Source organism: Pseudomonas zhanjiangensis (assembly GCF_041027545.1).
Taxonomy (GTDB): domain Bacteria; phylum Pseudomonadota; class Gammaproteobacteria; order Pseudomonadales; family Pseudomonadaceae; genus Aquipseudomonas; species Aquipseudomonas zhanjiangensis.
The window spans coordinates 1-56415 of sequence record NZ_JBFTEG010000012.1 but is presented as its reverse complement, the minus strand read 5'-3'; the positions used below and the strand labels follow the sequence as shown (position 1 = coordinate 56415).

55 protein-coding genes (1 of these 55 only partly in view) are annotated in these 56415 nt (G+C 64.5%); 30 read left to right on the top strand and 25 right to left on the bottom strand.

From position 1 onward, the window contains the following. The 10 genes from nadD to lipB form a co-directional block, all read left to right on the top strand. Window positions 1-546: the 3' portion of a nicotinate-nucleotide adenylyltransferase gene (nadD, locus tag AB5S05_RS15270; protein WP_369288378.1), read on the top strand. 129 nt of this gene lie to the left of the window's left edge; the window shows 546 of its 675 coding nt (coding positions 130-675); its start codon lies off the left edge, out of view; its stop codon occupies window positions 544-546. A 37-nt stretch (window positions 547-583) separates the two neighbouring features. Then, window positions 584-943: a ribosome silencing factor gene (gene rsfS / locus AB5S05_RS15265; protein ID WP_369288461.1), complete on the top strand. Its 360-nt coding sequence runs from the start codon at window positions 584-586 to the stop codon at window positions 941-943. A gap of 12 nt (window positions 944-955) precedes the next feature. Beyond that, window positions 956-1423: a 23S rRNA (pseudouridine(1915)-N(3))-methyltransferase RlmH gene (gene rlmH, locus AB5S05_RS15260; protein WP_369288377.1), complete on the top strand. Its 468-nt coding sequence runs from the start codon at window positions 956-958 to the stop codon at window positions 1421-1423. A gap of 13 nt (window positions 1424-1436) precedes the next feature. Continuing rightward, on the top strand, window positions 1437-3326 hold the full coding sequence (gene mrdA, locus AB5S05_RS15255; protein WP_369288376.1) for a penicillin-binding protein 2: 1890 nt from the start codon (window positions 1437-1439) through the stop codon (window positions 3324-3326). 38 nt (window positions 3327-3364) lie between these two features. Continuing rightward, complete coding sequence (gene rodA / locus AB5S05_RS15250; RefSeq protein WP_369288460.1) at window positions 3365-4468, top strand: rod shape-determining protein RodA; 1104 nt, start codon at window positions 3365-3367, stop codon at window positions 4466-4468. Between the two features lie 17 nt (window positions 4469-4485). Continuing rightward, window positions 4486-5496 carry a lytic murein transglycosylase B gene (gene mltB, locus AB5S05_RS15245; RefSeq protein ID WP_369288375.1) on the top strand — a complete coding sequence of 337 codons (1011 nt, stop codon included), beginning with the start codon at window positions 4486-4488 and terminating at the stop codon, window positions 5494-5496. Beyond that, complete coding sequence (locus AB5S05_RS15240) at window positions 5496-6500, top strand: septal ring lytic transglycosylase RlpA family protein (protein WP_369288374.1); 1005 nt, start codon at window positions 5496-5498, stop codon at window positions 6498-6500. Before mltB ends, AB5S05_RS15240 begins: the two co-directional genes overlap by 1 nt. Before the next feature lie 123 nt (window positions 6501-6623). Then, on the top strand, window positions 6624-7784 hold the full coding sequence (locus AB5S05_RS15235; RefSeq protein WP_369288373.1) for a D-alanyl-D-alanine carboxypeptidase family protein: 1161 nt from the start codon (window positions 6624-6626) through the stop codon (window positions 7782-7784). Between the two features lie 66 nt (window positions 7785-7850). After that, window positions 7851-8129: a DUF493 domain-containing protein gene (locus AB5S05_RS15230; RefSeq protein ID WP_369288372.1), complete on the top strand. Its 279-nt coding sequence runs from the start codon at window positions 7851-7853 to the stop codon at window positions 8127-8129. Beyond that, complete coding sequence (lipB, locus tag AB5S05_RS15225) at window positions 8129-8752, top strand: lipoyl(octanoyl) transferase LipB (RefSeq protein ID WP_369288371.1); 624 nt, start codon at window positions 8129-8131, stop codon at window positions 8750-8752. Before AB5S05_RS15230 ends, lipB begins: the two co-directional genes overlap by 1 nt. Window positions 8753-8792: 40 nt before the next feature. Here lipB and lipA read toward each other — a convergent pair whose 3' ends face one another. From lipA to leuS, 6 genes are all read right to left on the bottom strand, one after another. Then, the gene (gene lipA / locus AB5S05_RS15220) at window positions 8793-9836 is read right to left on the bottom strand and encodes a lipoyl synthase (protein ID WP_369288370.1); all 1044 of its coding nucleotides are present in this window, start codon (window positions 9834-9836) and stop codon (window positions 8793-8795) included. A gap of 277 nt (window positions 9837-10113) precedes the next feature. Next, on the bottom strand, window positions 10114-11394 hold the full coding sequence (locus AB5S05_RS15215) for a lytic murein transglycosylase (protein ID WP_369288369.1): 1281 nt from the start codon (window positions 11392-11394) through the stop codon (window positions 10114-10116). A gap of 73 nt (window positions 11395-11467) precedes the next feature. Then, window positions 11468-11626 (bottom strand): alternative ribosome rescue factor ArfA, encoded by a 159-nt coding sequence (gene arfA / locus AB5S05_RS15210; protein WP_369288368.1) that lies wholly within the window; start codon window positions 11624-11626, stop codon window positions 11468-11470. Window positions 11627-11723: 97 nt separating this feature from the next. Then, window positions 11724-12770 carry a DNA polymerase III subunit delta gene (gene holA / locus AB5S05_RS15205; RefSeq protein ID WP_369288367.1) on the bottom strand — a complete coding sequence of 349 codons (1047 nt, stop codon included), beginning with the start codon at window positions 12768-12770 and terminating at the stop codon, window positions 11724-11726. Between the two features lie 39 nt (window positions 12771-12809). Further along, on the bottom strand, window positions 12810-13412 hold the full coding sequence (locus tag AB5S05_RS15200; protein WP_369288366.1) for an LPS-assembly lipoprotein LptE: 603 nt from the start codon (window positions 13410-13412) through the stop codon (window positions 12810-12812). A gap of 27 nt (window positions 13413-13439) precedes the next feature. Beyond that, window positions 13440-16046: a leucine--tRNA ligase gene (leuS, locus tag AB5S05_RS15195; protein WP_369288365.1), complete on the bottom strand. Its 2607-nt coding sequence runs from the start codon at window positions 16044-16046 to the stop codon at window positions 13440-13442. 201 nt (window positions 16047-16247) lie between these two features. Here leuS and AB5S05_RS15190 point away from each other — a divergent pair, with 201 nt between their 5' ends. Continuing rightward, a complete protein-coding gene (locus AB5S05_RS15190) occupies window positions 16248-16694 on the top strand; it encodes a hypothetical protein (RefSeq protein WP_438943583.1) in 447 nt (148 codons plus the stop codon). Window positions 16695-16721: 27 nt separating this feature from the next. Further along, entirely contained in the window at window positions 16722-17501 is a 780-nt protein-coding gene (locus AB5S05_RS15185; protein ID WP_369288363.1) for a YdcF family protein, read from the top strand. 31 nt (window positions 17502-17532) lie between these two features. Here AB5S05_RS15185 and lnt read toward each other — a convergent pair whose 3' ends face one another. From lnt to miaB, 5 genes are all read right to left on the bottom strand, one after another. Then, window positions 17533-19053: an apolipoprotein N-acyltransferase gene (gene lnt, locus AB5S05_RS15180; protein ID WP_369288362.1), complete on the bottom strand. Its 1521-nt coding sequence runs from the start codon at window positions 19051-19053 to the stop codon at window positions 17533-17535. 147 nt (window positions 19054-19200) lie between these two features. Beyond that, a complete protein-coding gene (locus AB5S05_RS15175; RefSeq protein WP_369288361.1) occupies window positions 19201-20040 on the bottom strand; it encodes a CorC family transporter in 840 nt (279 codons plus the stop codon). Window positions 20041-20072: 32 nt separating this feature from the next. Beyond that, window positions 20073-20534 carry an rRNA maturation RNase YbeY gene (gene ybeY, locus AB5S05_RS15170; protein ID WP_369288459.1) on the bottom strand — a complete coding sequence of 154 codons (462 nt, stop codon included), beginning with the start codon at window positions 20532-20534 and terminating at the stop codon, window positions 20073-20075. Further along, a complete protein-coding gene (locus AB5S05_RS15165) occupies window positions 20524-21528 on the bottom strand; it encodes a PhoH family protein (RefSeq protein WP_369288360.1) in 1005 nt (334 codons plus the stop codon). Before AB5S05_RS15165 ends, ybeY begins: the two co-directional genes overlap by 11 nt. A gap of 132 nt (window positions 21529-21660) precedes the next feature. After that, window positions 21661-23004 (bottom strand): tRNA (N6-isopentenyl adenosine(37)-C2)-methylthiotransferase MiaB, encoded by a 1344-nt coding sequence (gene miaB / locus AB5S05_RS15160; protein WP_369288359.1) that lies wholly within the window; start codon window positions 23002-23004, stop codon window positions 21661-21663. Window positions 23005-23133: 129 nt separating this feature from the next. Between miaB and AB5S05_RS15155 the strand changes: the two genes are divergently transcribed. Continuing rightward, window positions 23134-23457 carry a DUF1820 family protein gene (locus AB5S05_RS15155; RefSeq protein WP_369288358.1) on the top strand — a complete coding sequence of 108 codons (324 nt, stop codon included), beginning with the start codon at window positions 23134-23136 and terminating at the stop codon, window positions 23455-23457. 112 nt (window positions 23458-23569) lie between these two features. Here AB5S05_RS15155 and AB5S05_RS15150 read toward each other — a convergent pair whose 3' ends face one another. From AB5S05_RS15150 to AB5S05_RS15130, 5 genes are all read right to left on the bottom strand, one after another. Continuing rightward, the gene (locus tag AB5S05_RS15150) at window positions 23570-24118 is read right to left on the bottom strand and encodes a tetratricopeptide repeat protein (RefSeq protein WP_369288357.1); all 549 of its coding nucleotides are present in this window, start codon (window positions 24116-24118) and stop codon (window positions 23570-23572) included. Between the two features lie 92 nt (window positions 24119-24210). Next, window positions 24211-24867 (bottom strand): DUF6962 family protein, encoded by a 657-nt coding sequence (locus tag AB5S05_RS15145; protein ID WP_369288356.1) that lies wholly within the window; start codon window positions 24865-24867, stop codon window positions 24211-24213. Continuing rightward, window positions 24867-26156 carry a glutamate-1-semialdehyde 2,1-aminomutase gene (gene hemL / locus AB5S05_RS15140; protein ID WP_369288355.1) on the bottom strand — a complete coding sequence of 430 codons (1290 nt, stop codon included), beginning with the start codon at window positions 26154-26156 and terminating at the stop codon, window positions 24867-24869. Before hemL ends, AB5S05_RS15145 begins: the two co-directional genes overlap by 1 nt. Before the next feature lie 28 nt (window positions 26157-26184). Beyond that, the gene (thiE, locus tag AB5S05_RS15135) at window positions 26185-26811 is read right to left on the bottom strand and encodes a thiamine phosphate synthase (RefSeq protein WP_369288354.1); all 627 of its coding nucleotides are present in this window, start codon (window positions 26809-26811) and stop codon (window positions 26185-26187) included. A 13-nt stretch (window positions 26812-26824) separates the two neighbouring features. Beyond that, the gene (locus AB5S05_RS15130; RefSeq protein ID WP_369288353.1) at window positions 26825-27619 is read right to left on the bottom strand and encodes a bifunctional hydroxymethylpyrimidine kinase/phosphomethylpyrimidine kinase; all 795 of its coding nucleotides are present in this window, start codon (window positions 27617-27619) and stop codon (window positions 26825-26827) included. A gap of 264 nt (window positions 27620-27883) precedes the next feature. Between AB5S05_RS15130 and AB5S05_RS15125 the strand changes: the two genes are divergently transcribed. From AB5S05_RS15125 to amn, 4 genes are all read left to right on the top strand, one after another. Continuing rightward, entirely contained in the window at window positions 27884-30265 is a 2382-nt protein-coding gene (locus tag AB5S05_RS15125; RefSeq protein WP_369288352.1) for a hybrid sensor histidine kinase/response regulator, read from the top strand. Between the two features lie 109 nt (window positions 30266-30374). Next, window positions 30375-31013, top strand: coding sequence for a TetR/AcrR family transcriptional regulator (locus AB5S05_RS15120; protein WP_369288351.1), 639 nt, complete (start codon window positions 30375-30377; stop codon window positions 31011-31013). Continuing rightward, window positions 31013-32662: an acyl-CoA dehydrogenase family protein gene (locus tag AB5S05_RS15115; protein WP_369288350.1), complete on the top strand. Its 1650-nt coding sequence runs from the start codon at window positions 31013-31015 to the stop codon at window positions 32660-32662. Before AB5S05_RS15120 ends, AB5S05_RS15115 begins: the two co-directional genes overlap by 1 nt. Before the next feature lie 122 nt (window positions 32663-32784). After that, window positions 32785-34257, top strand: a complete 1473-nt coding sequence (amn, locus tag AB5S05_RS15110) for an AMP nucleosidase (RefSeq protein ID WP_369288349.1) — start codon at window positions 32785-32787, stop codon at window positions 34255-34257. 67 nt (window positions 34258-34324) lie between these two features. On the opposite strand, the gene ahr is transcribed toward amn, so the two are convergent. After that, window positions 34325-35359 (bottom strand): NADPH-dependent aldehyde reductase Ahr, encoded by a 1035-nt coding sequence (ahr, locus tag AB5S05_RS15105; RefSeq protein ID WP_369288348.1) that lies wholly within the window; start codon window positions 35357-35359, stop codon window positions 34325-34327. Between the two features lie 205 nt (window positions 35360-35564). Here ahr and AB5S05_RS15100 point away from each other — a divergent pair, with 205 nt between their 5' ends. Continuing rightward, window positions 35565-36134, top strand: a complete 570-nt coding sequence (locus tag AB5S05_RS15100) for a pseudouridine synthase (RefSeq protein WP_369288458.1) — start codon at window positions 35565-35567, stop codon at window positions 36132-36134. Here the strand turns inward: AB5S05_RS15100 and AB5S05_RS15095 are convergent, their stop codons facing one another. From AB5S05_RS15095 to pmcY, 6 genes are all read right to left on the bottom strand, one after another. Beyond that, entirely contained in the window at window positions 36135-36527 is a 393-nt protein-coding gene (locus AB5S05_RS15095) for a globin (protein ID WP_369288347.1), read from the bottom strand. Window positions 36528-36591: 64 nt separating this feature from the next. Beyond that, entirely contained in the window at window positions 36592-36795 is a 204-nt protein-coding gene (locus tag AB5S05_RS15090; RefSeq protein ID WP_369288346.1) for a DUF2788 domain-containing protein, read from the bottom strand. A gap of 120 nt (window positions 36796-36915) precedes the next feature. Continuing rightward, on the bottom strand, window positions 36916-37395 hold the full coding sequence (locus AB5S05_RS15085; protein WP_369288345.1) for an Lrp/AsnC family transcriptional regulator: 480 nt from the start codon (window positions 37393-37395) through the stop codon (window positions 36916-36918). Between the two features lie 380 nt (window positions 37396-37775). Continuing rightward, window positions 37776-38531, bottom strand: a complete 756-nt coding sequence (locus tag AB5S05_RS15080) for a VIT1/CCC1 transporter family protein (protein ID WP_369288344.1) — start codon at window positions 38529-38531, stop codon at window positions 37776-37778. A 69-nt stretch (window positions 38532-38600) separates the two neighbouring features. Further along, window positions 38601-39494, bottom strand: a complete 894-nt coding sequence (locus tag AB5S05_RS15075; protein WP_369288343.1) for a cation diffusion facilitator family transporter — start codon at window positions 39492-39494, stop codon at window positions 38601-38603. 32 nt (window positions 39495-39526) lie between these two features. Continuing rightward, complete coding sequence (gene pmcY, locus AB5S05_RS15070) at window positions 39527-39946, bottom strand: periplasmic Zn2+ metallochaperone PmcY (RefSeq protein ID WP_369288342.1); 420 nt, start codon at window positions 39944-39946, stop codon at window positions 39527-39529. 138 nt (window positions 39947-40084) lie between these two features. Here pmcY and hrpB point away from each other — a divergent pair, with 138 nt between their 5' ends. The 5 genes from hrpB to AB5S05_RS15045 all read left to right on the top strand — a co-directional run bounded on the left by hrpB (window position 40085) and on the right by AB5S05_RS15045 (window position 48551). After that, window positions 40085-42604, top strand: coding sequence for an ATP-dependent helicase HrpB (hrpB, locus tag AB5S05_RS15065; RefSeq protein ID WP_369288341.1), 2520 nt, complete (start codon window positions 40085-40087; stop codon window positions 42602-42604). A 68-nt stretch (window positions 42605-42672) separates the two neighbouring features. Then, window positions 42673-44148 (top strand): site-specific integrase, encoded by a 1476-nt coding sequence (locus tag AB5S05_RS15060; RefSeq protein WP_369288340.1) that lies wholly within the window; start codon window positions 42673-42675, stop codon window positions 44146-44148. Further along, complete coding sequence (locus tag AB5S05_RS15055; RefSeq protein ID WP_369288339.1) at window positions 44141-46075, top strand: hypothetical protein; 1935 nt, start codon at window positions 44141-44143, stop codon at window positions 46073-46075. The genes AB5S05_RS15060 and AB5S05_RS15055 overlap by 8 nt, the downstream gene beginning before the upstream one ends. Beyond that, a complete protein-coding gene (locus AB5S05_RS15050; RefSeq protein WP_369288338.1) occupies window positions 46072-48120 on the top strand; it encodes an integrase in 2049 nt (682 codons plus the stop codon). Before AB5S05_RS15055 ends, AB5S05_RS15050 begins: the two co-directional genes overlap by 4 nt. 2 nt (window positions 48121-48122) lie before the next feature. Further along, the gene (locus tag AB5S05_RS15045) at window positions 48123-48551 is read left to right on the top strand and encodes a hypothetical protein (RefSeq protein ID WP_369288337.1); all 429 of its coding nucleotides are present in this window, start codon (window positions 48123-48125) and stop codon (window positions 48549-48551) included. Between the two features lie 132 nt (window positions 48552-48683). Here the strand turns inward: AB5S05_RS15045 and AB5S05_RS15040 are convergent, their stop codons facing one another. Beyond that, complete coding sequence (locus tag AB5S05_RS15040; protein ID WP_178080637.1) at window positions 48684-48905, bottom strand: helix-turn-helix domain-containing protein; 222 nt, start codon at window positions 48903-48905, stop codon at window positions 48684-48686. 104 nt (window positions 48906-49009) lie between these two features. Here AB5S05_RS15040 and AB5S05_RS15035 point away from each other — a divergent pair, with 104 nt between their 5' ends. From AB5S05_RS15035 to AB5S05_RS15005, 7 genes are all read left to right on the top strand, one after another. Continuing rightward, complete coding sequence (locus AB5S05_RS15035) at window positions 49010-49600, top strand: VspR family transcription factor (RefSeq protein WP_369288336.1); 591 nt, start codon at window positions 49010-49012, stop codon at window positions 49598-49600. After that, window positions 49597-50997 carry a DEAD/DEAH box helicase gene (locus AB5S05_RS15030; protein ID WP_369288335.1) on the top strand — a complete coding sequence of 467 codons (1401 nt, stop codon included), beginning with the start codon at window positions 49597-49599 and terminating at the stop codon, window positions 50995-50997. Before AB5S05_RS15035 ends, AB5S05_RS15030 begins: the two co-directional genes overlap by 4 nt. 90 nt (window positions 50998-51087) lie before the next feature. Further along, window positions 51088-51390: a hypothetical protein gene (locus AB5S05_RS15025; RefSeq protein ID WP_369288457.1), complete on the top strand. Its 303-nt coding sequence runs from the start codon at window positions 51088-51090 to the stop codon at window positions 51388-51390. Further along, window positions 51390-52214: an inositol monophosphatase family protein gene (locus AB5S05_RS15020; protein WP_369288334.1), complete on the top strand. Its 825-nt coding sequence runs from the start codon at window positions 51390-51392 to the stop codon at window positions 52212-52214. Before AB5S05_RS15025 ends, AB5S05_RS15020 begins: the two co-directional genes overlap by 1 nt. Window positions 52215-52279: 65 nt before the next feature. Then, entirely contained in the window at window positions 52280-52579 is a 300-nt protein-coding gene (locus tag AB5S05_RS15015) for an antitoxin Xre/MbcA/ParS toxin-binding domain-containing protein (protein ID WP_369288333.1), read from the top strand. A 177-nt stretch (window positions 52580-52756) separates the two neighbouring features. Beyond that, window positions 52757-54484 carry an ATP-dependent nuclease gene (locus tag AB5S05_RS15010; protein WP_369288332.1) on the top strand — a complete coding sequence of 576 codons (1728 nt, stop codon included), beginning with the start codon at window positions 52757-52759 and terminating at the stop codon, window positions 54482-54484. Then, a complete protein-coding gene (locus tag AB5S05_RS15005; RefSeq protein WP_369288331.1) occupies window positions 54474-55901 on the top strand; it encodes a UvrD-helicase domain-containing protein in 1428 nt (475 codons plus the stop codon). Before AB5S05_RS15010 ends, AB5S05_RS15005 begins: the two co-directional genes overlap by 11 nt. Before the next feature lie 48 nt (window positions 55902-55949). Here the strand turns inward: AB5S05_RS15005 and AB5S05_RS15000 are convergent, their stop codons facing one another. Next, complete coding sequence (locus tag AB5S05_RS15000) at window positions 55950-56249, bottom strand: hypothetical protein (protein ID WP_369288330.1); 300 nt, start codon at window positions 56247-56249, stop codon at window positions 55950-55952. Window positions 56250-56415: the final 166 nt, after the last annotated feature.

Genomic DNA, 56415 nt, shown 5'->3' with positions numbered 1-56415 from the left:
CAGTTGCGCCTGATCCCCAGTGCCCGGCCGCCGCACCGCGAGGCGCCCCTGGTGTCGGCGGCCGATCGCCTGGCGATGGTCGAACTGGCGGTGGCCGACTTGCCGGCGCTGTGCGTCGACGATCGCGAACTCAGGCGCGACAAACCGTCGTACAGCATCGACACCCTGGAGTCGCTGCGCGCCGAACTGGCCGCCGACGATCAGCTGTTTCTGCTGATCGGCTGGGATGCCTTCTGCGGCTTGCCGACCTGGCATCGCTGGGAGGAACTGCTGGAGCACTGCCATATCCTGGTGCTGCAGCGACCGGACGCCGACAGCGATGCGCCGGAAGTCCTGCGCAACCTGCTGGCGGCACGCAGCATCAATGACCCGCTGGCGCTGGAAGGGCCGGGCGGACAGATTTCCTTCATCTGGCAGACGCCGCTAGCGGTGTCCGCCACGCAAATCCGCGGGTTGCTGGCGAGCGGCCAATCGGCCCGCTTTCTGGTGCCCGATGCGGTACTGACCTATATCCACGCGCACGGACTGTACCGTGCGGCGAACTGAACACGAGGCAAACGAGTTACCTATGAGCAATCAAGCAATGCGCAGCGAAGACCTGGTCAAACTGGCCATCGCCGCCCTGGAAGACGTCAAGGCCCAGGACATCACCACCATCGACGTGCGCGACAAGACCAGCATCACCGACTACATGGTGATCGCCAGCGGTACCTCCAGCCGTCACGTCAAGTCGCTGGTCGACAACGTGCTGGAGAAGGTCAAGGAGCAGGGCGTGCGTCCGCTGGGCAGCGAGGGCCTGGACTCCGGCGAGTGGGCGCTGCTCGACCTGGGCGATATCGTCGTCCATGTGATGCTGCCGACCGCGCGCCAGTTCTACGACCTCGAGCGTCTGTGGCAGGGCGCCGAGCAGAGCCGCGCGCAGCACGGCACGGGACACGAGTAAGGACGCAGCAGCGTGCGTATCAAACTGATCGCCGTGGGTTCGCGGATGCCGCGCTGGGTCGAGGACGGCTGGCACGAGTATGCCAAGCGCATGCCCGCCGAACTGGCCCTGGAGCTGGTCGAGATTCCCCTGACCACCCGCGGCAAGAATGCCGACGTGGCGCGGATGATCCGTCAGGAGGGCGAAGCCATGCTGGCCAAGGTGCAGCCCGGTGAACGTATCGTCACCCTGGAAGTCGAAGGGCGACCGTGGAGCACCGAGCAGCTGGCTGCCGAACTGGACAAGTGGCGCCTGGACGCGCGCACCGTCAACCTCATGGTCGGCGGGCCGGAAGGCCTGGCGCCGGAGGTGCAGGCACGCAGCGAGCAGCGCTGGTCGCTGTCGCCGCTGACCCTGCCGCACCCGCTGGTGCGTATTCTGCTCGGTGAACAGCTCTACCGGGCCTGGACGGTCTTGTCCGGCCATCCGTACCACAAATAACCAGCAGTCGCCGATGCCGCAGCCGATCCGCTTCAAGGACCACGAAAAAGACGCGCGCTTGATTCGCAAGCGGGTGCTGGTGGGTGCGGCCGTCGTTTTCATGCTGATCGGGGTGCTGGTGGCCCGCCTGTACTACCTGCAGGTGGTGCAGTTCGAGTACCACTCGACCCTGTCGGAAAACAATCGGGTGCACGTGCAGCCGATTCCGCCGACCCGTGGCCTGATCTTCGACCGCAACGGGGTGATAGTCGCCGACAACCGGCCGAGTTTCAGCCTGACCCTGACCCGCGAGCGCGCCGGCGACTGGCGGCAGGTGCTGGACGTCATCGTCGAGGTGCTGGAACTGGGGGAGGACGACCGCGCCCTGTTCGAGAAGCGTGTACAGCAGGGGCGGCGGCCGTTCGAGCCGGTGCCGGTGCTGTTCGAACTGTCCGAAGAGCAGATCGCCCGCATCGCGGTCAACCAGTTCCGTCTACCGGGGGTCGAGGTGGCGGCGCAGCTGGTGCGGCATTACCCGCAGGGCGAGCACTTCGCCCATTCGGTGGGCTATGTCGGGCGGATCAACGAGCAGGAGCTCAAGGGGCTGGACCCGGTGGCCTACAGCGGCACCCACCATATCGGCAAGACCGGCATCGAGCGCTTCTACGAGGACCAGTTGCACGGCGAGGTGGGCTACGAGGAAGTCGAGACCAATGCCCGTGGCCGAGTGCTGCGGGTGCTCAAGCGCACCGACCCGCTGCCCGGCAAGGACCTCACCCTGACCCTCGACGTGCGCCTGCAGGAGGCGGCCGAGGCGGCCCTGGGCGGTCGCCGTGGCGCCATAGTGGCGATCCAGCCGGCCACCGGCGAGGTGCTGGCGATGGTCAGCCAGCCGAGCTTCGATCCCAACCCCTTCGTCACCGGCATCAGTTTCAAGGCCTACGCCGAGCTGCGCGATTCCATCGACCGGCCGCTGTACAACCGGGTGCTGCGCGGCCTGTATCCGCCGGGCTCGACGGTCAAGCCGATGATGGCGGTGGCAGGGCTGGATGCCGGGGTGATCACCCCGTCCTCGCGGGTGTTTGACCCCGGCTTCTACCAGCTGCCGACCCACAGCCACAAGTACCGCAACTGGAACCGCAGCGGCGACGGCTGGGTGAACCTGGAAACGGCGATCATGCGTTCCAACGACACCTACTTCTACGACCTGGCCCACAAGATGGGCATCGATCGCATGCACGACTACATGAGCCGCTTCGGCCTCGGTCAGCGGGTCTCGCTGGACATGTTCGAGGAAACCGCCGGGCTGATGCCGTCGCGCGAGTGGAAGCGTGCGCGTTACCGCCAGCCCTGGTACCCGGGTGAGACCCTGATCCTCGGGATCGGCCAGGGCTACATGCAGACCACCCCGTTGCAGCTGGCCCAGGCGGTGACCCTGATGGCCAACCGCGGCAAGTGGATCCGCCCGCACCTGGCCAAGAGCATCGAAGGCCAGGCGCCGGTCGACGCCGAGCCCATGCCGGATATCCGGCTGCGCGACGCCAGGTTCTGGGATTACGCCCGCTTCGGCATGGAGCAGGTGATGCACGGGGCGCGCGGCACCGCGCGCAAGGTCGGGGACTCGGCGGTCTACCGGATCGCCGGCAAGAGCGGCACCGCGCAGGTGGTGGCGATCAAGCAGGGCGAGAAGTACGACCGCAACAAGATCCAGGAGCGACATCGCGACCACGCGCTGTTCGTCGCCTTCGCCCCGGTGGAGAACCCGCAGATCGCCGTGGCGGTCATGGTCGAGAATGGCGAGTCCGGCTCGGGCGTGGCCGCGCCGGTGGTCAAGCAGGTGATGGATGCCTGGTTGCTGAATGCCGACGGCCAGCTCAAGGCCGAGTACGCCAGGCCGCCGATAGCCGAGGTGGGCCAGCGATGAACAGCAATTTCGATCGAACCCTGTCCGACGAGGACGTGTTGCGCCGCCGCGCCAGCCTGCTGCAGCGCCTGCATGTCGACGGCATCCTGCTGTTGCTGTTGCTGATGCTGGCGGCCGGCAGCCTGTTCATCCTCTATTCGGCCAGCGGCAAGAACCTCGACCTGCTGATCAAGCAGGCCAGTTCCTTCGGTATCGGCTTATTCGGCATGCTCGTCATCGCCCAGTTCGAGCCGCGCTTCATGGCCCGCTGGGTGCCTCTGGCCTATGTCGCCGGGGTCGGTCTGCTGGTGGCGGTGGACGTGATGGGCCACAACGCCATGGGTGCTACGCGCTGGATCAACATCCCCGGGGTGATTCGCTTCCAACCCTCGGAATTCATGAAGATCATCATGCCGGCGACCATCGCCTGGTACCTGTCCAAGCGCAACCTGCCGCCAAGCCTGAAGCACATCGGCATCAGCCTGGCGCTGATCGGCATGCCCTTCGTGCTGATCCTGCTGCAGCCGGATCTGGGCACCTCGCTGCTGGTGATCGCCTCCGGCGCCTTCGTCCTGTTCATCGCCGGGCTGCAGTGGCGCTGGATCCTCGGCGCGGTGGCGGCGCTGGTGCCGGTGGCGGTGGGCATGTGGTTCTTCGTCCTGCGCGAATACCAGAAGCAGCGGGTGCTGACCTTCCTCAATCCGGAGAGCGACCCGCTGGGCAGCGGCTGGAACATCATCCAGTCGAAGGCGGCGATCGGTTCGGGCGGCGTGTGGGGCAAGGGCTGGCTGCAGGGCACCCAGTCGCACCTGGATTTTTTGCCGGAAAGCCACACGGACTTTATCATTGCCGTACTCGCCGAGGAGTTCGGCCTGGTCGGGGTCTGCCTGCTGTTGCTGATGTACCTGCTGCTGATCAGTCGCGGCCTGGTGATTACCGTGCAGGCGCAGACGCTGTTCGGTAAGCTGCTGGCCGGCGCCCTGACCATGACGTTCTTCGTTTACGTTTTCGTCAATATCGGCATGGTCAGCGGGTTGCTGCCGGTGGTGGGGGTGCCGCTGCCGTTCATCAGCTACGGTGGCACCTCGCTGATCACCTTGCTCGCCGGATTTGGCATCTTGATGTCGATCCACACTCACCGAAAGTGGATTACTCAGGTCTGATTGGGGTTATGAATTCGATGCAAAGATTGCGCGACCGGCTCGCCCGGCATGCACATTGGCTCGGCCTGGCGGCTGCGCTTGGCGCGACTGGGCCGGCCCTGGCCGCGGACTATGAGGGTTCGCCGCAGGTCGCCGAGTTCGTCGCCGAAATGACCCGCGAATACGGCTTCGCCGGCGAACAGCTGACGCGTCTGTTCGCCGAGGCCCAGCGCAAGCAATCGATCCTCGACGCCATCTCGCGCCCGGCGGAGAAGGTCAAGCCGTGGAAGGACTACCGGCCGATCTTCATTACCGACTCGCGCATCGCCCGTGGCGTGGACTTTTGGCGCGAGCACCAGGCGACCCTGGAGCGCGCCGAGCAGGAATACGGCGTGCCGGCCCAGGTCATAGTGGCGATCATCGGCGTGGAGACCTTCTACGGCGGCAATACCGGTGGCTATCGGGTGCTCGATGCGCTGTCCACCCTGGCCTTCGATTATCCGCCGCGTGCGCCCTTCTTTCGCAAGGAGCTGCGCGAGTTCCTCATGCTGGCGCGCGAGGAGCAGGTCGACCCGCTCAGCCTCACCGGCTCCTATGCCGGCGCCATGGGCCTGCCGCAGTTCATGCCGAGCAGCTTCCGCGCCTACGCGGTGGACTTCGATGGCGATGGCCAGATCAATATCTGGAACAACCCGGTGGACGCCATCGGCAGCGTCGCCAGTTATTTCCAGCGCCATGGCTGGCAGGCCGGCGAACCGGTGGTCAGCGTCGCCCGGGTCAGCGGCGAGCAGGTCGAGCAGGGCCTGACCCCCGGCCTGGACCCGGTGAACAACCTCGGCGAGTTGCGCGCGCTGGGTTGGTCGAGCCGCGATGCCCTGAGCGACGATCTGCCGGTCACCGCCTTTCGCCTGGAGGGCGCCGAGGGTGACGAATACTGGCTGGGGCTGCCGAACTTCTTCGTCATCACCCGCTACAACCGCAGCGTGATGTACGCCATGGCGGTCAACCAGCTGGCCGAGCTGCTGGCCGACGCACGGGGGCACCACTGATGCTGCGTGCTTCGTGCAAAATCGCCGCCTATGGTGGCCTGGCGCTGTTGCTGGCGAGCTGTTCGTCCACCCGCTCGCCGCAGCCGGTGGCGCCGCTGAAACCCGGTGCGAGCCTCTCCGGTCCCGGCGACTACAGCCGACCGCACAAGGACGGCGCGCCCTGGTGGGACGTCGATGTCTCGAAGATCCACGACGCGGTGCCAATGCCGCACAACGGCGCGTTCAAGGCCAACCCCTACACCGTGCTGGGCAAGACCTACTACCCGATCAGCGATGCCCGCCGCTACAGCGCCGTCGGCACTGCGTCCTGGTATGGCACCAAGTTCCATGGCCAGGCCACCGCCAATGGCGAGGCCTACGACCTCTATGGCATGACCGCCGCGCACAAGACCCTGCCGCTGCCCAGCTATGTGCGGGTGACCAACCTGGACAACCAGCGCAGCGTGATCCTGCGGGTCAACGACCGCGGCCCCTTCTATTCGGACCGGATCATCGACCTGTCCTTCGCCGCGGCGAAAAAGCTCGGCTACGCCGAAAGCGGCACGGCGCGGGTCAAGGTCGAGGGCATCGACCCGCATGAGTGGTGGGCCCAGCAGGGCCGGCCGGTGCCGATGATGCTGGCCGCAGCGCAGCCGGTGGTGAAGGCACAGGCGGTCGCCCAGCCGCTGGCGCCGGCGCTCGAGCAGTATTCGCCGCCCCCGCAGCAGCATGCCGCCGCCGTCCTGCCGGTGCAGATAGACGCAAAAAAAAACGCTTCAGTCGCAGTCTCTGGCCTGTATCTCCAAGTGGGCGCCTTCGCCAATCCGGACGCTGCGGAGCTGCTCAAGGCCCGCTTGAGCGAGACCGTGGCTGCCCCGGTCTTCATCAGCTCAGTGGTGCGCAACCAGCAGATCCTGCATCGCGTGCGCCTGGGGCCGATCGGCAGCCGGGGCGAGGCTGAGCAGTTGCAGGACAGCCTGCGCCTGGCCAATCTGGGCCAGCCGACCCTGGTAAAGGCCGATTGATGGGCACTATTCGGCCATTACCCTGACTAAGCATTGAGCCATCTCCAGGCGCTCCGAGCCTGGCCGGCGCCACACCATTTGCCCTGCGGGGCCTGTTCCACCCATCGCACACTCGAGAGACGGATGAATACCACCAGCTTTGCGCAACGCGTTTTCTTGTCCCTTCTGCTGCTCATCGCGCCGGCCGCCTGGGCCAGCCAGATGGTGATCCCGGCGCCGCCGCAGCTGGCGGCCAAGTCCTATGTGTTGATGGATGCGGCCAGCGGCAACGTCCTGATCGAGCACAATGCCGACGAGCGCCTGCCGCCGGCCAGCCTGACCAAGCTGATGACCGCCTACCTGGCGACCCTGGACATCAATCGCGGCCAGATCAAGGGCAGCGACCTGGTCCGCATCAGCGAGAAGGCCTGGCGCATGGGCGGCTCGAAGATGTTCATCGAGGTCGGCAAGGAGGTCGCGGTCGACGACCTGCTGCACGGCATCATCATCCAGTCCGGCAACGACGCCAGCGTGGCCCTGGCCGAGCATATCGCCGGCAGCGAAGAAGCCTTCGCCGACATGATGAATGCCACCGCCGAACGCCTGGGCATGAGCAACAGCCAGTTCCGCAACGCCACCGGCTGGCCGGACCCGGAGCACTACTCGTCGGCCAAGGACATGGCCAAGCTGGCGCGCGCGATCATCTACGAAGACCCGCAGCACTATGCGATCTACGCGCAGAAAGAGTTCCTCTGGAACGGCATCAAGCAGCCCAATCGCAACCTGCTGCTGTGGCGTGACAAGACCGTCGACGGCCTGAAGACCGGGCATACCGACGAGGCCGGCTACTGCCTGGTGTCCTCCGCGGTGCGTGACGGCATGCGCCTGATCTCGGTGGTGTTCGGTACCAACAGCGAGCAGGCCCGCGCCGCCGAGACGCAGAAGCTGCTGACCTATGGTTTCCGCTTCTTCGAGACCCGCACCTTCTACCAGAAGGGCGCCGAGCTGACCCAGGCCCAGGTCTGGAAAGGCACCTCCAGCCTGCTCAAGGCCGGTCTGGCCAGCGATCTGACCCTGACCCTGCCCAAGGGCCAGCTGGACAAGCTGCAGGCGGGCATGACCCTCAATCCGCAACTGATGGCGCCGATCCAGCAGGGCGAAGTGATCGGCAAGGTCGAGGTGAAACTGGGTGACGAGGTGGTGCACAGCGCCGACCTGGTGGCCCTGGAGTCCGTCGACGAGGGTGGCCTGCTGCGCCGCCTGTGGGATAGCATTCGCCTGTTCTTCTACGGACTGTTCAATTGATTCTGCCCTCGCGCGCCCTCAACCCGGGGCGCGCTCTTCTGGACGGGCCACAAGCCCGCTGATGCCATGACCGATACCGAAGCAAAAGCCCCGAAAATCGAATTCCCCTGCGAACGCTATCCGATCAAGGTGATCGGCGACGCCGGCGAGGGCTTCGCCGAGCTGGTGGTCGAGGTGATCCAGCGCCACGCGCCGGACCTCGACGCGACCTCCCTGGTGGTGCGCGACAGCCGCAATGGCCGTTTCCTCTCGGTGCAGGTGCTGATCACCGCCACCGGCGTCGAGCAGCTGCAGGCCATCCACGTCGACCTGCGCGCCACCGGCCGCGTGCACATGGTGCTCTAGTGTCCGAGCTGGTCGTACGCCATCTTGGCGTGGTGGACTATCTGCCGACCCTGGACGCGATGCGCCGGCTGACCGCCGAGCGCGACGCGCTGACGCCCGATGAAATCTGGCTGCTGCAGCATCCCCGGGTCTTCACCCAGGGCCAGGCCGGCAAGCCCGAGCACCTGTTGGCGCCGGGCGACATTCCGGTGATTCAGGTCGAGCGCGGCGGCCAGGTCACCTACCATGGCCCGGGCCAGCTGGTGGCCTACCTGCTGCTGGATCTGCGCCGCCTGAACCTGGGCGTGCGCGAGCTGGTCACCGCGATGGAGCAGAGCCTGGTGGATGTGCTGGCCAGCTATGGCGTGGCGGCGGCGCCGAAGGCCGATGCGCCCGGGGTGTACGTCGACGGCGACAAGATCGCCTCGTTGGGCCTGAGGGTCAGCCGCGGCTGCTCGTTCCACGGCCTGGCGCTCAATGTGGACATGGACATGTCGCCCTTCTGGCGGATCAACCCCTGCGGCTATGCGGGGCTGAAAATGGTCCAGCTGCGGGATCTGCTCGATGTACCGCCGGCCTTCGAGGAGGTGACGCAGCGCCTCGAGCAAGCGCTGCGCCAGCGGCTGGGGTACGCCACCCCGTAACCCGGATCAGCCGAAGGCGTAATCCGGGGAAGGCAAGCGATCAGTTCAGATTGAGAGTCGGAATCAGGCTGGCGTCAACGTCCTGGCCCGGTACCGGCACCGGTGCGGCCAGGCCCAGGTTGTTCTTCTCGAACACCTTGTCGGCCCGGTAGCTGGAACGCACCAGGGGGCCGGCGGCGACTTCCATGAAGCCCTTTGCCAGGCCGATCTCGCGGAAGCGATTGAACTCTTCGGGGCTGACCCAGCGCTTGACCGGCAGGTGGTTGCGGGTGGGCTGCAGGTACTGGCCGAGGGTGAGGATGTCCACGCCGACGGCGCGCAGGTCGTCCATGGTTTCCACGACCTCTTCATCGGTTTCGCCCAGGCCCAGCATCAGGCTGGTCTTGGTCAGCACGTCCGGGCGGTGGCGCTTGGCATGTGCCAGTACGTTCAGGGTCTTCTCGTAGCCGGCGCGCGGGTCACGCACCACGTGGGTCAGGCGCTTGACCGTTTCGACGTTCTGCGCGAACACCTCGAGGCCGGAATCCACCACCTGTTCGATGGCCTGCAGGTCGCCGTCGAAGTCCGGGGTCAGGGCTTCCACCACCACCTGCGGGGTATTTCTCTTGATCGCGCGCACGCAGGTGGCGTAGTGGCTGGCGCCGCCATCATCGAGGTCGTCGCGATCCACCGAGGTCAGCACGATATAGCGCAGCGCCATCAGCTCGACGGACTTGGCCGTGTTCTGCGGCTCTTCCTGGTCCAGCCAGCCATTCGGGTTGCCGGTATCCACCGCGCAGAAGCGGCACGCCCGGGTGCACACCGAGCCCATCAGCATGATGGTGGCGGTGCCGTTGGACCAGCATTCGCCCATGTTCGGGCAGTGCGATTCCTGGCAGACGGTGCTCAGACGGTGCTCGCCGACGTTGCGCTTGACTGCTTCGAAGCGGCTGCCGCCAGGCGCCTTGACCCGCAGCCATTTGGGCTTGGGTTCGAATACCTGGGGTTCGGCGGCGGCACGGCGCTTCTGGCCATCCTTGATCGCGGTGATGCCCTGGACGGTGCGGAATTTGTCACCGCTGGCGACGGGTTTGCTGTCTGACATCGGAAATCTGGACTCCGGTAGAGGCTCCAATTGGCGAGAGGCTTGTGGCCGCCGCGAAGTTTATCACAGAAGCGGTTTGCGCCGCCCGGCGGCCAGCTCTGCTGGTGGTGCGGTGGGCCCTCCATCAGCCGGCGCGCCGCGCGAGACAAGAGACACGCGCCTATCGACGGGCGAACGCTGGCGACATGAAAAAAGGCGACCCTGGGGTCGCCTTGTTGCACGCTGCACGCTGCACGCTGCACGCTGCACGCTGCACGCTGCACGCTGCACGCTGCACTCAGCGCTGGCGCAGCAACTCGAGCAGCTGGTGGTTCGGGTAGCCGTCGGCTGGCTGTCCCTGCAGCTGCTGGAAGGCGCGCACCGCCTTGCGCGTATTGGCGCCGATGATGCCGTCGGCCGGGCCGGGCTCCAGGCCATTGCGTGCCAGCCTTTCCTGCAACTCGATGCGTTCGCTGCGGCCGAGCTGGCGCTCGCCGCGGGGCCAGCTGGCCTTGACGCCAGCGCCACCGCGCAGGCCATCGGCCAGCAGGCCAATCGCCAGGGCGTAGGAGGTCGAGTTGTTGTACTTGAGGATGCTGCGGAAGTTGTTCAGCAGCAGGAAGGCCGGGCCGCGATGCCCGGCCGGCAGCAGCAGGGTGGCGCTGCTCGTCTGGCGCAGGCCGCTGCCTGTCGGGCCCATGGGGCTGATGCCCAGCGCGAACCACTCGGCCAGGCTGCGGCGGTTGTCCGGGTCGGCCAGGCTGTAGTCGAAGCGCTCCGGCAGCTTGACCTCGAAGCCCCAGGGCTGGTCTTGCTGCCAGCCCGAGGCCTGCAGGTAGTGGGCTGCCGAGGCCAGGGCGTCGACCGGCGAGTTCCACAGGTCGCGGCGGCCGTCGCCGTCGAAATCCACCGCATGCTGGTTGTAGGTGGTCGGCATGAACTGGGTCTGCCCCATGGCGCCGGCCCAGGAGCCGACCAGGCGCTCGGGGCTGATGTCACCGTGCTGGAGGATCTGCAGCACGGCCAGCAGCTGGCTGCGCCAGAAGGCCTGGCGCCGGCCCTGGAAGGCCAGGGTAGCGAGCGAGCGGATCACGCTGTGATTGCCGATATTGCTGCCGAAGTTGCTTTCCAGGCCCCAGATCGCTACCAGCACCTCGTCGTCCACGGCATAGCGCTGCTCGATCCTGCTCAGGCTGGCGCGATGCTGCTCGAGCAGGCTGCGGCCCTGGGCGATGCGGCTGGGCGAGACGGCGCCGTCGAGGTATTCCCACACCGGGCGGGTGAATTCGGGTTGGCTGCTGTCGGCTGCCAGCACGTCCGGATTGGGGCTGACGCCGGCAAAGGCGCGATCGAATAGCTCGGCGGCGATGCCGGCGGCGATGGCGTCACTGCGCAGCAGGCTGCGCCATTGCTCGAAGCTCAGGACCGGTTCGACGGCAGTCGGCGTCACCGGGGTGTCGGCCTGGGCGGTGGAGGGGCTGGGCAGCGGTTGTGCCGGCACCTCGCTGCAGGCGCACAACAACAGGAGACAAGAGGCCGCGGCGGTGTGGGACAGGCCACGAAGAAACAGGCTGGACATGGTGATCTCAATGGGTTTTGCAGGTCGCTACCTTAGCATGCCTGAGGCGCCGTAGGCGCTTGGGGCGGGGCTTTCAGGCCGCCATAAAGAATGAAACCTCCCAGGGCTGCTGGGAGGTTTCGCGGCGATAGCTGCCTTTGCCTTTGCCCGGGGTTTGCTGGCGACAGCGAAACAGGGGTTGGGCGATCAGGGATTTGGCCTTGTTCGGGCCATGCTTGGTTTTCTTGGCCATGGTGGGTCCTCGGCGTCCGCCCGCCGGCTGCGGGCGTCGCGATGATGATCCGTTGATCAAAAAATGTCCAGCGGGCGGTGGTGCCGGCGCGTGACGATCAATAGCCGGTGTCGCGGGGCAGCCCCAGGCGCTGGCCGCAGATGGCCAGGGTCAGCAGGCTCAGGCCGCTCCAGGGGTCGCCGGCGGCCTGGCCCTTGATCTGGGCGTCGATGCGCTGGGCATCGAGCAGCAGTTGCGCCCAGCGGGCGGCGCTGTGGCGCTGCAGGGCCTTGCTGAGCAGCGGTCGGCGCTTGTCCCAGACCGGCGGGCGTGCCGAGCTGAAGGCCTTGTCCAGGGGCACGCCCTGACCATGCTGCTGGGCGATATTGGCCAGCAGGCGCAATTCGCGGGCCAGGGCCCAGAGAATCACCGGCGGCTCCACCCCTTCGCCGCGCAGGCCCTCGAGCATGCGCAGGGCGTGGGCGGACTCGCCGCCCAGGGCCGCGTCGATCAGGCCGAACACGTCGAAGCGGGCGCTGTCGGCCACCGCGGCATGCACGGTGCCGGCATCGATCTGGCCGCCTTCGGCGAGCAGCTTGAGTTTCTCGATCTCCTGGGCCGCCGCCAGCAGGTTGCCTTCCACGCGCACGGCGATCATCTCCACCGCTTCCTGGCTGGCGCTCAGGCCGGCCTGGGCCAGGCGCTGGCGGATCCATTGCGGCAGCTGGTGGGCATCCACCGGCCAGACCTGCAGGAACTGGCTATGCGGCCCGTCGATCAGGGCCTTGGCCCACTTGGTCTTCTGGGCGCTGCCATCGAGCTTGGGCAGGCTGATCAGCAGCACGGTGTCTTCCGGCGGTCGGCTGAGGTACTGCAGCAGGGCCTGGGCGCCCTTGTCCCCGGGCTTGCCGGACGGCAGGCGCAGTTCCAGCAGGCGCTTGTCGGCGAACAGCGAGAGGCTGGCGCCGGCCTGCAGCAGATTGCCCCAGTCGAAGTTGGCCTCGGCGTTGAATACCTGGCGCTCGCTGAAGTTCTGCTGGCGGGAGGCAGCGCGGATGGCGTCGCAGGCTTCCTGGCAGAGCAGCGGCTCATCGCCACTGACCACATACACCGGCGCCAGGTTGCCCTGCAGGTGTTTGCCGAGTTGCGCGGGGTTGAGTTTCATCGAGCGTCTGGGCGGGGCCGCGTGGCGGCCCCGGGCGCCTTAAGGGGCGGGCTGCAGTGGTGACTGCTGTGGCTGTGCGGCGGCGCGCTGGCGAGCGGCCTCCAGTGCCTCGGCTTCCGCCTTGGCCTTGGCCTCGGCGGTGCGTTGCAGCTGCTCGAGCTGCTCCGGCGTCACCAGGCGCAGGCGCTGAACCAGCTGCTGAATCAGCTCGCGGCGCATTTCCTGGCGCAGCTGACGGGCCTCCTCGTCGGAGCCGATCAGGTTGTTGCTGTCCTGAGAATAGAAGCTCTGTACCTCCAGCTGGTTGCTCATCAGCAGCAGGTTCTGCGTCCCGCGGATCTCATAATCGAGGGTGGTGGTCAGCTCGTTCTCGGCGCTACGGGCGGAGCTGGTGTAGCTGGCGGTGCGCCGCTGCTCGCTCTCGTTGCTCAGCACCAGGCGGTAGGGCGCGCCGGGATAGACCTTGACGCCGTTGCTCTCGAGCACGTCGCGCAGCTGCTGGGTGGTATCGCCATAGGCGTTGCGCGCGCTGAGGTCGAGTTCCTTGAGGGCGAAGTCGACCTCGCCGGTGCCGCGCAGCTGGAAGCCGCAGGCGCCGAGCAACGCAGACAGGCCGATTACCAACAGATTCCGTTTCATCATCTTTGCTATCCCCATTGGCCTGTTAAATCAGTTGGCGACGATATTGACCAGCTTGCCCGGCACCACGATGACCTTGCGGATCGTCAGGCCTTCGGTGAAGCGCAGCACGTTCTCGTTGACCCGCGCCGCCGCCTCGACCTCTTCGCGGCTGGCGCTGGCCGGCATCTCGATCTGGCCGCGCAGCTTGCCGTTGACCTGGATCACCAGGGTCAGGCTGTCCTGCACCAGGGCGGCCTCGTCCACGGCCGGCCAGGGTGCATCGATGATCGCGCCCTCGTGGCCCAGTTCGTGCCACAGCGTGTGGCAGATGTGCGGGGCGATCGGGGCGAGCAGCAGGGCCACGGTTTCCAGGCCTTCCTGTTGCAGGGCGCGATCCTGGGCGCTGTCCAGCGAGGTGCGCTCCAGCACGTTCATCAGGGTCATCACCGCGGCGATGGCGGTGTTGAACTTGTGGTGCTGGCCGATATCGGTGCTGGCCTGCTTGATCGCCAGGTGGATGGCGCGGCGCACCTCCTTCTGCGCGTCGCTCAGCGTCGCCTTGTCCAGCGCGCCGGGCAGGCCGGCGCTGACGTGAGCCTGGGCCAGGCGCCAGACGCGGCGCAGGAAGCGGCTGGCGCCCTCGACGCCGGAGTCGGACCATTCCAGGCTCATGTCCGGCGGCGAGGCGAACATCATGAACAGGCGGCAGGTGTCGGCGCCGTAGGCATCGATCATGGCCTGCGGGTCGACGCCGTTGTTCTTCGACTTGGACATCTTCTCGGTGCCGCCGATCTCCACCGGCAGGTCGTCGCTGGCGAGCTTGGCGGCGATGACCTTGCCCTTGGCGTCGCGCTCGACGATGACGTCGGCCGGGTTGAACCAGTCCTTGCCGCCGTTATCCGCCAGGCGGTAGTAGGTATCGGCGACCACCATGCCCTGGGTCAGCAGGTTCTTGAACGGCTCGTTGGACGACAGCAGGCCTTCGTCGCGCATCAGCTTGTGGAAGAAGCGCGCGTACAGCAGGTGCAGGATGGCGTGCTCGATGCCGCCGATGTACTGGTCCACCGGCAGCCAGTGGTTGGCCGCCGCCGGATCGACCATGCCGCCGGTGTACTGCGGACTGGCGTAGCGGGCGAAGTACCAGGACGATTCGACGAAGGTGTCCATGGTGTCGGTTTCGCGCTTGGCCGGCGCGCCGCATTTCGGGCAGCTGCACTGGTAGAACTCGGGCATGCGTGCCAGCGGGCTGCCGGCGCCGTCGGGCACCACGTCTTCGGGCAGCACCACCGGCAGCTGGTCTTCCGGCACCGGTACGTCGCCGCAGCTGTCGCAGTGGATGATCGGGATCGGGCAGCCCCAGTAGCGCTGGCGGCTGATGCCCCAGTCGCGCAGGCGGAACTGGGTGCGCGCCTGGCCGAGCTGCTTGTTCTGCAGGGCCACTTCGATGGCGTCGAAGGCGCCTTCGAAGTCCAGGCCGTCGAATGCGCCGGAGTTGATCAGCTGGCCGTGCTCGCCGTAGGCGTCCTGCCAGGGGGCTGGGGTCTCGTCGCCGGCGCTGGTGCGGATCACCGGCTTGATCGGCAGGTCGTATTTGTGGGCGAACTCGAAGTCGCGCTCGTCGTGGGCCGGCACGGCCATCACCGCGCCGTCGCCGTAGTGGATCAGCACGTAGTTGGCGACCCACACCGGCAGCTTCTCGCCGGTCAGCGGGTGCTCGACGAACAGGCCGGTGGCCAGGCCCTTCTTCTCCTGGGTGGCGATGTCGGCTTCGGCGACGCCGCCACGCTTGCATTCGTCGATGAAGGCCTGCAGCTCGGCATTGTCCTTGGCCGCCAGGGTGGCCAGGTGGTGCTCGGCGGCCACCGCCACGTAGGTGGCGCCCATCAGGGTGTCGGGGCGGGTGGTGAAGACCTTGAGCGTGCCGCTCTCGCCGATGCTGGCCTGGTCATAGGGGAAGCTGACTTCCATGCCGCGCGACTTGCCGATCCAGTTGCGCTGCATGGTCTTGACCTGCTCGGGCCAGCCATCCAGTTCGTCCAGGCTGTTCAAGAGTTCATCCGCGTAGGCGGTGATCTTGAAGTAGTACATGGGGATCTCGCGCTTCTCGATCAGCGCGCCAGAGCGCCAGCCGCGGCCGTCGATGACCTGCTCGTTGGCCAGTACGGTCTGGTCGACCGGGTCCCAGTTGACGGTGCCGTTCTTGCGGTAGATAACGCCCTTCTCGAACAGGCGGGTGAACAGCCACTGTTCCCAGCGGTAGTAGTCCGGCTTGCAGGTGGTGACTTCGCGCGACCAGTCGATGGCCAGGCCCAGGCTCTTGAGCTGGGTCTTCATGTAGTCGATGTTCTCGTAGGTCCACTTGGCCGGCGCGACCTTGTTCTTCATCGCGGCGTTTTCCGCCGGCATGCCGAAGGCGTCCCAGCCCATCGGCTGCAGCACGTTCTTGCCCTGCATGCGCTGGTAGCGGGCGATCACGTCGCCGATGGTGTAGTTGCGCACGTGACCCATGTGCAGCTTGCCGCTCGGGTAGGGGAACATCGACAGGCAATAGAAGGTGTCCTTGCCCGGCTGTTCACTCACTACAAAGGATTTCTGCGCGTCCCAGTGGGATTGCGCGGCGGCTTCGATTTCGCGTGGCTGATACTGTTCGTGCATGGCTACTGGCGCTGAGGAATGGGGGCTTTCGGTAAACGCCGTAGCATACATGACCCCCCTCGGCTGAGGGAAACCCTGATTGCGCCTGGCTTTGCCATTGCCAGCCTGCGCGCGCCGTCTGTCGCTGGATCCGACCGCCCGGAAGGTGGCCGCTAAGCTTGATATATGGGCTGTCCAACCGAGCCCGTGAGGGGTTTTACTATGGGAGAGTTGCGCAGAGCGCAGGGAAGCGGTGGTTTGTACGAGCGGTTGTTGCAGCGTCTGGCCCTGGCCCTGGATGAAGCGGAAAGCGATGAATGCCAGTCCGCAGGTTCGGGGTGCGAGCTGGAGTTGCGTGATCTGACCCTGGCCGAACTGGAGCTGATTCGCGCCTATCAGGCGCGCGACCTCAACTGGCTGCGCGGCTGGCATGCCGCAGCAGAGGAGTTGGCGGTGATCGAGCATTGGCCAAAGCAAGCGGTCAAGCGCCGCCCGCTCGCCAGGCTCTCGGCCCACCGGCAACTGACCAAGTCCAAGCCATTGACTTCGCAGCGGGTTCAGCTCTGTTGCGCCCTCTGTGGAGTGGTCGCCGACTGGCAGGCGACTGACGCTGTGCACGCCTGCCGGTCCTGCGGTTCGCAGCTTTTCCGAGCGAGAAATCCCCGCTAGGCTCCGCGCACCCGATGGAGGTGCGTGATGCCGATTCGCTACATCCTCAAGCAACTGCTGATGCCGCCGGGCGGGCTGTTGCTCCTGCTGCTGGCGGCCTGGTGCTTGCGCAGGCGCTTTCCGCGCCTGGCTGCGGGCTGCTTCGTCGCGGCTGTGGCGGGGCTGTGGCTGCTGAGCCTGCCGGTCACCGTGGAGTGGTCGGCGCGCCTGCTCGAGCGCGAGCCCGCCATGGCCGAGGCGCGCTGGCCGGCACTGGCTGGCCAGGTCGATGCCATCGTGGTGCTTGGCGCCGGACGCGAACGGGACGACCCGGCCTGGGGTGGCGATCAGCCCAGTCCGCTGGCGCTGGAACGCTTGCGCTATGGTGCGCGCCTGGCCAAGGCCAGCGGCCTGCCGTTGCTGATCAGCGGTGGCCTGCACTTCGGTCAGCCGCCCAGCGAGGCCGCGTTGATGGCGCAGGTGCTGGAGCGTGACTTCGGGGTGAAGGCGCGCTGGCAAGAGGGGCGCAGCCGGACCACCTGGGAAAACGCCGTCTACAGCGCCGCGCTGCTCAAGTCGGCCGGCATGGAGCGGGTCCTGCTGGTCACCCAGGCCTGGCACATGCCGCGGGCGCGGTGGTGTTTCGAGCAGCAAGGGCTGGCGGTGATGACGGCGCCGCTGGGCTTTCTCGGCGTGGCCAATGGCCGCCCTGTCGGCGGTTGGCTACCCGAGGCCAAGGCTCTGTGGCAGAGCGGCCTGTTGCTCAACGAGGCGCTCGGTCTGCTCGCCTACCCGTTGTTCTACGGCGCAGAGTCGGGCCGCGAGTAAGCGGCCCGCGCCGGCTGGGCGCGGGGTGTGTTCAGAGGGTCTTGGCCATGCGGCTGGCCAGCAGCGCCCAGGCCAGCAGCAGGGCGCAGAGAATCAGCAGCGGCCAGGAGCGATACTGCAGGTAGGGGGTGAGCCGCTGCATGGGCACCACCTCGCCGTACAGCACGCCCTGCTGGAACTGCGGCAGCTGCGCGCTGACTCGGCCGAAGGGGTCGATCAGTGCGGTCATGCCGTTGTTGGTGGCGCGGATCATCCAGCGTCCGGCCTCGAGGGCGCGCATCTGCGCCATCTGCAGGTGCTGCAAGGGGCCGATCGAGCGGCCGAACCAGGCGTCGTTGCTCACCGTCAGCAGCAACTGGCTCTGCGCGGCGAGGCCGGCGGCGAACTCGGGGTAGACCACTTCGTAGCAGATGTAGGTGGCAACCCGGTAGCCCTTGGCCCGCAGCAGGGCCTGGTCGTGGCTGCCTCGGGCGAAATCCGACATCGGCAGGTCGAAGAAGGCGATCAGACCGCGCAGCAGCTCCTGCAGCGGCACGTACTCGCCGAACGGCACCAGTTTCTGCTTCAGGTAGTCGCCGCCGCCCTCGCCGAACACGCTGACGGCGTTGTAGTAGCGCGGCTCGCCGCGATCGTTGGCCTGGCGGATGGGGACGCCGGTGATCAGTGCGGCCTGACGTTCGCGGGCGAAACGGTCCATCACCGCCAGGTAGCCGCCGGCCTGTTCCTTGAGCACCGGCACCGCGGTTTCCGGCCAGACGATCAGGTCGCTGGGTTGGGCGCTGAACGTCAGGTCGCGGTACAGCGCCAGCTGCGCATTGAGCTGGGCCGGATCCCACTTGAGGTTCTGCTCGACGTTGCCCTGTATTGCCGCGACCTTCAGTGGCGCGCCGGCGGGGCTGGTCCAGGCATGCTGCTTGAGGGCGAGGCCGGTGATCCAGGGCGCCAGCAGCAAGACGATACCGGTGATGAGAAAGGCCTTGCGTGCGCGCAGCTGGGGCAGGTTGACCAGCAGCGCGGCGCTCAGCGCCAGGACGAAGGAGATCAGCCAGGCGCCGCCCAGGGGCGCCAGCCCGGCCAGTGGGCCGTCGAGCTGACTGTAACCGGCATAGAGCCAGGGGAAGCCGGTGAGAAACCAGCCGCGGAAGGCCTCCTGCGCCAGCCACAGGGCGGCAAACGCCAGGGTATCGGCCAACGGCGCCTCGCTGCGGCGTAACCAGCGCGCCCAGAGCCAGGCGGCCAGGGCGAAGAACAGGCCCAGACCTGCCACGAAGCCCAGGGTCAGCAGGGCCGCCAGGGGCGGCGAGGCGGCGCCATAGTCATGGATGCTGACGTAGACCCAGCTGGTGCCGGCGGCGAACAGGCCGAAGCCGTAGCACCAGCCGCGTGCTGCGGCCTGGCGGGGTGCGAGCTCGCGCAGGCCGAGGTAGAACAGGGCGATGGAGACCAGGGCCAGTGGCCAGAGGTCGAAGGGCGCGAGGGCCAGCGGGGTGATGGCGCCGGCGAACAGGGCGATCAGGTTGCCCGGCCAGCCGGAGCGAGTTATCCAGTGCATCGCGTGCAGATCCTTGGATTGGGGTGGCGCAAGGGTAGAGCGGAATGCCGGGAGGGGGAAGCTGGGCCGGCGCGAATCCGCGCAAGCCCCGGCCGGTTGCGCGCTGGGGGGCAGGCCGGGCGCCGGACGCGCGCCGGCCTGTGCGCCTCAGCGGCTGACCGGGCTCAGGCGCAGCAGGTGGATGCGCCGGCTGTCGGCGTTGAGCACGCGGAAGCGGAAGTCGCCGATCTCGGTCACCTCGTTGCGCTTGGGCAGGTGGCCGAAGGCGCTCATCACCAGGCCGCCGACGGTGTCGAACTCGTCATCGGAAAACTGGGTGTCGAAGGCCTCGTTGAAGTTGTCGATCGGGGTCAGCGCCTTGACCAGGAAGTCGCCGCTGGGCAGCGGCTTGACGTAGCTGTCCTCCTCGACATCGTGCTCGTCCTCGATGTCGCCGACGATCTGCTCGAGCACGTCTTCGATGGTCACCAGGCCGGCGACGCCGCCGTATTCGTCGACCACCACCGCCATATGGTTGTGGTTGGCGCGGAACTCGCGCAGCAGCACATTGAGGCGCTTGGATTCGGGGACGAAGGTCGCCGGACGCAGCAGGTCCTTGATGTTGAAGCCCGTCTGGTCATCCTGCAGCAGCAGGGGCAGCAGGTCCTTGGCCAGGAGGATGCCGATGACGTCGTCGAGGCTTTCACCGACCACCGGGTAGCGCGAGTGGGCGGCCTCGATGATCGACGGCAGGAACTCTCTGGGCGTCTGGCTGGCCTTGATGCTGATCATCTGCGAGCGCGGGATCATGATGTCGCGCACCTGCAGGTCGGCGACCTGGATGGCGCCCTCGACGATGGCCAGTGCTTCGCTGTCGAGCAGTTTGTTCTGGTGCGCGTCGCGCAGCACCTCGAGCAATTCCTGACGGTTTTTCGGCTCGTGAGCAAAAGCCTGGGTCAGCTTGTTCAGCCAGGACTTCTGCTCGTTGCTCGATCGGTCTTCGCTCATGGGGGGTACTCGGGGTCCTTGCTCGTGGGCAGTCATTCGTCGTCGGCATAGGGGTCGGGATGACCCAGCTCGGCGAGCAGTGTTCGTTCCAGTGCTTCCATTTCCTCGGCCTCGGCGTCCTCGATATGGTCGTAGCCGAGCAGGTGCAGGCAGCCGTGAATCACCAGGTGCGCCCAATGCGCCTCCAGGCTCTTGCCCTGTTCGCCGGCTTCGCGCGCGACCACCGGGGCGCAGATCACCAGGTCGCCGAGCAGCGGGATATCCAGCATTTCGTCAGGAACGTCGGCCGGGAAGGACAGCACGTTGGTCGCATAGTCGCGCTGGCGATAGGTGCGATTGAGCTCGCGGCCCTCGGCCTCATCGACCAGACGGATGGTCAGCTCGGAGTCGGCGCTGCGCTGGCGCAGGGCCAGTTCGCACCAGGCGTGGAATTGCGCCTGGCTGGGCAGCTGGCCAGCCTGGCTGGCCAATTGCAGGTCGAGTTCAACCATGATCGCTGTCCTGCTCGTCGTCGACCTTGCCGTGCAGGCGGTTGTCGTGTCGCTCGTAGGCTTCGACGATGCGCTGCACCAGGGGGTGGCGCACCACGTCCTTGGGCTTGAAGTGGGTGAAGCTGATGCCCGGCACCTCACGCAGCACGTCGATCACGTGGGTCAGGCCGGAGCGGGTGCCGCGCGGCAGGTCGACCTGGGTGATGTCGCCGGTGATCACCGCGGTCGAGCCGAAGCCGATGCGGGTGAGGAACATCTTCATCTGTTCCATCGTGGTGTTCTGGCTCTCGTCGAGGATGATGAAGCTGTTGTTCAGGGTGCGCCCGCGCATGTAGGCCAGGGGGGCGATCTCGATCACCTGGCGCTCGATCAGCTTGGCCACCTGCTCGAAGCCGAGCATCTCGTAGAGCGCGTCGTACAGTGGGCGCAGGTAGGGGTCGATCTTCTGCGCCAGGTCGCCGGGCAGGAAGCCGAGCTTCTCGCCCGCCTCGACCGCAGGGCGCACCAGCAGGATGCGGCGCACCTGCTCGCGCTCCAGGGCGTCCACCGCGCAGGCCACGGCCAGGTAGGTCTTGCCGGTGCCGGCCGGGCCTATGCCGAAGTTGATGTCGTGCTCGAGGATCGACTTGACGTAACGCTGCTGGTTGGCGCCGCGCGGACGAATGGAGCCCTTGCGGGTGCGCAGGGTGATGCCGGGCTCGGCATTGGGATTGCCCAGTTCTTCGATGCCCGATTCCTGCAGGAACAGGTGGACCAGGTCCGGCGACAGCTCGGTGGTCTTGGCTTCGCGGTACAGCCGGCGCAGCAGCTGTTCGGCGGAGGTGGCCTGGGCCGGGGCGCCGATCAGCTCGAACTGGTTGCCGCGGTTGCGAATTTCCACGCCCAGACGCTGTTCGATCAGGCGCAGGTGCTCGTCGAATTGCCCGCAGAGGTTGGCGAAGCGGCGAGCCTCAAAGGGCTCGAGGATGAAGCGATGGGGTTCTATGGGTGCGTTCAAGGTCGTCTGATGGCCGCCAGTCGGCAGGGGTTGTGAAAGGAAGAATAGCGCTAGCCGAACGGCGGGGGAAGCTCGGACGACTGCGGCTTTGGTCGCGCGCCGGACGGGTCTCTGCCCGCCCGGCGGCGGCAGTTAGTCGTCGGCCTGCTCGCCCAGCAGGCTGCCGCGCAGCGAGTGGGGCAGGGCGTCGTCGATATGCACGTCGACGAACTGGCCGATCAGGCGCGGGTTGCTCGAGCGGAAGTTGACCACCCGGTTGCTCTCGGTGCGGCCCTGGAGCATGCCCGGGTCCTTCTTCGAGTAGTCGCTGACCAGGATGCGCTGGATGCTGCCGACCATCCGTCGGCTGTTCTCGAAGCCCTGCTGGTTGATGCGGTTCTGCAGGATCTGCAGGCGCTGTTTCTTCAGCTCCTCCGGGGTGTCGTCGGCCAGGTCCGCGGCCGGGGTGCCGGGGCGGGCGCTGTAGACGAAGGAGTAGGAGAAGTCGAAGCCGACCTCCTCGACCAGTTTCATGGTCTGCTCGAAGTCCTTCTCGGTCTCGCCGGGAAAGCCGATGATGAAGTCCGAGCTGATCAGGATGTCCGGCACCGCGGCCTTCAGCTTGCGGATGCGCGACTTGTATTCCAGGGCGGTGTGGTTGCGCTTCATTGCCGCGAGGATGCGGTCCGAGCCCGACTGCACCGGCAGGTGCAGGTATTTGACCAGCTCGGGAATCTCCGCGTGGGCCTGGATCAGCGCGTCGGAGAACTCCAGCGGGTGGCTGGTGGTGTAGCGGATGCGGTCGATGCCGTCGATCGCCGCCACCGCATAGAGCAACTCGGCGAAGTCGGCGATGCGGCCATCGCCGGTCTCGCCGCGGTAGCCGTTGACGTTCTGGCCGAGCAGGGTCACCTCGCGCACGCCATTCTCGGCCAGGTGAATGATCTCGCCGAGCACGTCGGCCAGCGGTCGGCTGACTTCCTCGCCGCGGGTGTAGGGCACCACGCAGAAGGTGCAGTACTTGCTGCAGCCCTCCATCACCGAGACGAAGGCGCTGGGGCCGTCGACGCGCGGCTCGGGCAGGCGGTCGAACTTCTCGATTTCCGGGAAGGAAATGTCCACCTGCGGCGACTTGGTGCTGCGCGCGGCGTCGATCATCTCTGGCAGGCGGTGCAGGGTCTGCGGGCCGAATACCACGTCGACGTAGGGTGCGCGGTCGCGGATCGCCGCACCTTCCTGGCTGGCCACGCAGCCACCGACGCCGATCACCAGGTCGGGGTTGCCCAGCTTCAGCTCGCGCCAGCGGCCGAGCTGGGAGAACACCTTGTCCTGGGCCTTCTCGCGGATCGAGCAGGTATTGAGCAGGATGACGTCGGCGTCTTCCGCGCGCTCGGTGACTTCCAGTGCTTGATGTTCGCCCAACAGGTCGACCATGCGCGAGCTGTCGTACTCGTTCATCTGGCAGCCATGGGTTTCGATATAAAGCTTCTTGGTCATGCGTGCTCAAAGGGTGATTCGAAGAACCGCGCATTATAGTGGCCGAAGGGCCGGCTTCCTAGCATTGCCTGCCCGGTGGCTGTGCTATGATTTGCGCCCTCTTTTCTTCTTCAGTCCAGACCGTCATCCATGAGCAAGCGCGAGCCTATCTACAAGGTGATTTTTCTCAACCAGGGCCAGGTGTACGAGATGTACGCCAAGCAGATCTTTCAGAGCGATCTGTGGGGCTTTCTGGAGATCGAGGAGTTCGTCTTCGGTGAGCGTACCCAGGTGGTGGTCGACCCCAGCGAAGAGAAGCTCAAGGCCCAGTTCGACGGCGTGGTGCGCAGCTTCGTGCCGATGCACGCGATCATCCGCATCGACGAGGTGGAGCGCCTGGGCACGCCGAAGATTAGCGAGGCCAAGGGCGGCGGCAACATCATGCCGTTCCCCATGCCGATGCCGGACAAGTAGTTCGTTGTAGGGTGGGTACCGCCCGTTCTGCGCAGCAGCCTTCTGGTCAAGCGTGGCCCGTGGAAATCGCCTTGCGCTCTTCCAGGGAGCGGCCAGCCGTGGGCCAACCGGCCTACGGCAGCGGGGCGAAGGGTGACTGGCTGTCGGCGGCCTGCAGCTCCAACAGGTAGTCGCGGAAGATCTCGCCGAGCACCTGGGTGGCGATTTCCAGTTCGTCGCGCTGCATTCGCTCGGCGACCAGGTCGGCGCCGTCCATCGCTTCGTCCGAGCCGTTCACCGCAGCCATCTTCAGTACGATATAGGCCTGCACGTTGTTGGCCGGCACCCCTTCGCCGCGATAGAACATCATGCCCAGGCGGTACTGCGCCTGGGCATGGCCCTGCAGCGAGGCCTGTTCGAACCAGCTGAGCGCCTGGGCCAGGTCACGGGGTGTGCGGGTATCGTCGTAGTAGAACTCGCCCAACTCATACTCGGCTTGCGGGTCGCCATTGCGGGCGGCCTGCTGGCAGGCGCTGAGGGCGTCGGGAAGGTCCTCCGGGGCGGTATTCAGCGAGCAGCTGCCGGTGGCGGGGATCAGCAGGGTGTTGCCGCCCGCGGATGCGAGTAGCGGCAGTAGAAGCAACAGGCAGCCCAGGGAGAGGCTGCGGCCGGTGCATTTCATGGAAATCCGTGTACCTCAGGAAGCAGGGCGGGCATAGCGCCCGGCCGGCAAGACACGCCGGCGCCTGCATTATGAAATAAGCCGGGCCGCTGTTACAAAGCCTTTGCCGGCTTTTCTCCCGCGCGCTCTTCTGGCATGGCCCCGGGCAGGGCCAGCAACAGGCAGGCGAGCAGCGGGTAGGCTGCTGCCAGCAGGACATGAAACAGGTCGACGCGGTGCCGCGGGCCAATAGTCCCCGAGCTGCCGACTGTCAGCCCGGCCAGCAGCAACAGCCCGGCGGCAGCGGCGCCGGCCAGCGGCGGTGTGCGCCTTGGCCACTGCACCGCGCCGGCATAGAGGATCAGCAGCAGGGTCGCCAGCTGCAGGCCCAGGCGGTAGTGCTCGAGCAGCTGCAGTTGGCGGAACAGTTCGAAGAAGGCGCACAGCCCCAGCAGCAGTCGTCCCCAGTTCGGTCGGCTCCAGGCCCAGCCGCGCGCCAGGTTCAGGGCGGCCAGGCCCAGCAGCGGCAAGCCAAGAAAGGCGCTGGCCTGGGTCAGCCACAGGTGCGCGGCTTGCCAGTCGGGGTCGAGACCGTAGCGGATGGCGCCGAGGCCGGCCGCACCCGCCGGCAGGAGAAAGCCGAGCAGGGCGCAGAACAGCGCGGGCTGGTCGGCCTCCGGGTAACGCGCGCGGGCTTTGCCCAGGGCGATGGCGCAAGCCAGGCAGGCCAGCGCCAGCAACCCGTCGGACAGGGCCGTGCTGTACTGCATCAGGCGTTCTTCAGCTGGGCGAAGGCGCGCTCGGCAGCGTCCAGGGTGATCGCCAGCTCGGTCTCGCCGTGGGCGATGGAGGTGAAGCCGGCCTCGAAGGCGCTTGGCGCCAGGTACACGCCCCCCTCCAGCATCAGGTGGAAGAAGCGCTTGAAGCGCTCGGCGTCGCTGGCCATGACATCGTCGAAGGTGACGATGGCGTCGGCGCCGCTGAAGTACAGGCCGAACATGCCGCCGGCCTGGGTGGTGACGAAGGGAATGCCCGCCGCGTCGGCGCGGTCCTGCAGGCCCTGCAGCATGCGGCTGGTGTAGTCAGCGAGCTCGGCGTGGAAGCCCGGGCTGCTGATCAGCTTGAGGGTGGTCAGGCCGGCGGCCATGGCCAGCGGGTTGCCCGACAGGGTGCCGGCCTGGTAGACCGGGCCGAGCGGGGCGATGCACTCCATGATCGTCCGCTTGCCACCGAAGCAGCCGACCGGCATGCCACCGCCGATGATCTTGCCGAAGGTGGTCAGGTCCGGGGTCACCCCGTAGTGGGCCTGGGCGCCGCCGAGGGCGACGCGGAAACCGGTCATCACCTCGTCGAAGATCAGCACCACGCCGTGCTGGTCGCACAGCCGGCGCAGGCCTTCGAGGAAGCCGGGTGCCGGTGGCACGCAGTTCATGTTGCCGGCCACCGGCTCGACGATGATGCAGGCGACCTGCTGGCCGACTTCGCCGAGCATCTTTTCCACCGCGCCGATGTCGTTGAACGGCAGGGTCAGGGTGTGCTGGGCGAAGGCCGCCGGCACACCCGCCGAGCTGGGCACGCCCTGGGTCAGCAGGCCGGAGCCGGCCTTGACCAGCAGGCTGTCGGAATGGCCGTGGTAGCAGCCCTCGAACTTGATGATGCTGTCGCGGCCGGTGAAGCCGCGGGCCAGGCGGATGGCGCTCATGGTCGCCTCGGTGCCGGAGCTGACCATGCGCACCATCTCCATCGACGGCACCAGCTCGCAGACCAGGTCGGCCATCTCGGTCTCCATGGCGGTCGGTGCGCCGTAGGACAGGCCGTGCTCCAGCTGCCGGCGTACCGCGTCGAGCACGTCCGGGTGGCTGTGGCCGAGGATCATCGGGCCCCAGGAGCCGACATAGTCCACATAGCGCTTGTCATCCTCGTCGGTGACGTAGGCGCCGGCGGCGTGCTTGAAGAACAGCGGGGTGCCGCCGACGCTCTTGAAGGCGCGCACCGGCGAGTTGACGCCGCCGGGAATGTGTTTCTGGGCGTTGGCGAAGAGGATTTCGGAGCGGGACATGGCAGGGCCTCTCAAATTTGCAAAGCGGTTATTTCGTGGCGAACAGGTCGCTGAAGGCGCGGGCGCGGCGTTCGACCTCGGCGGCCGAGTCGGCGGCGAACAGGGCGTGAACCACGGCGACCAGGCCGGCGCCGCGGGCGATCAGGCCGGCGGCGTTATCCAGGGTCACCCCGCCGATGGCGACGATCGGCAGGTTGAGCGCGCGCTTGGCGTCTTCCAGCAGTTCGACCGTGGCGGCGGGGGCGCCGGGCTTGGTGTTGGAGTCGAAGAAACGGCCGAAGGCGACGTAGCTGGCGCCCTCGCTGGCGGCCTGTTCGGCCAGTTGCAGCTGGGCATGGCAGGTGGCGCCGATGATCGCCTGGCGTCCGAGCAGAGCGCGGGCGGCGGCCAGCGAGCCATCGCCTTGGCCCAGATGCAGGCCGACGCCCAGGCGCGCCGCCAGCTCGGCGTCATCGTTGATGATCAGGGCCGCGCCATAACGCTCGCACAGGTCGCGCAGGGCCTCGGCCTCGCGCAGGCGGCGCGCCTCGTCGCTGGACTTGTCGCGGTATTGCAGCAGGCTGGCGCCACCCTTCAGCGCCGCTTCGACATAGGGCAGCAGGCGCCCGGCGAGCAGCTGGCTATCGGTGATGGCGTACAGGCCGCGTAGTTTCATCGGGAGTGCTCCATCAGCAGAGGTCCAGCGGCAGGCGGCGCGGGATGTATTGGCCATGGCCGGGTCGTTCGGCGTCGCGCAGGGTGCGCCAGGTGTAGTCGAGGGCGAATTGCACGGCGCTTACCAGTTCCTGGCCCAGGGCCAGGCGGCCGGCCAGGGCGCTGGCCAGGGTGCAGCCGGAGCCGTGGTAGCTGCCGGGCAGGCGCTGGCAGGTGAAGCTGTGGCGGCTGCCGTCGCGCGAATAGAGACGATTGTGCACCTCGCGCTCGTCGCCATGGCCACCGGTGATCAGCAGGTGGCGAATGTAGGGCAGCAGCTTCTCGGCGCATTCATCGGCGCTGCCCTCGGGCAGCTCGGCGAGAATCCGCGCTTCCGGCAGGTTCGGCGTGGCGATGTGGGCGACCGGGAACAGGCGCTCGCGCATGGCGTAGCCGACGTCGTCCTGGCCCAGGGCGCCGCCGCCGCCGGCGCGCAGCACCGGGTCGCAGACCAGCGGAACGCCGGGCAGCCGCTGCACCAGCTCCAGCACGGTGTCGACCATGGCCACCGAGCCGAGCATGCCCAGCTTGAAGGCGGCCACCGGCAGATCGGCGATCACGGCGCCAGCCTGGGCCAGCACCCAGTCGCGCTCGAGCACGCGAAAGTCGGCGACGTTGACCGTGTCCTGCACGGTCAGCGCGGTGACGGTCGGAGCGGCATGGCAGCCCTGGGCGAGCAGGGCTTCGATGTCGGCCTGCAGGCCGGCACCGCCACTGGGGTCATGGCCGGACAGGCAGAGTACAACGGGGCGGGAGGTCGGTGTTTTCATGGTGCGCGAGCTTACCATCAATCGCCGCTTTTGGCCGGCCCTGCCCGTGCCCCGGCGGCGGAGTCGGGCGCTCGCCCGGTTGTCCTCCGTGGCGTGGGAAAAGGCCCGGCGCTGGCGCTGGCGGGGCTGAGCGCAGCGGCGCTTTTTCGACTCCCGGGCTGTGCTAGAGTGTCGGCCATTCAATTAGCCAGGCCATGGGCGGCCGCGTGACACAGGAGGCGTCGGGCTCTCCGTCATGGCCCGACATCGCCTCTGTGGGGCCGCATGCGTTACCTGCTGATCATCCTCCTGGCCGCCTGGCCCGTCTTCGCCAGTGCCCTGGTCTTCGACGAGCACACCCGCGTGTTGCCCCTCGGCCAGGCCATATCGGTGTTCGAGGACGTGCGCGGCGATGCGACCATCGACGAGATCACCTCGCCCGCGCTGCAGGCCAGCTTCCGCACGCATGAGCAGGCGGTGTTGAATGCCGGCTATTCCCGCTCGGTATTCTGGCTGAGCCTGGACCTGGAGTACCGCCCGCAGGCGCTGACCGAACGGCAGACCTGGCTGCTGGAGGTGGCCTACCCGCCGCTGGATCATCTGGAACTCTACCTGGACGACGGCCAGGGCCACTTCCGCCTGGCCCAGAGCACCGGCGATGCGCTGCCGTTCGCCAGCCGGCAGATCAAGCAGAACAACTACCTGTTCGCCCTCGAGCTGCAGCCGAACCAGCCCAGGCGCGTCTACCTGCGCGTGCACAGCCAGGGCTCGATCCAGGTGCCGCTGAGCCTGTGGTCGCCCACCGCCTACCTGGAAGAGCAGCCGGGACGCATCTATGTGCTGGGGATCATCTATGGCGTGCTGTTGGTGATGCTGATCTACAACCTGTTCATCTTCCTCAGCGTGCGCGACACCAGCTACCTCTATTACATTCTCTATATCGCCTCGTTCGGCCTCTACCAGGTCTCGGTCAACGGCGCCGGCATCGAGTACTTCTGGCCCGACAACCCCTGGTGGGCCAATGTCTCCACGCCCTTCCTGATCGGCTCGGCTGCCCTGTTCGGCAGCCAGTTCGCCCGCAGCTTCCTGCATACCGGCGAGCACAGCCCCTGGGTCGATCGCATCCTGCTGCTGCTGATGGCCTGCGGCGCCGTGGTGATGGTTCTGGCGCTGACGGTCAGCTATGCCGTGTCCTTGCGCCTGGCCACCTCCCTGGCGCTGGCCTTCACCGTGGTGATTTTCGTCGCCGGGGTGCTCGCCTGGCTGCGTGGCATGCGCGTGGCGCGCTACTTCATCATCGCCTGGAGCGCCTTTCTCGCCGGCGGGGCGATCAACAGCCTGATGGTGCTCGGCTACCTGCCCAACATGTTCCTGACCATGTATGCCAGCCAGATCGGCTCGGCCCTGGAGGTCGGCCTGCTGTCGCTGGCCCTGGCCGACCGGATCAACGCGATGAAGGAAGAGCGCACGCGCATCCTGCGCGACGCCAGCCACAAGCTCGAGGTGTTGAACCAGGAGCTGGCCGACAGCAATCGGCTGAAGGATGAATTCCTCGCCACCGTGACTCACGAATTGCGCACGCCGATGAACGGGGTGATCGGCTCGCTGGAACTGATGCAGACGGTCGACCTCGACGTCGAGCTGGCGCAGTACCAGAAGACCGCGGCCAGTTCGGCGCGGGACATGATGCGCATGGTCAACGACATCCTCGCCCTGGGCGAGCTGCAGGCCGGCAAGCTGTACCCGCTGCGCGAACCCTTCAGCCTGCGCGGCATGCTCGATGGCCTGCGCGTGCAGTACGCACCGCGGGCCGAGGACAAGGGGCTGCGTTTCGTCCTGGAGCTGGACGAGAGCCTGCCGGACACCGTGGAAGGCGACGGCGCCAAGCTGGCACAGAGTCTCGGCTACCTGCTCGACAATGCCATCAAGTTCACCGCCCAGGGCGAGGTGCGCCTGCGGGTGACCCGTGCCGGCAAGGAGGGCGATGGCCTGCCGCTGAGCCTGGAGGTGATCGACACCGGCATCGGTTTCAGCGTGCCGCGCGAGGCCTCGCTGTACCAGCGCTTCCGCCAGCTCGATGGCTCCATGACCCGCGAATACGGCGGCCTGGGTATCGGCCTGGCGATCTGTCGGCAGCTCACCGAGCTGCTCGGCGGCAGCCTCGACCAGCAGTCGCAGCCCGGCCAGGGCAGCTGCTTCCGCCTGAGCCTGCCGCTGGGGCTGCCGGCTGCCGGGCTGGTGCGCTCGCTGCCGGCGCGCCGCGCCCAGGCCCAGGCCCTGCGTCACGCCGAACAGTGCACGGTGCTGATCGTCGAGGACAACGCGATCAACCAGCTGGTGATCCGCGGCATGCTGCTCAAGCTCGGCTACCGGGTGCGCACCGCCGACAACGGCGCCGAGGCCCTCGAGGTGCTGCGCCGCGAGTCGGTCGATGCGCTGCTGCTGGACTGCCAGATGCCGGTCATGGACGGCTTCGCCACCTGCCGGGCGCTGCGCGCAATGGACGGCTGCGCCGAGCTGCCGGTGCTGGCGATCACCGCCCACAGCCACAGCGGCGACCGCGAGCGCTGCCTGGCGGCGGGGATGAGCGACTACCTGGCCAAACCGGTGAAATTCGACGAGTTGCGCGGCCTGCTGCACGACTGGGTGCTGTGTCGCCAGGCGTAGGCGGCCGCGCCAAGGCTTGTCCGTTTTAGCGGCAGTTCTGCTCTAAATCCCCCTGTCGCCATGGTCTGAATGCTGATTCACTAGGAAGAAATGAATCAGGATTCAGACTATGGCCTACCGCCCCAGTGCCGAGCGTCTCGACCGCGACCAGGCCCTGCGCCAGCGCATCCTCGCCTGCGCCCTGGCACGGGTCGCCGAGGGTGGCTTCGCCGCCCTGAGCATGCAGGCCCTGGCCGAGGACGTCGGCATCGCCACCGGCAGCCTGTACCGGCACTTTCGCAGCAAGGGCGAACTGGCCGCCGAGGTCTTCGCCGTCGCCAGCCAGCGCGAGGTCGAGGCCCTGGCCCTGGTGCTGCGCGGTCCCGGTAGCCCGGCCGCACGCCTGGCCGCCGGCCTGCGCCAGTTCGCCGCGCGGGCCTGGCATAGCCGTCAGCTGGCCTTCGCCCTGATCGCCGAGCCGGTCGAGCCGCAGGTCGACGAACAGCGCCTGCTGTACCGCGAGGCCTATGCCGAGCTGTTCGTCGAGCTGCTCGAGGAGGGCGTCGCCGCCGGCCAGTTCCGCGTGCAGCAACTCGGCCTGATCGCCGCCTGCCTGGTCGGCGCCATCGCCGAGTCCCTGGTCGGTCCCCTGTCACCGCCCGCCCGCGCCGCACGCGCGGCGGGTCATCCCGCCCTGGAGCTGGCAGTCGTCAGCCAGAACCTGATCACCTTTTGCCTGCGCGCCGTCGGCGCCGAGGAGTGCCAGTGATGCAACCGAACCTGCTCGCCGAGACCCACGAAGTGTTCAACCAGGTGCCGCCGCTGGACGGCGCCAACCTGTACCGGGTCGACCTGCCGCTGCAGGAGTGGACCCGGCGCTTCGGCGGTGGCTGGGCCGAGGCGCGCATCGACGCCTACGGCGCCCTGGCCGGCGGAGAGCTGATGGCGGCCGGCTTCCTGGCCAACGAGAACAAACCGGTGTTCAAGAGCCACGACCGCTTCGGCCATCGCATCGACCTGGTCGAGTTCCACCCGGCCTACCACCAGCTGATGAGCGCGGCCATCGAGCACGGCATCCCGAGCATGCCCTGGACCGACCCGCGCCCCGGCGCCCAGGTCGCCCGCGCGGCCATGAGCTACCTGCACAGCCAGGCCGAGGCCGGCAGCGGCTGCCCGCTGACCATGACCTACGCCAGCGTGCCGGCGCTCAAGCTGCAGGCGGATATCGCCGAGCAGTGGTTGCCGAAGATCCTCTCGACCCAGTACGACCCGCGCAACCTGCCGATCGAGCAGAAGCACGGCGCCACCATCGGCATGGCCATGACCGAGAAACAGGGCGGCACCGACGTACGCGCCAACACGACCAAGGCATTCCCGGTTGGCGCATCGGGCCCCGGTCAGGCCTACGAACTGGTCGGGCACAAGTGGTTCTGCTCGGCGCCGATGTGCGACGCCTTCCTCACCCTGGCCTACACCGACAAGGGCCTGACCTGCTTCCTGCTGCCGCGCCATCGCCCCGACGGCACGCGCAACCAGTTCTACATCCAGCGCCTGAAGAACAAGCTGGGCAACTGGTCCAACGCCTCCAGCGAGGTGGAGTACCGCGGCGCCCTGGCCTGGATGATCGGCGAGGAGGGTCGTGGCGTGCCGACCATCATCGAGATGGTGGCGCTGACCCGCTTCGACTGCATGGTCGGTTCCAGCGCCCTGATGCGCCAGGCCCTGACCCAGGCCGCCCACCACTGCGCCTACCGCCAGGTCGGCGGGCGGGTGCTGGCCGAGCAGCCGCTGATGCAGAATGTGCTGGCCGACCTGGCCCTGGAGAGCGAGGCAGCGCTGGCCCTGACCCTGCGCCTGGGTCAGGCCCTGGACAATCCGCAGGACGAGCAGCAGGCCAAGTTCAGCCGCCTGGTCACCGCCGTGGGCAAGTACTGGATCTGCAAGCGGGCGCCGGCGATGATCAACGAGGCCGCCGAGTGCATGGGCGGCGCCGGCTACGTCGAGGACAGCATCCTGCCCAGGCTGTACCGCGAGGCACCGGTCAACTCGACCTGGGAGGGCTCGGGCAACGTGCAGTGCCTGGACGTGCTGCGTGCCCTGTCCAAGGAGCCGGGGGTGCTCGACGCGCTGTTCGCCGAACTCGGCGACGGCCACGGCGATGCCCGGCTCAAGGCGCATATCCAGCGCCTGCAGGCAGATTTTCGCGACACCGACGAGATCCAGTACCGCGCCCGCCAGCTGACCGAGGACGTGGCCCTGGCGCTGCAGGCCAAGCTGCTGCTGGAGGCCGGCAACGCCGCGGTCAGCGATGCCTTCATCGCCAGCCGCCTGGGCGCGGGCGGGCGGGCCTACGGCACCCTGCCGCGCGGGGTGGATGTCGCGGCGCTGGTGGCGCGCAGCACTCCGCAGCAGGTCTGAGACGGTCTGGCGAGGCTCCGGATGGGGCCTCGTGCTGGTATGCGCATGGCCACGTGGCGCTATCCCAAGCGGCGCTGAACAGGGCAAGATAGAGCCAGTCCGTTCAGCCAGGGAGGTGCCCCGTGAACCCGAATTGCGCAGATTTCGTCATCGCCCATACCGCCGAGGATGCGGTCGATCGCCTGGCCGCCCTGCACCAGCAGGCCACCGGTGCCCTGAGCCAGGCGCTCAAGCGCTACCTCAAAGAGCGCATCAAGCCCGATGCGGCCCAGCACAGCCAGTTCCGCTACCCCGAGTTGCGCCTGATCTACCGCGGCCAGGGCGAGGCGCCGGCCAGCGTGCGGGCCTTCGCCAAGGTTCAGGTGCCGGGTACCTACAGCGTCACCGTGACCCATCCGGCGGCCTTTCGTAAGTACCTGCTCGAGCAGCTGCGGCCGCTGATGAACGATTTCACCGTGCAGGTGGAAGTGGGCGTCAGCCAGCAGAACATTCCCTACCCCTATGTGGTCGAGCAGGGCGATGAGCTGGCCGGTTCCGGGGTCACTGCCGCCGAACTGGCGCGGGTGTTTCCCAGCACCGACCTGTCGGCCGCCAGCGACGGCACCGCCGATGGCCTGAACGACTGGGAGAATACCGACCCGCTGCCGCTGGCGCTGTTCGACGCGGCGCGGGTGGATTTCTCCCTGCGCCGGCTGGTGCACTACACCGGCAGCGACTGGCGTCACGTGCAGCCGTGGATCCTGCTGACCAACTACCACCGCTACGTCGACCAGTTCATCCGTCACGGCCTGGACATGCTGGTGGGCGATTCGCGCTTCGTGCGCATGGTCCTGCCGGGCAACGTGGTGGTCGAACGCGGCATGGCCGAAGGCGAGATGCAGGCGATCATCGAGACGGTGGTCTGGCACCGCTACCAGATGCCGGCCTACCACCTGCAGGCGGGCGACGGTGACGGCATCACCCTGGTCAACATCGGCGTCGGCCCGTCCAACGCCAAGAACATCACCGACCACCTGGCGGTGCTGCGCCCGCACTGCTGGCTGATGATCGGCCACTGCGGCGGCCTGCGCCAATCGCAGACCATCGGCGACTACGTGCTGGCCCACGCCTATATGCGCCGCGACGGTATCCTCGACCGGGTGCTGCCGCCGAACATCCCGCTGCCGGCCCTGGCCGAGGTGCAGCAGGCGCTGCAGGAGGCGGCGCGCCAGGTCACCGGCGAGCAGGGCGACGAGTTGAAGAAGCGCCTGCGCACCGGCACCGTACTGACCTACGACGACCGCAACTGGGAGCTGCGCTGGGCCCAGGAGCGGCCGCTGATCAACCTCGCCCGGGCGGTGGCGGTGGACATGGAGAGCGGCACGGTCGCCGCCCAGGGCTATCGCCTGCGGGTGCCCTACGGCACCCTGCTGTGCGTGTCGGACAAGCCGCTGCACAGCGAGCTGAAGCTGCCCGGCGCCGCCGGCGCCTTCTACGAGCGCGCGGTGACCCAGCACCTGCACATCGGCATCGCCGCCCTCGACCTGCTGCGCAGCCAGCTCAACTCGCTGCACTCGCGCAAGCTGCGCAGCTTCGACGAGCCGCCGTTCCGCTAGTCGCCAAGGTCGAATGAACGAAAAAGCCCGAGGTGCGAGCCTCGGGCTTTTTCGTTGCCGGCTTTGCTTACTGGCTGGCGTCCAGCACCACCCGGTAGCGCGCCTTGCCGGCGCGCAGGTGGTCGATGGCGTCGTTGACCCGGCTCATCGGAAAGTGCTCGACCTGCGGCAGGATCTGGTGGCGGGCGCAGAACTCGAGCATGGTCGCCATGCTCGCCGGCGAGCCCACCGGCGAGCCGGACAGGCTGCGCTGGCGCGGGATCAGGTTGAACACGTGGACCGGGATGGCGCTGGGCACTATGCCGACGAAGTGCAGCCGGCCCTTGCCGCCCAGGGTGCCGATCAGCGCCGCCCAGTCGAGGTCGGCGCTGGCGGTGACCAGCAGGAAATCCAGGCTGCCGGCGATCGCCTTGAGCGCGGCACTGTCGGTGGAGGCCACCACCTTGTGGGCGCCCAGGCGCTGGGCCTCGTCCTGCTTGCTCAGCGATGAGGTAAAGGCGGTGACCTCGCAGCCCCAGGCATTGAGGAAGCGCAGGGCCAGGTGGCCGAGGCCGCCGATGCCGACCACGCCGACCCGGTCGGTGGGCTTGACGTCGAACTCCAGCAGCGGGCTGAACACCGTCGAGCCGGCGCAGAACAGCGGCCCGACCAGGCTCGGCTCGAGGTTGTCCGGCAGCGGGATGGCCCAGGCCCAGTGGCTGCGCAGGCGGTCGGCGAAGCCTCCGTGGCTGCCGACGATGGTCGGCTTCACCGTGCCGCACAGCTGGTGCGCGCCCTCCATGCACGAGTGGCAGTGCATGCAGCTGCCCTTGTACCAGCCGATGCCGACCCGCTGGCCGAGTTTGAGACCGCGGGCCTGTTCGCCGAGGCGGACGATGGTGCCGACCACCTCGTGGCCGGGAATGAACGGATAACGCGCGTTGCCCCACTCGTTGTCGATCATCGACTGGTCGGAGTGGCAGATGCCGCAGAACTCCACGGCCACCTCGACTTCGTCGAGGCCCAGCGGGCCCGGGTCGTATTGGTGGCGTTCGAGGGCGGCGCCGGGGGCGGTGGCGGCCCAGCCGGTGAAGGTGTCGAGTGCGTTCTCGGCGGTGCTCATGCGGGTTTCCTCGGGGGCGGATGACACAACCCGCCCAGCATAGCCGCTGGGCGGCGCGGCGGCGGCGTCATCACCGGGACTGATGATCGAAGCGCGGCCTCGGTTACACTGCGCCTCCGTTCTCCTCGCCCACGGACCCCGCATGCCGCGCCCGCCCCGTCCCGCCAGTTCCCGTCGTTCCAGCACCCCGGCCAAGCCGCGGCGGGTGGCCAAGGCGCCGCCGGCCGAACCGCGCCTGCTGCTGCTGAACAAACCCTTCGATGTGCTGACCCAGTTCAACGACGACCAGGGCCGCGCCACCCTCAAGGATTTCGTCGCCGTGCCCGGGGTCTACCCGGCCGGGCGCCTGGACCGCGACAGCGAGGGCCTGTTGCTGCTGACCAACGACGGCCGCCTGCAGGCGCGCATCGCCGACCCCAAGCACAAGCTGAGCAAGACCTACTGGGTGCAGGTGGAGGGCCAGCCGAGCGCCGAGCAGCTGCAGCGGCTGCGTGACGGGGTGCAATTGAACGATGGGCCGACCCTGCCGGCCGAGGCGCGCCTGCTGGAGACGCCTGCGCTGTGGGAGCGCGATCCGCCGGTGCGCTTTCGCAAGAGCGTGCCGACCGCCTGGCTGGAGCTGGTGATCCGCGAGGGACGCAATCGCCAGGTGCGGCGCATGACCGCGGCGGTCGGCCTGCCCACCCTGCGCCTGGTGCGGGTGGCGATCGGCCCCTGGCGGCTGGGCGATCTGCAGCCGGGCCAGTGGCAAGAGGTCGAGGCGCGGCTGGACTGATCAGTAGAACGACTTGATCAGCTCGATGCCCTTGCCCAGCACTTCTCGCCAGTCCTTGCGGGTTTGCCCGCAGAACTGCCTGTCGTGCTCGGCAATGGTCAGCAGCAAGGCCTCGAGCCAGAGGTCGTAGAGCCCGGGGTGGATGTTCAGCCTGGCCCGCGAATGCGACTCGCCGAGGGCGCGCAGTTTGCTGTCGGGCATGCCGCGGGCATGCATCACCAGATTGAGAATGCCCTGGCGCAGCAGCTGCTTCTGCCCGTGCATCTCGGTGTGGGTGAACTTCTCCCGTACCAACGGCGAGCTGGCGAGGAAGTGGCGATAGAAACTGTCGAAGAAATCCGGGCTGGCGCAGCAGCGCCCATAGCTTTGCATTACGCGATTGACGGCGTTCATGGTTCTTCCCTGAACAAAGGTGCACGGGTGGCTGCAGCCCTGCAGCCGAATTGACGAGGCGAGGTCAGATGCCTTCGAGGCCGGCGATCACGAAGCTCTTGATGACGAAGCCGAGTACGCCCAGGCCCAGGGCGAGGAACAGGATCATGGTACCGAAGCGACCGGCCTTGGACTTCTTCGCCAGGTCCCAGACGATAAAGCCCATGAACAGGATCAGGCCGCCGACCAGCACGGTCATCATCAACTCTTCGAATACTTCCGGTTCCATCGCAACCTCAAGTGGCTGGCAGCGGGCTGCCGAGTGACGGGACGCTGCCGGGGCAGCGCAAAAACGCCGGGGATTATACGCCAGCGTCCGCGCTTGTCATTGACCGTCGGTAAGTCCGGCTCAGCTGCGCAGGTGCTGCAGCGGCAGCTGGGTGCTGGAGAGGATCTGCTGCAGGACGAAGCTGGAACGCACGCTGGAGACGCCATCGATGCGGGTCAGGGTGCCGAGCAGCAGTTGCTGGTAGTGATCCATGTCCGGCACCACCACCTTGAGCTGGTAGTCGGCGTCCATGCCGGTGACCAGGCTGCACTCGAGCACCTCCGGACATTGGCTGATCGCCGCCTGGAAGTGCTCGAAGCGCTCCGGGGTGTGCCTGTCCATGCCGATCAGCACGTAGGCGGTGAGGCTCAGGCCGAGCTTCTTGCGGTCGAGCAGCGCCACCTGGCCGAGGATATAGCCGTCGTCCTGCAGCTGCTTGACCCGCCGCGAGCAGGGCGAGGGCGACAGGCCGATGCGCTCGGCCAGGTCCTGGTTGGACAGGGTGGCATCGCGCTGCAGTTCGGCGAGAATTTTCAGGTCGTAGCGATCCAGTTTGTTCATGGTTGGCGTATGTCTGTGAATTGATTGCGCTTGATAGTGCTGTATTAGGTGAAAATTGCGCAAGTGATAAGTTTATCGGCAATCTTAGCAATCCTGTGCTGCGTCTGTTTGCGTAATCTTTACCTCAGTTTCACGGCCCGGACGACCTGTCCTCCCGGCTCGCCCAACCAGGTGAGCGGGCGCCGCCGATCCCACCGGATCGTCACGGCACCTGGGTCCGCACTGCCCAACCAGGCGGGCGACGAAAGCGGCGACACCATTGCCAGTACCGGACAACACATCCAAGGGGAGACCGCCAGGTCTCCCCTTTTTAGTGTGCGGGTGTCTGCCGCCGCGTGCCTGGCCGGCCACACCTCGCCGGCCGCACCTTGCCGACTGCTCTAGAAGACGCCGAAGCTCTGCTGCAGCAGGTAGCCGGTGAGGTAGGCGATGGCCGCGGCTGCCCCGCCGGTCAGCAGGGTGCCGAGGCCGGCGCGCAGGATCGGCTTGGCGAACACCAGGCTCTTGAGGGTGCCGATGGCAAAGAACACGGCGCCGGCCAGGGCGGTACTGAAGATGAACTGCCAGCGCATCGTCAGGCCGCCGACGAAGAAGGGCAGCAGCGGAATGCTGCCGGCCAGCAGGAAGGTGGCGAAGGTCACGCCGGCGGAGCGCCAGGGGGTGATCTCGGCCTTCTGCAGGCCATGTTCCTCGACCAGCATGGTCTCCACCCAGAGCTGGCGGTCCTGGCTGATGGTGGTGACGATGGCTTCGAGGATCTCGCCGCTGAAGCCCTTCATCTGGAACAGCTGGCGGATCTCCTCCTGTTCGCCGTCCGGCACTCGGTCGATGTGTTCCTCCTCCATGCGCCGCGCCTGCTCGCGCAGTTCCAGCTGGGCCTTGCTCGCCTCGTAGTTGCTCACCGCCATGCTGAAACCGTCGGCCAGCAGGTTGGCGAAGCCGAGGATCAGTGCCACCGAGGCGGAAAAGCCCGCACCGAAGGCACCGCAGACGACGGCAAAGGTGGTGATGCAGCCGTCGATGGCGCCGAGCACGGCATCGGAGATGGTCTGCGGGTTGTTGTCGGCGTTCAGGCGCTTTTCGATCGCGTCGGGCTGATGCTCTCGGTGGAGCTGTTCGAGGCTGGTCTTCTTCATGGCGGGGCCACTGAGCGAGCACACAGACTCAGGATATGCGCAAAAGCGCCGACCTGCCCCGCCTGGCCGTCAGTTGCCCAGGGGCTCGACGACCTCCGGTGGGTCGGCATGCACCAACACCTCGGCGCGCGGGAACTCGGCGCGAATCGCCTCCTCCACCTGATCGCACAGGGCATGCGCCTGCACCAGGTTGAGCTCACCGGGCAGCACCACATGCAGCTGGACGAACAGGCGGGTGCCGGAGCGGCGGGTACGCAGGTCATGGGCGCCCAGCACGTTGGGCACGCCGCAGGCCAGCACATGCATGCGTTCGCTGAGTTCCGCGGCGATCTCCTGGTCCATCAGCACCGCAGCGGCCTCGCGCACGATGCTCAGGGCGCTCCAGAGGATGTACAGGGCGATGACCAGGCCGAACAGCGGGTCCAGGCGCTGCCAGCCGAAACTGGACAGCAGCAGCGCCAGCAGGATGCTGGCATTGAGCAGCAGGTCGGAGCGGTAGTGCAGCGAATCGGCATAGACCGCGGTGGAGCCGGTGACGCGCACCACATGGCGCTGGAACAGCAGCAGGGCGCCGGTCAGTGCCAGCGACAGCAGCATCACCGCGATACCCAGGCTCTCGGCCGACAGCGGTTGCGGGGCGAGCAGGCGCCTGACCCCCTGGATACCGACCAGTACGGCACTGGCGCCGATGAACAACGCCTGGCCGAGGCTGGCCAGGGCCTCGGCCTTGCCGTGGCCGTAGCGGTGATCCTCGTCGGCCGGTCGCAGCGCATAGTGCACGGCGATCAGGTTGAGCAACGAGGCGGCGCCGTCCAGCAGCGAGTCGGTGAGGCCGGCCAGCAGGCTGACCGATCCGCTCTGCCACCAGGCGATGGCCTTGGCCAGCGCCAGGCTCAGGGCCATCGCCAGGGCGGCGGCGGTGGCCAGGCGCATCAGCCGCGCGTGCTGTGCGGGAATGCTCATGCGGCGCGCTGCTCCGGGGGGCATCCGATCATTCAGGCGGCCGGGCGCAGGCCATAGGCGGCCAGTTGCTCGAGGCTGCCGCGCTGCTGGATCAGGCGCGGGTCGTCCAGCGGCAGGCTGCGGCCGGTGTGCGCCTCGATCAGCGCCTTGAGTCGGACGTTGTCGATCTTGCCGCTGGCATCGACGGCCTTGTTCAGCTCCTGCGGATCGACCTGGGCAGTGCTGCCGCCGGGCAGGTAGATGGCGCCGGTGGCGAAGTCGATGCCGAAGGCGATTAGCCCGGGGATCACATAGAAGAGGATGCCAATGGCATCCAGGGCCACCACCACCGGATCGACCTGGCCCTGGATCTGGCCGCGGCGATCGGGAAAGAACAGGGTGCCGCAAGCACTCAGCTGGGTGAGCAGGGCGACGGCGACAGCGCCGCCGATAACGCGAGATTGCATGCGCATCGAACACCTCCAGGTCAAAAGTGGCGCCACTATAGCAAGCCGGTCGTGGCAAAACCGCTGCATCGCTTGGCGGCGGGGCAATCGGGGCCAGGCCGGGCCGCTGGGTCGGTATAATCGCCGTTCTGAACTGGAGCCCCCATGACTGCCCTGCCGATCGACGTCCTCCTCCCCGACCTGCGCCAGGCCCTGGCCAGCCGCCATGAGGCGGTGCTGGAGGCGCCGCCCGGTGCCGGCAAGACCACCCGCGTGCCGCTGGCCCTGCTCGATCAGCCCTGGCTGGTCGGGCAGCGCATCCTCATGCTCGAGCCGCGCCGGCTGGCCGCCCGCGCCGCCGCCGAGCGCCTGGCCAGCGAGCTGGGCGAGACGGTCGGCGAAACCGTCGGCTACCGCATTCGCCTGGACAGCAAGGTCGGCCCGCGCACCCGCATCGAGGTGGTCACCGAAGGCATCCTCGCCCGCCGCCTGCAGGACGACCCGGCGCTGGAAGGGGTTGGTCTGGTGATCTTCGACGAGTTCCACGAGCGCAGCCTGGACGCCGACCTGGCCCTGGCGCTGTGCCTGAACGGCCGGGCCATGTTCCGCGGCGAGGACAGCGGCGAACCGCCGCTGAAGGTGCTGCTGATGTCGGCGACCCTGGAGGGCGAGCGCCTGGCCGGGCTGCTCGGTGACGCCCCGGTGCTGCGCAGCGAGGGGCGCATGTTCCCGGTCGAGCTGCGCTGGGGCGCGCCCTACCAGGCCGGCGAATGGCTCGAGCCGCGGGTGGTGCAGACGGTACTGCAGGCGCTGGCCGACGAGCCGGGCAGCCTGCTGGTGTTCCTTCCCGGCCAGGCGGAGATCCGCCGGGTCAACGAGCAGCTGGCCGAGGCCCTGGCCGGGCGCGACGATATCCTCCTGTGCCCGCTGCACGGCGAGTTGGAGCTGAGCGCCCAGCGCGCCGCCATCGAGCCGGCGCCCGCCGGCAAGCGCAAGCTGGTGCTGGCGACCAATATCGCCGAGACCAGCCTGACCATCGACGGCGTGCGGGTGGTGGTCGATGCCGGCCTGGCGCGGGTGCCGCGCTTCGACCCGAACAGCGCCATGACCCGCCTGGACACCCAGCGCATCTCCCGCGCCTCGGCCACCCAGCGCGCCGGACGCGCCGGTCGCCTGCAGCCCGGCGCCTGCTACCGGCTGTGGTCGCAGGCACAGCATGAGCAACTGGCGGCCTACTCCACGGCGGAGATCCTCCAGGCCGACCTGGCCGGCCTGGCCCTGCAGCTGGTGCGCTGGGGCGTGACCCCGGACGAACTGGTCTGGCTCGATCCACCGCCGGCGGCGGCCTATGCCCAGGCCCTGGAACTGCTGCAGCGTCTCGGCGCGGTGGACCAGCAGGGCGCCCTGACCGCCCACGGCCGGGCCATGGCCGAATTGCCGGCCCACCCGCGCGTCGCCCATCTGTTGCTGCGTGGCCAGGCCCTGGGTCTGGGCGCCCTGGCCTGCGACCTGGCGGCACTGCTGGGCGAGCGCGATATCCTGCGCGGTGCGGGTGCCGATCTGCACAGTCGCCTGGCCTTGCTTGGCGGTGAGTCGCGCGTCGCCCGTGGTGGCCAGGCCGCGGTGCAGCGCGCACGCCAACTGGCCCGGCAGTTCCAGGGCTATCTGAAGCGGGCGGCGGTCACCAGCCCGGTGGCCGATCCCGAGCATCCGCGCTGGCTCGGCTGTCTGCTGGCCTTCGCCTACCCGGACCGGGTGGCCCAGCAGCGCCGTGCCGGTGGTGGCGACTATCGCCTGGCCAACGGCCGCGCCGCCCAGTTCGGCGAACCCGACGCGCTGATGAAGCACCAATGGCTGGTGATCGCCGACCTCGGCAGCCGCCAGGGCCAGCGCGAGGAGCGCATCTACCTGGCCGCCGACCTCGACCCGGCGCTATTCGACGCGCAGCTGGCCGAACAGGTCGCTGAGCTGGAGCTGCTCGACTGGGACGAGCGCGAGGGCGTGATGCGCGCCGAGCGCCAGCGCCGGGTCGGCGAACTGATCCTCAGCCGCGAGCCGCTGGCCGAGCTGGACGAGGAGACCCGTGGTCGTGCCTTGCTCGGCCTGGTGCGGCGCAAGGGCCTGGCGCTGCTGCCCTGGACCCCGCAGTTGCGCCAGTGGCAGGCGCGCGTGGCCCTGCTGCGCCAGCTGGACCTGGCCGAGAGGGGCGAGAGTGACTGGCCGGACCTGTCCGATGCGGCTCTGCTGGCCAGCCTGGAACACTGGCTGCTGCCCTACCTGGGCAAGGTCAGCCGGCTGAGCCACTTCGCCAACCTGGATCTGCCGGCCATCCTCGCCGGCCTGCTGCCCTGGCCGCTGCCGCAGCGCCTGGACGAGCTGGCGCCGAAGACGCTGCAGGTGCCCTCCGGTTCGCGCGTGACCATCGACTACAGCGAGCAGCCACCGGTGCTGGCGGTGCGTCTGCAGGAGCTGTTCGGCCTGGCGGCCACCCCGCGCATCGCCGGCGGCCGTCAGGGGGTGTTGCTGCACCTGCTGTCGCCGGCGCGCCGTCCGGTGCAGGTGACCCAGGACCTGGCCAGCTTCTGGGCCAACACCTATGCCGAGGTGAAGAAGGACCTCAAGGGCCGCTACCCCAAGCTATTCCATAAGTTAGACCCTTGGGTTGAATCCCTTAACAAAAAATAGTTTGACCCATTTTATTGTAACGACTTCCCGTAACATATAGCATTGACTCATTCGGTCAGGGGTGAGTCATGTCCTACTCCAATCCGCGTCACGAAGGCCGCTTGGTGCTCATTCCGCATCTGCGTGACGCCTTCGCCAGCCTGCATGTCCATGAAGCCCCGCCCGGTGCGGTCGCCGTGCCGCTCGAGGGGGATGGCTCCAAAATCGTATTTCGGCTTGATGAAGTCGGCGGCGGGAGTGACCGGGACTTATTCAACTTCCCGGTGTTGTTCCATGCCAACGGCGATCCCTGGCATGAGGCGAACGATTATTTGCTGAGCCTCATGCGTGACAAGGCTCCAATCAATCGGCGCGCTGATGATGTTCGGCGTCGTGCCAGCAGGCTGCTCGATTACCTGCTGTTCTGCGAGGACAACGACCTTGATTGGCTCGACTTCTCCGGTGCCCGTCCCTCACTTCGCCCGACCTACAAATACTTCTATCACCTGATTAACGAAGGCGTGCGCAGCAATCAGGTAATCAATCAATACACCTCGGTGGTCTACTACTTTTATCTGTACGTTTCCGAGAACTGGTATGACCTCGACATGAAGCGTGTCGATACGGTCAAGCAAGTACGACTCATTGTGCGGGGTTCTAAAGGCGCGCGAGTAGTAAATGCAGAGAAGCGCAGCCAAACACGGCGTACGCCGCCGAGTAGTTCTGTGCCGTTGGGATTCGTGCGGGACAATGGCGAGGATCTTCGCCCGCTGTCCAATCGTGAGTTGGGCGTGTTTCTGGATACCATCAGGAACGAAAAGGAATGGTCTGCTGTTGAGCGGCTGATTCTGCTGACTTCGCTGATGACGGGGGCCCGCAAGCAGACCGTTCTAACCATGCGCCTGAAGCACCTGAAATGCTTTACAGAGGATAAGTTGCTGCCCGAGGGCGCGTATAAACTTCATGCCGGCCCGCGCACCGGCATTGACACTAAGTTCGACAAGCCGCAAGAGCTATATGTTCCCAAGCAGCTTGCCGAAGAACTGGTAACGCTCGCCCGAAGCTCGATGATGAAGAAACGGCGAGACAAGTTTCGGGCGCTGATGGAAGCCAAGCATCCAGGCTTGTCGATGGATGAGGACGATGTGTATTTGTTTCTCTCCGACCAGGGCAACTGCTATTACATGGCCGAAAATGACCCGCGCTATCCGATTGTGAAGTCACCGCAAATTGGGCAGGTCACGGAAACGATCAAGCGCAAGCTGATTAAGAAAGCCGCTAGTAAATTTCCAAAAGACTTTTCCTATCACTGGTTGCGAGCGACCTTTGCCTATCAGCTTTACCAACGCTTGCAGGTGCTGGTGGAAAAAGGACTGATGCAGCCGGGAGAGGTAATTGACTTTATCCAAAGGCGATTGCGCCACGAGTCGAGAGAAACCACGGAAAACTATCTCAAGTTGTTCAGAATGACCCACGAAAAGGTCATCGCTCAAGAAGTCTGGGAAAGCAAGCTATTTGGTAATGGCGGCTACAGCGTATTGAAGGTAGAGGCGCAAGATGAATAGTCGGCAGCAACTCGAACATCGCGCCAATACATACGTCATTTCGCTGGATGAAGTCATGCGGCAGTTTCCCGAGTCTGAGCGTTTGCGTCTGCGACTGTCTGCGAAGCTGAGGAAGAAACCGCTGGATATTGGAAGTTGGGCCTATTTTATTCGAGGTAAAAATGAAAGTGTGCGTGATAATCGCGGCACGCCAGTGGTGCTGGACTCCTTTGTCGAAAGTCGCCGCGAATTGATTGTAAGATTTCTGGAGTCCTTGGTCGGTCAGCGTGACCAGACTGTCCTTACGCGGTTCAGATTTCTTGAACAGTTTATCGACTGGCTAAGCCTCGGTGGCTACAGGGAAGTGTTTGCCAGTGAACTTGATGCCCAGCGAGCGTATCGAGACTATACCGCGTACCTGAATCACCAAGTAGCCCATCAGAAGTGGAAGCCCCTCACTGCTGTCAATGCTCAGCGTCAGGCCGCCGGCCTTATTGAACTGCTCTATCCAGAAAGCAGTCACCATATCCTCGCCGGGGCGGTCAGTATCAGGGCTGGAGAAGAATCGGCGGCAGTCAGCTCTACTCATGTCGAGCTGTATCGCGACGTTTGTTTGGCAATTGCTCAGCAAGGCAGCGATTTTATCCTGAATAATAAGCCCTATCCATGGGGCGTCACGATCAGGGATTATGAGGTTGTTGTATTTCCATCGCATTGGGGTGCGGTTGGCCCATTCAAAGAGTCTCCGCCTCCCTATCGTGCGGCCGAGCGACGTATTGCCACGGTCGAAGAGTACCAAGCGGCTTGTGACAGATTGGGGCGGAGAAAGCCGCGTAAATCAGAGGCGGCGCGAAATCTGAAAATTGCGCGGGATAGTTTGCAGGCAGCTAGCGACGATGCGCGGCATTGGCATCGCTATTATGTGGCGGGCCTGGCTGCAAAAGCCTATGCGTGTCTTTTCTTGATGATGACAGGGGCCACGCCGACCGAGTTTGCACAGTTTAGCTACGCAGATGCGCTCGAAGTCGAGAAGTCTCCGATCAAGAAAGAGTTGTCGGCTGTAAAATTTCGGGCGGGCGCGAAGTCGAATAGTTATAACGTCGGGCGTATCGGGGGGCTACCTCTTTTGAAGGAGTACCTCAAACTTCGCGACTGGATTCTAAACGGCGCATCGCATGAGCGGCTGCTCTTTTCGATGCCTGAGTCTGCTAAGCGGAAAGGTGCAAAAAGTCGCTTGGCCGACCTAGATGTAACGGATGCCATCTGCAAGTTCCATGACTCGATTAGTGGCGCCTTTCTCGACCCAAAGGTGCGGAGACTGTCGCCACGCCAAATGCGCAAGTTCAAGAGCAGTGGGAGCCACCGCGCCGGCGTGCCGCCGTCCGCCGTTGCGGCATCGCTGGGTCACACCGAGGCGGTGAATCAATCGACCTATGCCCAGGCGACGCCTGAGCAGTTGGAGGCCGAGTTCGGTCAGTTCTGGCAGGTCGTTCGCCATGCCGCTCAAGTCGTGCGCGAGCGCAGCGAGGGCGCCACTGGCGCCTGGACCGCAACCGGGGCGGGGCATTGTGACGGGTTCAATCAGCCGATCCTTGTACGCGATGTGGGGGCCGTTGCAATCGAGCCGAACTGCCGCACTCAGTACGGCTGCTTGTACTGCGAGCACTATATCTGCCACAGCGATGAAGAAGACCTGCACAAGTTGCTGAGTTTTCAGTATGTGATCAATGCTGTGCGTAAAGCAGCACCCGATGCGGCGCATGCTGAAACTCTCTACAAAGAATTGTCGATCCGAATCGGGTTCATCCTTGAAGCCCTTGCTGAGCGTTCCGATGCGGTGAAAAAAACGGTCGAAGCTGTCAGGGCGAAGGTGTTCGAGTACGGTGAACTGACTGCATTTTGGGAAGCCCGCTTGAACCGTTATGAAAAAATGGGGGTGGTATTTTGAATGCGGTTGTCCAGTCGATCGGCCGTCTGTTTTCGAGCGGTCAGTTCCCGGCAACTTGTGAGCCGGATAATGCGCCGCAAAGGTATGGCAAGCCCACGCCCGATTTTGTGCTCTGTCGTGATGAGCCTGGTAATGCCATGGCGGTGTACGGTGAAGCAGTATGGGACTTTAACCCGTATCGGCTGAGTGCTACAAAAATCAACAAGGTTAAGTTTGACACAGTGTTCGACGAGGACGGCCCAGAGCAGCAGGCGCTGATCGAAGAAGTCAAGTATGTGCTCTACTGTCTGATTTACTTTGCCCGCGGCGGACGACTCGGCAAGCTGAGCGTATCCACGCTCGGTCGGTATTGGTTGGTGCTGCGCATGGCCATGAAATTTTGCCTTGAGCAGAAGCAAAAGCCGCTGGTCGGTACGCTATCCTTGCAGCAACTCTTTACCGTTCCGGTGTATCTGGCAGCCTTTATTCGTGAAAAAACGTTTGATCAAAAGGCGCTTTCAGCGATATTGCAAGGCCTGGTCAGGGTAGGCGAAGAACGATTGGGATATGCCGTAGTTAATCCAAAGAATTTTGACCTGAAGAAGCGGGATAGCAATCAGCATCCCGTTATTCCAACACGAATCTATCTGAGCATCATCAATCTCACCGGCGATCTACTCGATCAGATACATAAAGGTGTCGGACGGTTTGATAACTTTATCGCGTGCTTTGCCGATGAGCATTATGGCGTTGCTTATTCGAATCAGAGAACTCGCGGGCTTGGCGGCAAGGCGCATTGGCGGCCCAACATGGCGCAAGCGCTCAAGGATCACGGCTTGGCTTCGGTGTTTTCCGGTGAGTTTGCATGTTCTCACAAGATAAATCTGAAACGTGTCTTGCTAAATATGCAATATGTGGCAAGGACGGTCATTCACCTTTATACCGGCATGCGCGATCAAGAAGTGTTGCGAATGTCGTATAACTGCTTGTCCGATCAAGTTGTCAGGCAGGTAGTTATCGATGATCAAGGAGTTGAGCGTGATAAGCCCCAGGCTGTAAATATCCTCTCGACCACCACCAAGTTCACCGGCTATAAGAAAGAAGGCGCATGGTTTGCGCCGGGCGAAGTCGTCAAGGCTGTGGAAGTGGCTCAGGCGATTTGTCGTGGACTAGCCCGGCTCTACCAAATCGATCTGGATGATCGCTGTCCGCTCTTTCCTAGTCCGGCCATCGTGAGTTTTACGAGGAGCAGTGCCGAGGTTGATCTGGCAAATTTTGGTAATAAGAGTTTGAGCGGGAGTGCTTTACGGGCGCTGCCAATCCAGGGGGCAGACTTACAGGAGCTGGCGCAGAGCGACCCGTTGCGGGATTTCTATAATGATCCTGATTTTGCAGTTGGCCAGCCATGGTCGCTGACCAGTCACCAACTCCGACGCTCGCTGGCCTTTTATGGCAGCAGTAGTGGGTTTGTCTCGTTGCCGGCGCTGCGCACGCAGTACAAACATATGACGATTGAAATGTCCCGCTATTATGCAAATCATTACGAGAATCTTCGCACCGTTTTTGGCTACTACGACGAAAATAAGAAAGACTTTGTGCTGCCCAGCAATCACTTCGCTTTCGAGTATCAGATGGCCATTCCCATGTCAGTGGCGAATCAGTTGATTGCCGATCTTCTATTAAGTGAAGAACCGCTGTTCGGTGGCACCGGGTCGTACATGGAGAAACAAAAAGAGCGGGTCAAGGCGGGCGAAATTCAAATCGAAGATGTGCGGGCGGATACTGAGAGACGGGTGAAAAGCGGTGCAATCAGCTACCGTCCAACGCTGCTCGGCGGCTGTACCAAGGCGGGCCGCTGCGACTCATTTTTACTCGGTGATTACACCGAATGCTTGTCCTGCGAGGGCGCAATCATCAAGCCCGAGAAACTAAAAGCGGCGATTGAGGGCGCGTCTAATGAGTTGGACAGTTACGCAGAAGATTCGGGCGAGTATCAGGTTGTGAAAAGTGAAATTGAGCGCCTGGTCGCTTTCAAAGCCCGCTTGATCGACTCAATGGACGTTTGATGATGAAGTCTAGTGACGGTGCAAGTAAGGGGCTGAACGCTTGCGAGGAAGCCTTGAAGCGCATCCTAGATGGGAAGCCGGTTGTGCCCGAGCATGTGGGTTTAGACCTGTCGAAACTCACTGCCAGCATTGTCAGTCTTGAGGCTGGATTTGACCGTGGTTACCTGAAAAAGTCTCGTAAAACACATTTACCCATACTCGCAAAGATCGAGGCTTGCCGTGCTGAGGCTAACAAGGGCTCCGGTTCGTATAATGGTAAAATCATAAAACGCTTGGAAGATAAACTTGTGCTTTTAGAAAAAGAGCTCGCAATGGTCTGTTCGCAGCGTGACAAAGTCCTTACGCAGAATCTCCAGCTATGGGCGCGCGTGAGAGAACTGGAACTCGCTGAGCGTCAGAACAAGTCGCGCAGGGTTCGGCTGCATCATTGATAGATTTACGCCTCCCCGACAGCATCACAAGCGTCGGGGAATGTTCTAGCTAGTAGTCTGGATAATGATGTTAGGGCAGGCAGCATTAATGCAATTTCAAGCCTTCTTGAGCGCCAGGGTCGATCAGGTGGGCTAAAGCTCTGACACCTGAGGCAGTAGGCCGCATGGATCGCATGCAAGCACGCTTGCGATGCGATACAGCTTCTCGACGGTGATGTTGACCTCGCCACGTTCGATCCGCCCTACGTAGCTGCGGTCGATATTGCACGCCAGCGCCAGTGCATCCTGGGAAATCCGGCAGGCCTTCCTCTGCACTCGGATGCGTTCCCCTAACGCTTTCGCCAACTTATCCATGACCGTCTCAATTTAACTTGAGGCGGCACTATCGTGCGTTTGCGGACGCACAGGCCACGGATTATAATCCGCATTTCTTTCGCGCTAACTCTTCTGGTGCCTCAATGAAATCGGCCTCGTTTATCTTCGACAGGCGTCTGTATGAGCTGCTTCAGGAGCCAGGGCGTACAACCTTTACGACCCGTGAACTGCGCGATGCCTATGCTGCTCGCCTGAATGGCACACATTTCCGTATCGCCGATGTGCGACGCTATGTGTATGAGCAGATCCGTCGAATAGTGCGCGCGGGCTGGGTTGCACTGGACGAGGACCGTCGTGTCCGAGGACAGGTCTACCACCTGCAGCCGTTTCCGGCACACCTGCAACTGGAACTGATCGACAACGGTTTTGAGAATAGCCTTATGGCTGCCGGAGTGCCCGAACCAGACCCGGCGGTACGCGACGTGGAGGCTTTGCCGCTTAAGTCGTCAGCCAATACGGATTTGCAGTTGGAGGCGCTCCACAAGGAAATCCGCTTGGACTTTCTCACTTCAATGGGCGAGGCAGAGCGATTCAAGCTGCTTCTGGACGAGATGCCGCATTTGCGCGACAAGGTTGAAGGAGATTACCTGGAGGCCAGGGATCGCAGTTCTCGCCTTCTGGGCCATTTACGCGCCATAGAAAAGACCCTCAAAACGCTCGCTGCGCCACGATGAGCAGATCGCTACGCAGCTGGCAGAACAGCTGCATCACCAAGGCGTTGGAGCACTTTACCGTCACGCAGCACTTCTTCTGCCAGGCAACGCCGGGAGCCGGGAAGACGCGCATGGCCGCGGAGCTGACCAGCCGACTGCTTCAGCAGGACAGAATTGACCTGGTGCTGTGCTTTGCGCCGTCCTGCCAGGTCGTGGAGGGTTTTCGTTCGACTTTTTCGGAAGTGCTAGGCAGACGTTTCGATGGCCAGATGGGTGCCGTGGGGGCGGCCTATACCTATCAGGCCATGGAATACCGTGATGAGGGATTCTGGCAGCTTCTTGATGACTATCGGGTGCTTGTGGTCTTCGATGAAATCCACCATTGCGCCGGCCACGATCCGCTCCTCAGCAATGCCTGGGGGCAGCAGATACTGCACCGGATACAGGATCGCGCTGTCTTCACGTTGGCCCTGTCTGGCACGCCCTGGCGTTCGGACGACAAGGCAATTGCCTTGGCTCGCTATTCGTCGCCCGAAGGGCATTTGATCTGCGATTACCGCTATGGCTTGAAAGACGCCATTGCCGACGGCGTGTGCCGATCCCCTCGCATTGTGTTGCTCGATAATCAGAAGGTGAAACTCACTGAAGAACTTGGCGCGGATAGCTCCGTCAGGCTGTTTCCCAGCATCGCCAAGCTTTTGGGGGAGTCACCTGTCACCTATGAGGAACTGCTGCGCCATGACGAGGTGATCAATCCAATCCTCGACCTTGGCTACAGCAAGCTCAACGAGCTACGCCAGATCAAGCCTGATGCCGCCGGCTTGGTGGTGGCTACCGACATCGAACACGCTCAGCAAATAGCCCAGGCTCTGGAAGCAATGGGTGAAGAGTGCCGTATCGTGACCAACAAAACCCCGGATGCGCAGCAAGTGATCAATGCATTCCGCAGCAACACCTGCCGCTGGATTGTCGCCGTAGGAATGATCAGCGAAGGCACCGACATTCCACGCCTGCAAGTGTGCTGCTATCTCAGCCGTATCCGCACCGAACTGCATTACCGGCAAGTGCTGGGGCGGGTACTGCGACGCACAGGTGAATCGGATGACCAGGCATGGCTATTCATGCTGGCAGAGCCGACGCTTCAGGGCTTTGCGGAGCGAATTTCAGATGACTTGCCGGATGACCTAGCGGTTTTGAGAGATGTGCAGATAACTGGATTTAATCCAGACTCAAGGCCTGAGCCGATGGGTGCTTCGGGCCATGTCGAGGGTATCGACGGTGCTGGGTTAGGTGGCGCAGAACCTGGTATTGGGTCGCAGGCTACGAACATCATTTCGCTGGGTGGCTTTGCAACTGAGCCCGCTTACCAGGTCAGCTTTTCCCAGCATTACCGGCAGGAGCTACTGGCTTGTTTCTGATGCTCAGCCAGTCGAGGCTGCTCGAATGATGCCGGTGTGCATGAGTCCATAACCGGCCGGTGCCGCGTGGAACGTAATCGTGAGGTGCGTATGGAGATTAGGTCGCAGGCATTGGTCGATGTCGTTGAGGACGTGATCTGCGACGTGTGCCGCTCTGGAACGCGTATTCCTGGCTACGGCCTTCAATACGGCAAGCTTGAAGCCCAATGGGGATATGGATCACAGCATGACGGAAAGCACTATCGGGTGCATCTCTGCGAGCCCTGCTTTTTCAGGGTGCTGAGTGGATTGCGTTGGGAGTGTATGGTCAATGGCATGTTCGATGATGAGCAGCCATTTTCCTCTGAGGATTTTGGCTTGGTCAGCAAGGGTAACTACTGGGAAAAGAGCTGATGACAGGACTGCGGCTGAGCGATCTTCTTGAACCCGTCATGCAGCTTGCTTACGAAGCAGGCCGACTTATTGAGTCAGAGCTTAATAGACCAGACGGCCCAAGAGGCAGTGGCTTTAAGGCAGACGTTGATGTTGAAATCGAGGTACTTCTGCGACAGCGACTGAAGCACATCCTTAATTGCGATTTTGTCGGAGAAGAAACGGGCTGCGAGCTTTCAGGCCACCCATTTAGTTGGGTTGTTGACCCCAATGATGGAGCAGGCGACTTCCTCAATCGTCGGCCGGGCTCTGCCATTTCTATCGGATTGCTGCATAACGCAACGCCAGTGCTGGGCGTGGTTTACGCCCCCGTCACGCCTAGTGGTCCTGACTGCATAGCATGGGCTGAGGGTGCACCGGCTTTACTGCGTAATGGTCGTCCCGTGAATAATGACCTGCAATCTTCGATCTTGGCACCGGGGACAGCGGTAATGGTCAGCTATGGGGGCACCCAAAAAGCCAAGCAGAATGCTCTGCTTTGCCACCCGGCTATTTTCCACCCGATGCTTAGCATTGCTTACCGTCTTGGGCGTGTTGCCGCAGGCGATGGTGTTGCTGCCGTATCGCTCTACAGCGTTTCACCCCATGACCTGGTTGCGGGCCATGCTTTGTTGCGGGCGGTCAATGGCGATATCTGGAATGAGAAAGGTGAGTCGGTGCGATACGCATCACCAAAAGCATTCACTCGAAGTTTGAATTTCTGCTTCGGTGGCGCGCAGGCAGCGTGCTTAGAATTGCTTGGCCGGCCATGGCATTCGCTGAAAGACAGTGGTTATGTGCCGTAGGTCGTGTATGCGAGGGTTGTGTTATTCGTGGTGAGTTTTTCCTTCTGCCCAAGGAGATAGCATCTGTGGATAAGCCGGCCGAAGATCAAAGCGTCACAGCACTCAAAGGACTGATCAAAAAGCCCGAAAACCCGATATCTGTCGACTCGATTAATCCCATTGGCGCGACGAAGCAAGACCGTCTTTCCCAAGTAACAGTCATAGCCGAAGAAATTTTCGAAGATAAAGCCGTTGCCATCTCATGGATGACCACAGTTAACGATGCCTTGGGTGGGAAAACGCCGATATTCCTTTGCGATACTGAGATCGGCGCTCGCCAGGTGCTCAGGGTATTGCATGCGATTGAATGGGGCGGTTTAGCGTAACCGGCAGCTCTGAGCTGGAGTGACTGAAAATCAGCTGGGAGGCAGGGTACATGACAGTAGCACCCATAAAAGTCACTACTTTATTGAAGGCCCTGCACCTTGGTTAATGCCGGCATACTAGCGACTCTTGGCTCCGTCCCTCGAACACTGACCGCCGTTAACTTTTGAGGAGTCTCCGTGGCACGCATTCGTCGACTGAAAATCAGCAATTTCCGGTCTATCCAAGCGCTGGATTGGGTGCCATCCCCCGGTATTAACTGCCTTATAGGCCCAGGCGACAGTGGCAAATCCACCATCCTCGACGCGATAGACCTCTGTCTTGGCGCTCGCCGAAGCAGCTCATTCGGCGATATGGACTTCTTTGCTCTGAACGTCGAAGTGCCCATCACTATCAGTGTGACGCTTGGTGATCTGCCAGCATCGCTGATGGATATCGACTTCTATGGCGACTTCTTGCGTGGATTCAATCTCGAAACGGGGGAGGTCGAAGATGAACCGCGCGTAGGTCTTGAGACAGTAATCACATTGCTTTTGCAGGTTGGTGCCGATTTGGAGCCTTCCTGGACGCTTTTCTCTGAGCGCGCGGAGCTGCAGCAACTCGAACGTAGTCTTCCTTGGAAGGAGCGATCGGCACTAGCTCCCGCCCGCATAGGTAGCTTCGCGAGTTCGAACCTGTCATGGAGTCGTGGTTCGGTGCTCAATCGACTTACTGATGAGCGAGCGGAGCTTGGTGCCGAACTTGCGCGCGCCGCCAGGCAGGCAAGAGCGAACTTTGGCAATCAAGCGGCCGCACATCTAACCCAGACACTTGGGGTAGTGCAGCAGACAGCTCAAAATCTCGGCGTTTCGGTCGGGGCGATGCCGCAGGCGCTCCTTGACGCGCACTCTGTGTCGATTGGCGAGGGGGCCATCGCGTTGCACAGCGAGACAGGCATTCCGCTCCGTTCCCTTGGAACAGGTTCGTCACGCCTGCTAGTGGCTGGGCTTCAGAGGGCTGCGGCCAGTGCTGCTCCCATTGCTCTAGTCGATGAGGTGGAATATGGACTCGAACCTCATCGGCTAATGCGGTTCCTAGATTCTCTCGGCGCGAAGGACGCAGCAGCTCCGCTGCAGGTCTTCATGACGACGCATTCGCCGGTCGCGCTTCGCGAGCTGTCCGGTAGCCAGCTGTTCGTTGTTCGATCAGGGCCTGAACGCCACAGCGTTATGACGGCAGGGCAAGCTAACGAAGTACAGAGTACCCTGCGGACCGACCCGGAGGCGTTTCTCGCCAAATCCATCATCGTCTGCGAGGGCGCGAGTGAGGTAGGTTTCGCGCGTGGCCTCGACCAATGGTGGGTGAGCCTTGGGGCCACATCGTTTCTGGCACATGGAGGTGCTTACGTGAACGCTGGCGGGGGAACTCCTGATAACAGCCTTATCCGCGGAGCCGCACTTCGGAACCTAGGCTATCGCGTGCTGGTTTTTGTGGACGCCGACAAGCCGTCGACCGCGGGACTCGCGGAAGCATTCTTGGCCGCAGGTGGGCAAATTCTTACTTGGCGTCAGGGCCTTACTTTGGAGGATGAGATCTTCCGCCATCTCAGTGACCAAGCACTTGATGCCCTTCTGGCGAAAGCCGAAGCGATAGTGGGTGCCGAACTGATGAACGAGCATATTCAGACTAGATCCCAAGGGCGCGTGACGCTGAACGATATCCGGGCTGAACGACTCGTGGATGGCTACTCACCCGCGAAACGAGAGCTACTGGGCATAGCATCCCGTATTCGCAACAGCGGGTGGTTCAAGTCGTTGACAACCTACCAGGAGGTCGCGAGGGACATCGTTGGCCCGTCTCTGCAGAACGCCGATGCAGGTTTCATGGCAGTCACGAACCAGCTCTGGACATTTACAAGTGCCCCTTGAAATCGACATCTTCGCCATCGAGCGTGGCTCAATAACAGCCCCCGCAGGTTGTGGGAAGACGCAGCTGATTGCTGATACGCTCATCGCACATACGCAGAGCAAGCCCATCCTCGTCCTAACGCACACGAACGCCGGCGTTGCGGCTTTGTGCGCGCGCCTGAGACGGGCAGGCGTCCCTAGTTCCGCGTACCGGGTCTCCACCATCGACGGATTCTCAATGCGCCTCATCGCCAAGTTTCCGGTGCGAAGCGGCCACAACACGCAAATCTTGGAGCTCCACCAGCCCAACGCGGACTACCCTGCAATTCGAGAAGCCGCCAGGCAGTTACTGCACGCTGGACACCTCGCCCAGCCTCTCCGTGCCAGTTACGCGCGGTTGCTTGTCGACGAGTACCAAGACTGTAATGTCGTCCAGCATGCCATCGTGTCAGCTTTGGCCCAGGTACTTCCAACCTGCGTGCTCGGCGACCCAATGCAAGCCATCTTCGGTTTCCGTGGTAATCGATTGGTGCATTGGGCGAATGAAGTTCAGCCCCAATTTCCCGCGGCGGGTGAACTGGGGACGCCATGGCGCTGGCGACTGGCCGGGGCTGAAAATCTTGGGCAGTGGTTGCTCGTTATCCGGCAGCAACTCCAGGCAGGCCAGCCTGTGGATATGCGCACGGCTCCGGCAGAAGTGCGTTTGGTTCAGTTGAACGCTGGAACCGAAGCCCAGCAGCGCCTAGTGGCCGCGAGAACTCTGGCCCCCAACGCTCAGGGCACCGTCCTCATCATCGGGGACGCCATGAACGTGCAAGGCCGGCATCAGCTAACGAGCCAGACCCCAGGAGCCATGGCTGTCGAAGCCGTTGACCTAAGAGATTTAGTCAACTTTGCAAGGCAGTTCGATCTGCAGGGCATCAATCCTCTGGCGCAACTCGCTGAATTTGCTTCAAGCGTGATGACCGGGGTGCGGGCCGCAAACCTACGGACGCGTGTCGAGTCTCTACGTGGAGGAAGGGCGCGGACGCCCCCGACCCCCGCTGAGACCGAGGCCGTTGCATTTGTCGCGGAGCCAACGCTAGAGCGAGCGCATCGTGTGCTTAATGTCCTCGCTGACCAGCCGGGCTCACGTGTGTTCCGACCAGAAGTCTTGCACTGCTGTCGCTCTGCCATGCAAGCAGTGGCAGGAGGGGCTCCCGACTTTCTGACCGCGGCCATTCAAGCTCGCGAGCGGAATCGACATCTCGCTCGACCAATTGCACGCCGCTCGGTCGGGAGTACATTACTGCTCAAGGGGCTTGAGGCAGACGTATCGGTCATCCTGCATCCTGAGTTGATGACAGCGCAAAATCTATATGTCGCCCTTACACGGGGCGCAAGACAAGTTGTCGTGTGCTCTCCTACACCCATACTCACGCCGGTACGAAACGGTTGAGCAGCTCTGTGATCTAGGCGTAATTGCCAGGAGCTCTGGCAACCAGAGCTACCAACCCTTCCTCATCAGCGTCTCAAAGTTTCGACGCGACAAAACCTGTGCGCAGTTGCGCCAGTCGTTGTCAGTTGGGCGCATGGTGGCGTTGTAGCGCAGATCGAAGCCGGTTTCCTGCTTCTGGGCATTGATGTACTGATCCATCAATTCTCCCAGATGCTCAATGTCGTCTATCCATTCGTCTTTGATGGTGTCCGGCAGGGATCCAAACAGATCAAAGCGATCCTTCATTCGTTCAGAAAGACGGTCGTAGACTTTTTCGTCTACTGTCTGCTCGTTAACGAGGTTGAGCATGTCCACTTTGTCCCGCGTCTGACCGAAACACTTGATGCGTGAACGAGCCCCTTGAAACACAGGACACCGTTTCCCCCTTACCATAAGGGATAGGCAAACGACTGTGTTTATGACTACCAGCAAAGACAAAACCTTCGAAGTGCTCGGCCAGGAGCGGCGTCGCCGC

Coding starts and splice junctions, on each gene's coding strand:
- rsfS (WP_369288461.1), top strand. CDS start 584: ATGCGCAGCGAAGACCTGGTCAAACTGGCCATCGCCGCCCTGGAAGAC.
- mrdA (WP_369288376.1), top strand. CDS start 1,437: ATGCCGCAGCCGATCCGCTTCAAGGACCACGAAAAAGACGCGCGCTTG.
- mltB (WP_369288375.1), top strand. CDS start 4,486: ATGCAAAGATTGCGCGACCGGCTCGCCCGGCATGCACATTGGCTCGGC.
- AB5S05_RS15240 (WP_369288374.1), top strand. CDS start 5,496: ATGCTGCGTGCTTCGTGCAAAATCGCCGCCTATGGTGGCCTGGCGCTG.
- AB5S05_RS15235 (WP_369288373.1), top strand. CDS start 6,624: ATGAATACCACCAGCTTTGCGCAACGCGTTTTCTTGTCCCTTCTGCTG.
- AB5S05_RS15230 (WP_369288372.1), top strand. CDS start 7,851: ATGACCGATACCGAAGCAAAAGCCCCGAAAATCGAATTCCCCTGCGAA.
- lipA (WP_369288370.1), bottom strand. CDS start 9,836: ATGTCAGACAGCAAACCCGTCGCCAGCGGTGACAAATTCCGCACCGTC.
- AB5S05_RS15215 (WP_369288369.1), bottom strand. CDS start 11,394: ATGTCCAGCCTGTTTCTTCGTGGCCTGTCCCACACCGCCGCGGCCTCT.
- arfA (WP_369288368.1), bottom strand. CDS start 11,626: ATGGCCAAGAAAACCAAGCATGGCCCGAACAAGGCCAAATCCCTGATC.
- holA (WP_369288367.1), bottom strand. CDS start 12,770: ATGAAACTCAACCCCGCGCAACTCGGCAAACACCTGCAGGGCAACCTG.
- AB5S05_RS15200 (WP_369288366.1), bottom strand. CDS start 13,412: ATGATGAAACGGAATCTGTTGGTAATCGGCCTGTCTGCGTTGCTCGGC.
- leuS (WP_369288365.1), bottom strand. CDS start 16,046: ATGCACGAACAGTATCAGCCACGCGAAATCGAAGCCGCCGCGCAATCC.
- AB5S05_RS15190 (WP_438943583.1), top strand. CDS start 16,248: ATGGGAGAGTTGCGCAGAGCGCAGGGAAGCGGTGGTTTGTACGAGCGG.
- AB5S05_RS15185 (WP_369288363.1), top strand. CDS start 16,722: ATGCCGATTCGCTACATCCTCAAGCAACTGCTGATGCCGCCGGGCGGG.
- lnt (WP_369288362.1), bottom strand. CDS start 19,053: ATGCACTGGATAACTCGCTCCGGCTGGCCGGGCAACCTGATCGCCCTG.
- AB5S05_RS15175 (WP_369288361.1), bottom strand. CDS start 20,040: ATGAGCGAAGACCGATCGAGCAACGAGCAGAAGTCCTGGCTGAACAAG.
- miaB (WP_369288359.1), bottom strand. CDS start 23,004: ATGACCAAGAAGCTTTATATCGAAACCCATGGCTGCCAGATGAACGAG.
- AB5S05_RS15155 (WP_369288358.1), top strand. CDS start 23,134: ATGAGCAAGCGCGAGCCTATCTACAAGGTGATTTTTCTCAACCAGGGC.
- AB5S05_RS15150 (WP_369288357.1), bottom strand. CDS start 24,118: ATGAAATGCACCGGCCGCAGCCTCTCCCTGGGCTGCCTGTTGCTTCTA.
- AB5S05_RS15145 (WP_369288356.1), bottom strand. CDS start 24,867: ATGCAGTACAGCACGGCCCTGTCCGACGGGTTGCTGGCGCTGGCCTGC.
- hemL (WP_369288355.1), bottom strand. CDS start 26,156: ATGTCCCGCTCCGAAATCCTCTTCGCCAACGCCCAGAAACACATTCCC.
- thiE (WP_369288354.1), bottom strand. CDS start 26,811: ATGAAACTACGCGGCCTGTACGCCATCACCGATAGCCAGCTGCTCGCC.
- AB5S05_RS15130 (WP_369288353.1), bottom strand. CDS start 27,619: ATGAAAACACCGACCTCCCGCCCCGTTGTACTCTGCCTGTCCGGCCAT.
- AB5S05_RS15125 (WP_369288352.1), top strand. CDS start 27,884: ATGCGTTACCTGCTGATCATCCTCCTGGCCGCCTGGCCCGTCTTCGCC.
- AB5S05_RS15120 (WP_369288351.1), top strand. CDS start 30,375: ATGGCCTACCGCCCCAGTGCCGAGCGTCTCGACCGCGACCAGGCCCTG.
- AB5S05_RS15115 (WP_369288350.1), top strand. CDS start 31,013: ATGCAACCGAACCTGCTCGCCGAGACCCACGAAGTGTTCAACCAGGTG.
- ahr (WP_369288348.1), bottom strand. CDS start 35,359: ATGAGCACCGCCGAGAACGCACTCGACACCTTCACCGGCTGGGCCGCC.
- AB5S05_RS15095 (WP_369288347.1), bottom strand. CDS start 36,527: ATGAACGCCGTCAATCGCGTAATGCAAAGCTATGGGCGCTGCTGCGCC.
- AB5S05_RS15090 (WP_369288346.1), bottom strand. CDS start 36,795: ATGGAACCGGAAGTATTCGAAGAGTTGATGATGACCGTGCTGGTCGGC.
- AB5S05_RS15085 (WP_369288345.1), bottom strand. CDS start 37,395: ATGAACAAACTGGATCGCTACGACCTGAAAATTCTCGCCGAACTGCAG.
- AB5S05_RS15080 (WP_369288344.1), bottom strand. CDS start 38,531: ATGAAGAAGACCAGCCTCGAACAGCTCCACCGAGAGCATCAGCCCGAC.
- AB5S05_RS15075 (WP_369288343.1), bottom strand. CDS start 39,494: ATGAGCATTCCCGCACAGCACGCGCGGCTGATGCGCCTGGCCACCGCC.
- pmcY (WP_369288342.1), bottom strand. CDS start 39,946: ATGCGCATGCAATCTCGCGTTATCGGCGGCGCTGTCGCCGTCGCCCTG.
- hrpB (WP_369288341.1), top strand. CDS start 40,085: ATGACTGCCCTGCCGATCGACGTCCTCCTCCCCGACCTGCGCCAGGCC.
- AB5S05_RS15060 (WP_369288340.1), top strand. CDS start 42,673: ATGTCCTACTCCAATCCGCGTCACGAAGGCCGCTTGGTGCTCATTCCG.
- AB5S05_RS15055 (WP_369288339.1), top strand. CDS start 44,141: ATGAATAGTCGGCAGCAACTCGAACATCGCGCCAATACATACGTCATT.
- AB5S05_RS15045 (WP_369288337.1), top strand. CDS start 48,123: ATGAAGTCTAGTGACGGTGCAAGTAAGGGGCTGAACGCTTGCGAGGAA.
- AB5S05_RS15040 (WP_178080637.1), bottom strand. CDS start 48,905: ATGGATAAGTTGGCGAAAGCGTTAGGGGAACGCATCCGAGTGCAGAGG.
- AB5S05_RS15035 (WP_369288336.1), top strand. CDS start 49,010: ATGAAATCGGCCTCGTTTATCTTCGACAGGCGTCTGTATGAGCTGCTT.
- AB5S05_RS15030 (WP_369288335.1), top strand. CDS start 49,597: ATGAGCAGATCGCTACGCAGCTGGCAGAACAGCTGCATCACCAAGGCG.
- AB5S05_RS15025 (WP_369288457.1), top strand. CDS start 51,088: ATGGAGATTAGGTCGCAGGCATTGGTCGATGTCGTTGAGGACGTGATC.
- AB5S05_RS15020 (WP_369288334.1), top strand. CDS start 51,390: ATGACAGGACTGCGGCTGAGCGATCTTCTTGAACCCGTCATGCAGCTT.
- AB5S05_RS15000 (WP_369288330.1), bottom strand. CDS start 56,249: ATGCTCAACCTCGTTAACGAGCAGACAGTAGACGAAAAAGTCTACGAC.